Genomic DNA, 57,671 nt, shown 5'->3' on the forward strand with positions numbered 1-57,671 from the left:
AGTAGAAGAAAAAGCTAAAGCGGAAACAAGCTTACCTACTCCTCCAAAAGAAAAATGGGCTTACCGCAAAGAGTTAGAAGACAAAAAAATTGAAGTAGGCCAATATGATGTAAAAAAAGGTGGCCCATATAAAATGCAATGTGCATCTTTAAGAACCCTTAAACAAGCTGAAGTACTAAAGGCCCAAATAGCCTTTGTGGGACTTTCTGCACAAATAAGTAAATCAGTGGGTTCTAACGGTACTTATTATAAAGTTTTTCTTGGTCCGTATGAAAAAAAACGTGATGCAGAAAAAGACAAACACAAACTAAAAAACAACAAAATTAATTATTGTCAAATTTGGTTATGGAAATAATTACACTCCTATCCTTGAAAACCCCACCTAGCACCCCTACTTATTGAACATACACATACATTAAATACCGGCATACATAAGTATGCTGGTTAATCTATTAGGGGTTAATGTGACTACTATCGTTTCAGTAAGACGCAATGGCAAAGTAGCTATTGCTGGTGATGGCCAAGTATCGCTTGGCAATACCGTAATGAAAGGAAACGCTCGCAAAGTTCGACGTTTATACAATGATAAAGTGCTAGCAGGTTTTGCCGGTGGCACTGCTGATGCATTTACTTTATTTGAACGCTTTGAAAGTAAACTAGAGCAACACCAAGGCCATTTAACAAAAGCTGCGGTAGAGCTCGCTAAAGATTGGCGAAGTGACCGTGCTTTAAGAAAGCTTGAAGCGCTTTTAGTCGTGGCTGATGAAACAGCATCATTAATCATTACCGGTAACGGCGACGTTGTTCAGCCTGAGCACGATCTCGTTGCTATTGGTAGTGGTGGTAATTTTGCTCAAGCAGCGGCAACCGCACTATTTGAAAATACCGACTTATCAGCCAGAGAAATTGTTGAAAAATCGCTAAAAATAGCGGGCGATATTTGTGTATTTACCAATCATCAACATACCATTGATGAGTTATAAATTATCAGTTTTAAGGAATTAGCATGTCGAACATGACACCTCGTGAAATTGTTTCCGAATTAGATAGCCACATAGTTGGTCAAAGTGACGCCAAAAGAGCCGTTGCTATAGCCTTACGTAACCGATGGCGTCGTATGCAACTTAATGAAGAGTTGCGCGCAGAAGTAACCCCTAAAAATATTTTAATGATTGGACCTACAGGTGTAGGTAAAACAGAAATTGCACGTAGGCTTGCAAAACTTGCTAACGCCCCATTTATTAAAGTAGAAGCGACTAAATTTACTGAAGTAGGTTATGTCGGTAAAGAAGTTGAAAGTATTATTCGTGATCTTGCCGATATGGCAATTAAGTTAACGAAAGAACAAGAAATGGCTCGCGTTAAACATTTAGCTGAAGAAGCAGCAGAAGAACGTATTTTAGATGTGCTTATCCCTAATCCTCGCGACTCTTTCGGTAATGAAGAAGAAACTAACAATTCAAGTACTCGCCAAGTATTTCGTAAGAAATTACGTGAAGGACAGCTTGACGATAAAGAAATTGAATTAGACTTAGCAGCACCACAAATGGGTGTTGAAATTATGGCTCCTCCTGGCATGGAAGAGATGACGTCGCAATTGCAAAACATGTTTCAAGGCATGTCTAACGACAAAACCAAAAAACGTAAATTAACTATTAAAAAAGCCTTTAAAATACTTCAAGAAGAAGAAGCGGCCAAAATAGTTAATCAAGACGATATCAAACAAAAAGCGATTGAGTCTGTTGAACAAAACGGTATCGTATTTATTGATGAAATAGATAAAATCTGTAAGCGTGGAGACTCTTCAGGCCCTGACGTTTCTCGCGAAGGTGTTCAACGTGACTTATTACCTTTAGTAGAAGGCTCAACAGTAAGCACTAAGCATGGCATGATCAAAACAGATCACATCTTGTTTATTGCTTCTGGCGCATTCCAAATGTGTAAACCTTCAGACCTAATTCCTGAGTTACAAGGGCGTTTACCTATTCGTGTAGAACTCAAAGCATTAACCACGCAAGACTTTGTTCGTATATTAACAGAGCCAAATGCATCGCTTACTGAGCAATATATCGCATTAATGGCTACTGAAGGATTAACGATTGAGTTTACTGAAGACGGCATAAGCGCATTAGCAAACGCAGCTTGGCAAGTTAACGAAAGTACAGAAAATATTGGCGCACGTCGTTTACACACTATGATGGAACGACTTGTTGAAGAAGTTTCATTTAATGCTGACGAACGTTCAGGTGAAACCATCAAGATTGATAGTACTTACGTAGAAAACACCTTAACTGAGTTAGTGAAAAACGAAGACTTAAGTCGTTTTATTTTATAACTTAATAAACCATAAGAGAGAAATTTGATCACTTAAATTTCTCTCTTATTTATTCATAGTGGGATTAGTAAGATGTCAAACATATCAAAATTTGTACTTAAGGCTAATCAAAAAGCATTAAACATCGTATTCAACGATATACCACCTCAACAAAATAAAACCCTTTCATTAAATTATGAATATTTACGAATATTCTCGCCTACAGAATGTCATAAAGCTAATTCACCTAAAAGTACCACAACTATCCCTAACGTATACCATAAAAAAAATGTCCGCATTATTTCGATAGAGCCTTTAGGAAAACATGGTCATAGATTTAGCTTTGATGATGGCTTTAACGACATTTATTCTGATAACGAATTACTTCTTTTATCAAACGATTTTGAATCTAACTGGTCGCAATATACTACAAGTTTATCAAGCACTAACAGTAGAGAAGAGTCTATTAACTTCAAACCAATAACCTAAAAGTGCTTAAATGCCCCTTCTTTAAAAAATAGATAGTTGAACCTTATCTCAAGCTAGTTATACTAAAGCTTCTTAGGAAACTTGTTACATAACGCTAGGAAACACCCATGGAATATAATACTACCGAGCTATGCTCTATCTATACTGATTTAGTTGATGTAGTCGACCCTATATTTAGTAACTATGGTGGACGTCATTCTTTCGGCGGAAAAGTAGTTACAATAAAGTGTTTCGAAAATAATGGCTTAATAGCTAAACTTGCTGCCACAGATGGTGAAGGCAAAGTTATGGTTATTGATGGCGGTGGTTCAACCCGCAGAGCGCTACTTAATATTAATATTATTGAAGCAGCTGCAGAAAATGGTTGGGAAGGCATTATTTGTTATGGAAGTGTATGCGATGTAGATGCTTTAGAAGAAGTTGACATTGGTATACAAAGCTTAGTTTCTATCCCCGTAGGCGCATCAACAAGCGAAGCCGGTGAAAATGATTTAGCCATTAATTTCGGTGGTGTCACCTTCTTACCTGATGATTATTTATATGCTGACAATACTGGCATCATCCTCTCTCCAGATCCATTAGATATTAGTTAATCTTAACAATTTAACATTTGAAAATTACATTAGTTTGCCATAATAATTTTATTGTTATGGCAAACTAAATAACCTTTTTTCACTTTAAGCTGGGTTATACAAGCCATTCCACGTGGTAACCCAAGTATCTATTTTATCGGTTGTAACGCCCTTATCTACCACATCTCCTTGTGCAAGTTCACCGCCAATTAAAGTAAATGCTTGTTCTGTTAATTTATCGTTTATTGACGTACCAATTAGGGGTAAATTCATTTTCTGAGTTAAATCGACAAGTGCTGTAATAATCGCCTTTTCAGAGTCATCATCGGTTCTCCCTATATGTTCACAATCAATTTTCACCTGATGAACAGCCATTTTCCTTATATAACGAAGTGACTCATAACTTCCTGAAAAGTCGGAAATTCCTATATTTATATTTAATGATTTGAGCTCATCAATAATTGTCTTTGCTCTAACGCCGGCAGAAAGCACAACCTCTTCGGGTAACTCTATAATTAAATATTTAGCAGGCACATTATATGTTGCTATTTGTTTTTCTATAAAACTCACTAAATCAGGTTCTAATAAATACTGACTCCATAATTTAATAGAAACAGTTTCATAATTTGAAACTCTCTGTAGTTTTAAAATCAGCTTAAATGCTCGTGTGATCATTTGCTTGGTTAATAAATATATTTCACCGCTATGTTCAGCTATATCAATAAAATCTTGGAAAGTAAGAGGAACATTATCAGTATTATGCCATTGTACTAATAACTCAAACCCTACCAGCTTTCGGTCTCTTAATCGTGTTTGAGGTTGTACATACCAATAAAGATTATCTTCGATAATATCGTTTTTCAAACGCTCCATTTGTAATAAATGACGTTCAGTATAAATCACTTCATCTTTATTAAAATAACTTAAAGGAAGCTGCTTATTTTCTGATGAAAGTAATGCATCTTCAGCATGGGCAATTACCTGAGATAAGCCATTTCCTTGCTCACCTAAAAAAGAAATACCGAAAGTTAATTCGAAGTTTAATGAAAAACTCTTAAAACTCATCGCATCAGGGACCGCAAGCATTAATTCTTGGCAAAGCTGTTCGACTAGGTCATTCTCATAGGTGTCATTCTCTTTTAATTGTAAAGCAACTAAAAAATGCAACCCTTGTAAACGCGCAACACGGATAGGCTCATTACGACTATTAAAATTAATGAGACGGTCATTGTTTTCGACACTTTTTTGTAAGCAGTAAGCGAGCTGGAGAAGTAGTATGTCTGAGTTATGATGACCCAATATTTTATTTACTTGTTTAAAGTTGATAGGCTTAAATACAATAATGGCAAGATTAGTATTTTTTTGATTTTTTAATAACTTATTTATAACTTGAACTGCTTCTTGCTGAGAAGGTAAATTAGTCGAAACATCTTTTGGTGTTTTAGCCAAGCCCATTTGTGCTAACCCTAACCTTCCCCCATGCTCAGCATTTTCTTTATTAATTTTTTTGATTACTTTCCAAGAATTTATAAGTAATAATATTGCATAAGACCCCACACTGTTTATGATGAACCATTGCGTATCAATTTCGCCATAAACCCATAAAAACACCGCAACAGAAAAATAAAAAGCAGGCCCCCATTGCATTACAATTTCATGCATAAAAGTAGCTAAATTTTCGCAAGCATACTTAATTTTAACGGCAATTAACGCAAGCACAATTCCACTCGCCACAACCCACAGAATATAACCATTTGTATTAGAGTAAAAACAAATAACTGCTATGTATGTTGCCGCTAAAATCAAGACCATAGCATGACTAATTATTGCTATATTTATTGGCGAATCAATGTGTTTGTGTGACTTACTAAAATAGAGAAACACAAGATATAACATCGAAAAAGTTAAAGGTATTGTTATGCCCGCTTGCCCGTAAAAGGCCACAAAATATAATATCCCCATCAAACTAAATGTTTGCAAAATAAAAAAACGTAATTTAAAAGCGAGTTTAGATTTATACAACAATGCGATCAGTGTTACAGGGAAACTTAATCCCAAAATAAAAGCTAAACTTATTGTTGTAAAAGTTGAGACCGATGTTGCAGAAAAAGCAGGAAAAGACATAAAAAAAAGAATACCTAGGAATAGACCTAAGCTGGTTTGAGAAAAACGCTGAATAAAAAAGTCCATATTTATACTCTGTTCACAAGGAATAAAATATATAATTTCTAATCAAAAACGATAGAAAAAACCACAATTAATACAATAATTAGATTAGAACTTAGCGACTCATTTGTACAGGTTTAAATCACAACGTCCCTTTCATTAATACTATTAATGGGTTACATCAAACTAACAATCAAGTTGTGCGAGTTGTTCTATACTCAAGAAGCGCCTATTTTGCATAGTAGTGGCTATAAATATTAACTCACTAAACCAGTACAAAACCAATGCCTAAGATAAGCACTACAGACCATATTACCCATGTAAAGTCGCTCACTTTCGTATTCGTTTTCCTATAACTACTCATACCCACATTAAGCAGAACATAAAAACCAACACTGACAAAAATAATAAGAAGATGAGTAACAATCGTTTTAATTTCTAGGTTTTTATCCACTAAAAAGACTAGCCCTTTATTCGTTACAAAAAAAAGGTCGAGTAGAGAAACGTGTGTTAATAACACAACAAACAAATAAAATGTTTTGTTTTTGAACCATGTCATAAGTTATTAAAATACTGTAGGTTAATTGGAAATTATTGAATTTATATTTAAGTCTTTACTACAACTAAATATACTAATACTGGTGAAATTTTATCATAAACAGTTAACTAATGATTCTCTAACCATATTAATAAATCATCATGTTGAAAAGTGTAATTTAGTTTTTGTCTTATTTTACTTGATATGATTTTTTTACTTAACTGAAGTGAGTCACTTTTTTTAAGGTCAGGCTCTAAAAACTCTGGTTTAGAATAGCCAATAGCCTGAGCCGCCTTTTCATAGTAATCACGCTTATAAACATGCGTATAACTAGAACCATTATAAATAGCGGTATGATAAGGTTGATTAATTAAGCCAAGTAATAAACCTACGGCATCTTGCTGATGAATAAGATTAGTGATTGCGTTAGGGTCTGATAATTTCCTACCATCTTTTAAAAATTTACCTGGGTGCCTCTCTGGCCCCACTAAACCCGAAAACCTTAGAACAATAGTTTCGCCTTGAAACTCCATAGCTTGCTGTTCAGCTTGATGGATAATTTCTGTTTTTTCTGAAGAGAGTTCTAACTCAGCATTTTCATCTACATCACCAGTTAAACCATTATAAATGGCAGTAGAGCTGATCATAATAAGTTGCTTTACACTGCCTGCTTGTGCAAGTTGCACAATATGCTTTATTTTATCCGGATAATCTGTTTTACCTTGACGGATCATAGGAGGTATAGCGATGATCAAACAAGACTGTTGGAATAGAGATAACTTAAAATCATCTGCTGTTGGTTTGATATTAGATAAAGTAAAACATTCAACTTGAGCACCTAGTTCTGATAAAGCGGCTGCCTTTTCTTGATGCTGAGTAGAAACAACGACCGAATACTGCAGATTCACTAACTCACGTGTTAACGCTTTACCTAACCAGCCACATCCGATAATACTCGCACTGTTTTTTGTCATTCGTTTGACTCGTTTTATACAGAATTTGAACTTAAGTTAAATAACTAGCAGGTTAACCTAAAAGTAACAGGACCATCATTCAATAAGCTCACTTTCATATCGGCACCAAAAATACCTGTAGGTACTTTAAACCCTAAAGATCTTAAGTTTTCACAAAAGCTTTCATACAAGCCATTACTTATTTCAGCTGGTGCAGCATGAGTAAAACTTGGTCTCATACCTCTTGATGTATCAGCAGCTAAGGTAAATTGAGAGACAACTAAAATTTCTCCTTCAACTTGTTTTACGTTAAGGTTCATTTTACCTTGTTCATCTTCAAAAACACGATAACCAGCAACTCTTTCAGCTAAACGCTTTGCCTTTGCTTCACAATCTGTTGGCTCAACTGCCACAAACACTAATAACCCTTTGCCTATTTCACCGGTAATTTTATCATCTACGGTAACGCTGGCTTGCGACACTCTTTGTAATAACGCAATCATATAATTATTTACTTTGTTTTTTCATTTAAAAATTCAGCCATGGTGTCTGTCGCTTTACAAAAAGCGTCTATGGTTTGTCTTTCAAAACCACTATGACCAGCACAAGGCAGAACATGAAGATGTGCATTATCCCATTGGTCAGCAACTTTTTGAGCAATATATAATTGGCATACCATGTCATATCGACCATGTATCAAAATAGCGGGAATATCCTTAATTTTATAAAGGTTATTCAAAATATAATTCTCTTGTATAAAAGCATTTTGAATAAAGTAATGACTTGATATTTTAGCCATGCATAGTGCTTGATGAGCATCTTCTACCTGTAGCATACCAATATGGTGATGCTCTAAACTAGAAAGCCTTAATTCCCATAAGTACCAATCTTTACTGGCTGAAATAGCTGCAATTTCATTTTCTGAATGCAGTTTTTTATGATAATAAGCAAGCGGGTCACACTGCTCATCTTCTGTCATATGTTCAATAAATTCATTGTAGTATTCAGGAAAAAAACGTTGTGCTCCTGCAGGCCTATACAACCAATCATACTCAGCTTGCGTCCCTAAAAATATACCTCTTAATATAAAACCTAGTACATTTTCGGGATGAGCAATACCGTAAACCATAGCGAGTGTACTTCCCCATGAACCGCCACTAATGAGCCATTTAGTGACGTTTAAGTGTTCTCTTATTTTTTCTATATCATTAACCAAGGCTTGAGTATTATTATTGTTAATACTGGGAGCTGGTTTAGATTGCCCGCAGCCTCGTTGATCAAACAAAATGATACGATAAAGATTAGGATCAAAATAACGCCGATGATTTTCACTCGTTCCGCCACCTGGACCACCATGCAAATACAACACAGGTATGCCATCAGGATTGCCTGATTGCTCCAGATACAATTGATGACCATCTCCTACTTCTAACCATTCTTGCTTATAGTCAGTTATTTTAGGGAAAAGTGTTCTAGACATAATTCACCTCACATTATTTATTATTTTGTTCTACTTGTTCATCACTAAAATCCTGTAAAGCTACCGTTAAAACAGCCCCAACCAAGGTAACTAGCCAAGAAAGATAGACCCACAAAAATAAGATAGGAATGGTACCCAATGCTCCGTAAATAGCTTGATATGAAGGTAATTGAGTTACATAAAATGCAAAACCTTTTTTAGCAAACTCAAATAAAATGGCTGCAGTTACGGCACCAGTTAATGCATATTTAAAAACTACCATTTTGTTCGGAACAATCATATATAAAACTAAAAATCCGCCAGCTGAAGCCAGTAAAGGTAATAATCTTAAAAAAATGTTAGCAACTCCGTATACATCATAATCACCTAAAGACACCAACGACGCAATATACGAGGTAACAACAATGCTGCCACCAGCAAGAATTGGCCCTAATGTTAGCACCATCCAATACATTGAAAATGAAGTGACGATTCGTCTAGGTTTATTCACGTTCCATATCCGATTAAACGTTTTATCTATAGCTGAAATAAGCAGTAAAGCGAATAAGAAAAGAAAGGAAACAGCAATAGCTGACATTTTAGAAGCATTATCAACAAAGCCTGTAAGATGATGTTGAACAACATCGCCAGAAGTTGGCACGAAGTTATTATAAATAACCCCTTCTACAACCTCTTTAATATCTGAAAATATAGGAAAGGCCGTCATGATAGATAACATAACCACCATAAGGGGCACTAGCGACATTAAAGTAACATAAGACAAATAACCAGCAACAACGTGTATTTGTTCATATTTCACTCTTTTAAATAGGTAAATAGCGAATTTTGCGATTGTTTTCCAATGTGCGTAATTTCTTACTTTTTCGTAAAAATTCATATTTTCACAATTCGATTTTTAAAAAGTCCATCAATAATAGTATGATAGACTTATTCTTAGTAACACGAAACGAAATTATACCAAGCCTGTAAGTTTTTAATGTGTGGCGAGCTGTAAATACAAATAAAGATAAACGACTTTTCTGTATAAATGGTTATAATTTAGTAAATCAATATATCTATTTAACGAGGTTTAATTATGTCAGATCAAGGTTCGGGCGGTAATGTTTTAGCTGCCATTTGTAATATATTCATTCCCGGCTTAGGGCAATTAGTACAAGGCAGAATATTAGCAGCCATCTTATTTTTTGTATTTACTACAGCAGCTTGGGCAACGACAATCATACTTATAGGGTGGGTATTAGGACCTGTTATGCATTTATGGGCAATTATTGATGCGGCAAGATATAGATCATCTGAATAGATGTTATTTTAGTATGGTAATGGCTTAAGTTTTACTTCTGAAAGCTTTAAGCCATAATTACCCAACACGTTTCTCTGAATACAAAGGCGTAACTTTATTAACCCCTTCCCTGTCCTCATCAATAAAAGTTTTATAAAGCTCTGTTAGCTCTCTTTGTTCTTTCATATTGGCTCCGTTAGATACCATTTTTTCAAAAAGTAAATTCAATCTTGTCATTTCTATTTTTTTCATATTATCAACCTACCTTAGCCTATTAATAAAACAGTTAATTCTATTAATAAATTTATAAAAGCTAAGTTAAGTGTAGTTCGGTTTATAGTTTCAGCCAGTCATAAAAAGAGACTATCAGCACATTAATTCCATAATATATAGGTGAATTTAATTAACTTATTTAAAGAAAAACAGTATAAACAAGTGTTTATATCTGTATAAAAATAAAACATTGTCAGTTGAATTTTATTGCTTACATTTTTTTAAGAGATGTCGCACACACTTGGCTGTTATCACTTACTCAGAAAGCAATAGGGCTTTTATACCCATACCTTAATTTTTATACAATATCTCTTAAGAGTATTAGAATGTGTAGACCTTTGCGGTATATTTGTACAACAAATTTATACCCAAAAGGTCAACATGCTCTCGTGAGATAATTTAATGAACTTGGTATTACCTGTTCTATTATTAAAGACAAAAAAAAGCCATCGCTATTAGCAATGGCTTTTACAATAAATATTTTAAAAACTATTTAGCTGAACGACCTTCACGTTTACGCTCATTCTCTTTCAAGAACTTTTTACGTATACGAATGCTATCAGGTGTTACTTCAACAAGTTCGTCATTATCAATAAACTCTAGAGCTTGCTCTAAAGACATGATAATAGGTGGCGTTAATGTTTGCGCTTCATCTGTACCAGAAGAACGAACGTTAGTTAATTGCTTACCTTTTAACGCGTTAACTGTTAAGTCATTATCACGGCTATGAATACCAATGATTTGACCTTCATAAACATCTACACCATGACCGATAAATAAACGTCCACGAGATTGTAAGTTAAATAATGCGTTAGTTAATGCTTTACCAGTAGCGTTAGCGATAATTACACCATTCAAGCGCTGACCGATTTCACCACCTTTATGAGGTCCGTACTCTAGGAAAGTATGGTAGATCAAACCAGAACCCGACGTTAATGTCATAAATTCAGTTTGGAAACCAATTAAACCACGGCTTGGCATAATAAAGTCCATACGAATACGACCTTTACCATCTGGTGCCATATCAGTTAATTCAGCTTTACGAACCCCCATTTTCTCCATGATAGGACCTTGATGCGCTTCTTCAACATCGATAGTCACTGACTCATAAGGCTCTTCAAGTTGACCGTCTACTTCACGGATAATAACTTCAGGACGTGAAACAGCTAATTCATAGCCTTCACGACGCATGTTTTCAATTAATATACCTAAGTGAAGTTCACCACGGCCTGATACTTTAAACTTATCAGCATCATCTAATTGTTCAACACGTAAAGCAACGTTATGAATAAGCTCTTTATCTAAACGCTCTTTGATATTACGTGACGTAACAAACTTACCTTCTTGGCCACAGAATGGTGAAGTGTTTACTTGGAACGTCATGTTGATAGTAGGTTCATCAACAGATAATGGCGGTAATGCAACAACTTCATTTGGACAACAAATGGTATCTGAAATTTTAAGTTCACCCAAACCGGTAATAGCAATAATATCACCAGCATGAGCTATTTCACTTTCGTGACGCTCTAAACCTAAGTAACCAAAAACTTTACCTACTTTGCCGTTATGTAATTTACCGTTAGCACCTTCAACAGTAACTTGTTGATTAGGTTTAACAGAACCACGCGTAATACGACCAACACCGATAACACCTAAATAAGAGCTGTAATCAAGTTGAGAAATCTGCATTTGGAATGCGCCATCCGCATCAGCATTTGGAGCCGGTACTTCGTCGATTATTGTTTGGAATAAAGGAGTCATATCTTCGCCAACAACATCTTCTTCTAAAGAAGACCAACCGTTAATTGCTGAAGCATAAACCACTTTAAAATCTAACTGATCGTCCGTTGCACCTAAGTTATCAAATAAATCAAAAACTTGATCCATAACCCATTCAGGGCGAGCACCAGGCTTATCAATTTTGTTAATAACAACAATTGGTTTTAAACCTTGAGCAAACGCTTTTTTAGTTACAAAACGAGTTTGTGGCATTGGACCTTCTTGCGCATCTACAATAAGAAGCACAGAATCAACCATTGACATAACACGTTCAACTTCACCGCCAAAATCAGCATGACCAGGAGTATCTACGATGTTTACTCGGTATTCTCCCCAGTTAATTGCTGTATTCTTCGCTAAGATGGTGATACCGCGTTCTTTTTCGATATCGTTTGAGTCCATCGTACGTTCTTCTAGACCGCTTCTTGCGTCTAACGTACCTGATTGACTTAATAATTTATCGACTAGGGTAGTTTTACCATGGTCAACGTGGGCGATGATCGCAACATTACGTAATTTCTCTAACACAGGCTTCTTTGCTCAATAGGCTATAATTGGGCGCGAATTATACAGCACAGATGAACATAAATATAGTCGAATAACGTGAAATATAATTTTCTATTCCTCGAATAAATAATCACATTATGCTAATGTTTACGCGTTCTCTTGAGCAGGCTTAATGCGACGCACCAAAAAAGAGCAACAATAACACCAAAATGGTGCAAAATAACATTTTAGACGAACTTAAACCATTGTATATCAAAGACTTAAATTTGGCATGGTTTTAGCTTCAGCTATAATAAAGTAAATACACTGTGTTTATAATTTTCACAAAACATATATCTCTGGAGACTATCAATGTCACAAGCAGTTTTAGATTTAATTAAAGAAAACGATGTTAAATTCGTTGATTTACGTTTTACCGACTCAAAAGGTAAAGAGCAACACGTTTCTATTCCTCATCATCAAGTAGATGCTGACTTTTTTGAAGATGGTAAAATGTTCGATGGTTCATCTATTCAAGGCTGGAAAGGTATCAACGAATCAGACATGGTTATGATGCCTGACGCTGAATCAGCTGTTCTTGACCCATTTACAGAAACACCTACATTAAACATTCGTTGTGACATTTTAGAGCCTGCAACAATGCAAGGTTATAGTCGTGATCCTCGTTCAGTAGCTCATCGCGCTGAAGAGTATATGCGTTCTACTGGTATTGCAGACACTGTTTTAATTGGTCCAGAGCCTGAATTCTTCCTTTTTGATGATGTTCGTTTCCATACAGATATGAGCGGTTCATTCTACAAAATTGATGATAAAGAAGCCGCTTGGAACTCTGGTACTGAATATGAAGAAGGTAACATGGGTCACCGACCTGGTGTTAAAGGCGGTTACTTCCCAGTATCTCCAGTAGATTCATCACAAGATATTCGTTCAGCTATGTGTTTAGTAATGGAAGAAATGGGCTTAGTTGTTGAAGCACATCACCATGAAGTAGCTACTGCTGGTCAAAACGAAATTGCTTGTCGTTTTAATACGTTAGTTAAAAAAGCTGATGAAGTACAAATTTACAAGTATGTTGTTCATAACGTTGCTCACGCATACGGAAAAACAGCTACATTTATGCCTAAGCCTTTAGTAGGTGATAACGGTTCTGGTATGCATGTGCATCAATCTCTTGCTAAAGATGGTGTTAACTTATTCTCTGGTGATAAATACGGCGGATTATCTGAATTAGCTATTTACTACATTGGTGGTATCATCAAGCACGCTAAAGCGCTTAATGCATTTACTAACCCATCAACTAACTCATACAAACGTTTAGTGCCTCATTTTGAAGCACCTGTTATGCTTGCATACTCTGCACGTAACCGTTCAGCTTCTATCCGTATTCCAATTGTTCCATCTCCAAAAGCGGTACGTATCGAAGCTCGTTTCCCAGATCCTGCAGCTAACCCTTATTTAGCATTCTCTGCTTTATTAATGGCGGGCCTTGACGGAATTAAAAATAAAATTCACCCTGGTGACGCTATGGATAAAGATCTATATGACTTACCAGCTGAAGAAGCAGCACAAATTCCACAAGTTGCGACTTCTCTAGGAGATGCATTAGACGCGCTTGAAGCTGATAATGAATTTTTAACTGCTGGTGGCGTTATGGATATCGACATGATTAACGCTTACATAGATTTAAAACGTGAAGAAGTTTCTTTACTAAATATGACAACTCACCCAGTTGAGTTTGATATGTACTACAGTGTTTAATTAGCTTTTTTGTCTAATTAATTAAAAAGCCCACTCAGGTGGGCTTTTTTTGTGGTAATAATCTGATATTTTGCTAGATTATATAAGTATTTAGAAATTGGACGTTACTCATTGTATATTTTAAAAGTATTTGTTTTATTCCTGTTAATCTTATCATTGCTTACCCCAGTGTATGCAACCTCAGCCAAAGTATATGTATGGCGAGATGAAACGGGTGTATTAGTCTTTTCTGACAGCCCAAAACCTGGTGCGGAAGAAATAGAAATCAATTCAGAGAATCAAAACATTTCACCTTCAATAGATACATCAATTCTAGATATTAAACCCAAGAAAATTGAAGATAAATTTGAAGTTGAGATTATCAGGCCTACCAACAATTCAACTATTCGAGACAATACTGGCTCTGTACATGTATCAGGAAGAATAATACCTGTATTCAAACAAGGTTTAACCATTCAACTTATTATCGACGATACCCCTTATAAAGCACCTCAAACTCACTCAATGTTTGCATTACGAGATATAGAACGTGGCGAGCATCAAATAAAATTAGTTCTATTAAACGCAAAAGGCAAGGTTATTGCATCATCAAAACCAGTCACCTTTTATATGCACCGCGCGTCAGTCATTAAAGCTAAATAACTTTTAAATAAAGTAATATTGCTTCATTTTAGATAAACTGACAATGGCAGCGCACCAACTCAGTGCATTCAGAGTTAATTTAAATGTTAAGTAATAATTTTGAAATTCAGCAAAACAAAAAAAACTTCCAGCAAGTACTGCCTGTACATATGGTAACAGCTGTTATGCTTCTCGATCAGCATTTAGTTATTCAATATATTAATCCCGCAGCCGAAGCAATATTAATAAAAAGTTTAAATACCTTATATAACCAATCAATAGAAGATGTGTTTAGAAGCACCTCGATTAAAAAAGAACGTTTCACACAACTATTATCCTCTGGGCAAGAGTTTAATGATGGTGATGTTATCTTAGAGTTCTTAGATCAATCACAAATAACCATAGAATTAACAGCATCTTCTATCGAATTTAATAATGCTCCTCATATTTTATTAGAATTTAAGCAAATTGATCAGCAAAAGCAGATCAGTGCTGAAGCATTTCAACAACAACAATGGGAGTCTGCAAGAGATCTTATTCGAGGTCTAGCACATGAAATTAAAAATCCTTTAGGAGGTTTAAGAGGTGCAGCTCAATTGCTCGATAATGATTTAAAAGGTGAACAAAAAGAATACACCGCCATGATTATTGAGCAAGCAGATAGATTAACTAACCTTGTGGATCGACTTTTAGGTCCAAATCAACTACCTAATATTACAAAACAAAATATTCATGTAGTTTTAGAAAAAGTTAGTCAGCTTGTTAATTTTAATAACCCGAAGGGAATAAAACTTTGCAAAGACTATGATCCATCAATACCTGACATTGAATTTGACGAAGATAAAATACAACAAGCCATTCTTAATATTGTTAATAACGCGATTCAAGCAATAGAAAGTGATAACACAATTTTACTTAAAACTAGAGTGGCTAGTAATCAAATAATTAATGGTAAGCGCATTAAGTTGGGTGTGCAAATAAGCATAATAGATGATGGCCCAGGTATACCAAACGATATACAAGACACCCTTTTTTATCCTATGGTTTCTGGCAGAAATAACGGTACCGGACTCGGCTTATCGATTTGCCAAACTCTTATCCATCAGCATCAAGGTAAATTACTTTGTACTAGCCAACCCGGCAAAACTGAATTTACCATTTTATTACCCATTCATGGAGACAACGCATAATGAACACTGAACAGATTTGGATTGTAGATGACGATAGTTCAATACGATGGGTGTTAGAAAAAGCGTTTAATAAAGCAAACTTATCAGCCGCTTCTTTTGATAATGCAAAAGACTTACTTACTGCATTAGATCATTCTCAACCCGAAATTATTATTTCCGACATTAGAATGCCAGGTATTGATGGTATGGCGCTTTTAAGCCAAATTAATGCAGACCATCCCAATATACCTGTCATCATAATGACAGCTCATTCTGATTTAGATAGTGCCGTTAATGCGTATCAAGGGGGGGCATTCGAATATCTTCCTAAACCCTTTGATATTGATGAAGCAATTTCTTTGAGTAAGCGTGCTTTAACTCATGCTCGTGAACAAAATGCCAAAAATAGCCAAAAAGACTCTTCGGTTTTATCTGTAGGAATAATTGGCGAAGCACCTTCAATGCAAGAAGTATTTAGAGCAATCGGTCGCCTATCAAGATCTAGCATCAGCGTTCTTATTAATGGTGAATCAGGAACAGGAAAAGAGCTTGTGGCCCATGCCTTACATACTCATAGCCCTAGATCAAAAGGTCCGTTCATTCCACTTAACATGGCCGCAATACCCAAAGACCTTATTGAGTCTGAATTATTTGGCCATGAAAAAGGAGCCTTTACAGGCGCTAACTCAATTCGACAAGGACGATTTGAGCAAGCACATAATGGTACCTTATTCTTAGACGAAATTGGTGATATGCCGTTAGATATCCAAACTCGTTTATTACGTGTACTAGCTGATGGACAGTTTTATCGTGTTGGTGGGCACTCACCAATACAAGTTGATGTAAGGATTATCGCAGCAACACATCAAAATTTAGAAGATCAAGTAGCAAAAAATGAATTTCGAGAAGATCTGTTTCACCGCTTAAACGTTATAAGAATACACCTACCAAGTTTAAGAGAAAGAAAAGAAGATATTGCACAGCTAGCTTCACATTTTTTAATGCAGGCAGCAAACGAACTAAGCGTAGATCCTAAATCGTTACATAAAGATGCAGAACAGTTTCTTAAGCGTTGCGATTGGCCAGGTAATGTAAGACAGTTAGAGAATTTATGTCGCTTTTTAACCGTTATGGCTAGTGGACAAGAAATACTTATTGAAGACCTACCAGACGAATTAAGTAATAAAAAAGATTCAGCAAGTACTGTTTCCTCAAGCTGGCAACATGCCTTTAGCTTATGGATGGATGAACAATTGAAAACAGGGAATGCTAATATACTAGATACTGCTTTGCCTGAATTTGAAAAAATAGCCTTAGAGCGCGCGCTTCAGTTTACCCAAGGTCATAAGCAAGATGCATCTAAAAAACTAGGTTGGGGACGTAATACACTAACCAGAAAGTTAAAAGACCTAGACCTTAACTAATAGCTAAGAATGACACTCATCATCGGCGCATTGTTTACAACTATTACATAATTTTAAATTTATAACATGCGCCGCAACAATTAAAGATGCACCTAATATAATAAAGTATGGCTCTAGCTCTTCAGAAAAATTATGTTTTATCCAATAAATCCCAACCCCAAGAAATAAAAGATAAAAAGGATAAAGACGCTTGTGATATTTTTTAAAACCTGAAAATAAAGCAAATGAGCCTAAAATAGCTGTCATAATTAAAAAAACATGTTCCCATGTATGATCAGCCAAAAAACTTAAGCCTAATAGAGGCAAAGCAGGCAGTAATACTGGGAGTAAAATGCAATGTAATGCACATAAACTAGTAGCAGTTATACCTATACGATCTAACATTTGTTGTCACTCAATCAAAATATCTTTATTAATATGAGATAATATCACAATTGATATGTTATAACATATCTTTATTAAGCTCTATCGACAGTAAATGTTATTACCTCATCAATCGATTTTTTATCTAAAGCCAACATTAACAACCTATCAACCCCTAAAGCTACTCCTGAACAACTTGGTAGGCCAACTTTTAAAGCTTCAATAAAACGAGGGTCTATGGACTTTTGTTCTAAACCTATATTTTCTCTATAAATATTATCTTTATTAAAACGTTGTAACTGCTCAATATGGTCGGTGAGTTCACAAAACCCATTTACAAGCTCAATACCTTTAAAATAACACTCAAAGCGCTCAGCAACTCTTTCATCAACTTTATTTTTTCGCGCTAAAGAAGCTTGGGATAATGGAAAGTTATAGATAAAAATTGGCTTATACTTGCCTATATTTGGCTCAATTAACTCAGCCATAATAAACTGCAATAAAACATCTATCTCATTCTCATTAACTAACCAATCACTCATTATATTGGCATTAAGAATTAGAGTCTTAAGCTCTTTAACGCTTGTATTAAGTGGATCAACATTAACATTATTAATAAATAGGTTTTGATAAGAAATTATTTCAGGTTCTTCGCAATGAAGTGTTTTTTTTAAAAGGTCTGAAACCTCTTTAATTAAATCTTCCTGTGTAAAGCCTAAACGATACCATTCTAAGATAGTAAACTCAGGATTATGATAACGCCCCTTACCTTCATGCCTAAACGCTTTAGATATTTGATAAATAGATTGATAACCAGATGCTAATAACCTTTTCATACAATATTCGGGGGAAGTCTGAAAATACATCTTCCTAAAATATTGGGGGCCACTATCAGAAAAGTAATTGAATTGTGTTTTAAATGCTTCTAGGTGTATATCTGTTACCGTAAATTGACCCAATAAAGGAGTCTCAACTTCAATTACATCGAGCTCATAAAAAAAAGCTCTAATCTTATTTAAAATATTAGCTTTTTTCTTAGCATCTTCCCAACTTAATGTAGCTTGCCAATCCATATACATATTCTCTTAAATAGATATTTAATAACACTTATACTAAACAGATAAATTAACATCGGATATTGATAACTTTTATTGAATGAAATAAACCAATACTTCGTTAAGTAAAAATTAGAACTGAAGATTTGTACAAACCTTTGTATTGAGCAATTTAATAGTGGAACTGCCATCAAACAATAAAACAAACTGTGTGGAGATATATTTTATCAAACACACAAGAAAAGGCTAGCAATGTCCTGCTGACATATAGAATATACTAATGTCGTCGCGCGCGCATAAATATACAGGAACAAACTCATATAAGAGAAAGCAACGCTACACACTTTCGACCTTGGAACGACTGCTGCAATGTTTAACACCAGACAGCAAAAAGCCCGACTCTTTCGAATCGGGCTTTTCTTAATGAGAAGCCTAGCAATGTCCTACTCTCACATGGGAACTCCCACACTACCATCGGCGCTAATGCATTTCACTTCTGAGTTCGGAATGGGATCAGGTGGGTCTACATCGCTATTGTCGCTAGACAAAAAAGGTCAATCTTGAAAGCCTTTCAACAAAAAATTATTTTCATTGAACTATAAATACGTTTTAATCTCTTATTCGCACATGTGTACGTGTCACTCATAGAGTGTGTCAAACTTCATACAAAACTATTTAGGTGTTGTATGGTTAAGCCTCACGGGCAATTAGTATCAGTTAGCTCAAGGCCTCACAACCCTTACACACCTGACCTATCAACGTTGTAGTCTCCAACGACCCTTTAGGGAGCTTAAAGCTCCAGTGAGAACTCATCTCAAAGCCTGTTTCCCGCTTAGATGCTTTCAGCGGTTATCAGTTCCGAACGTAGCTACCGGGCAATGCTATTGGCATAACAACCCGAACACCAGCGGTTCGTCCACTCCGGTCCTCTCGTACTAGGAGCAGCCCTCTTCAATTCTCAAACGCCCACGGCAGATAGGGACCGAACTGTCTCACGACGTTCTAAACCCAGCTCGCGTACCACTTTAAATGGCGAACAGCCATACCCTTGGGACCGACTTCAGCCCCAGGATGTGATGAGCCGACATCGAGGTGCCAAACACCGCCGTCGATATGAACTCTTGGGCGGTATCAGCCTGTTATCCCCGGAGTACCTTTTATCCGTTGAGCGATGGCCCTTCCATACAGAACCACCGGATCACTATGACCTACTTTCGTACCTGCTCGACGTGTCTGTCTCGCAGTTAAGCTGGCTTATGCCATTGCACTAACCGTACGATGTCCGACCGTACTTAGCCAACCTTCGTGCTCCTCCGTTACTCTTTGGGAGGAGACCGCCCCAGTCAAACTACCCACCAGACAGTGTCCCCAAGCCCGATGAGGGCCCTAGGTTAGAACATCACGCATACAAGGGTGGTATTTCAAGGTTGGCTCCAACACATCTGGCGACGCATCTTCAAAGCCTCCCACCTATCCTACACATGTAGGAGCAATGTTCACTGTCAAGCTATAGTAAAGGTTCACGGGGTCTTTCCGTCTAGCCGCGGGTATACGGCATCTTAACCGCAATTTCAATTTCACTGAGTCTCGGGTGGAGACAGTGTGGCCATGATTACGCCATTCGTGCAGGTCGGAACTTACCCGACAAGGAATTTCGCTACCTTAGGACCGTTATAGTTACGGCCGCCGTTTACCGGGGCTTCGATCATGAGCTTCGCAGAGCTAACCCAATCAATTAACCTTCCGGCACCGGGCAGGCGTCACACCGTATACGTCATCTTTCGATTTTGCACAGTGCTGTGTTTTTAATAAACAGTTCCAGCCACCTGGTTACTTCGACTCTCCTGTGCTTACTCCGCAAGGGATTCACACCAGAGAGCGTACCTTCTCCCGAAGTTACGGTACTATTTTGCCTAGTTCCTTCACCCGAGTTCTCTCAAGCGCCTTAGTATTCTCTACCTAACCACCTGTGTCGGTTTGGGGTACGGTTCCTATATATCTGAAGCTTAGAAGCTTTTCCTGGAAGCATGGCATCAATGACTTCATCTCCGTAGAGACTCGTCTCGACTCTCAGTGTTAACAGCAACCCGGATTTACCTAAGTCACCCACCTACAATCTTTCACACGGACTACCAACGCCGTGCTCACCTAGCCTACTCCGTCCCTCCTTCGCAATATATAGAAGTACAGAAATATTAATCTGTTTCCCATCGACTACGCGTTTCCGCCTCGCCTTAGGGGCCGACTTACCCTGCCCTGATTAACATGGGACAGGAAACCTTGGTCTTTCGGCGGGGGAGTTTTTCACTCCCCTTATCGTTACTCATGTCAGCATTCGCACTTCTGATACCTCCAGCATGCTTTACAACACACCTTCAACGGCTTACAGAACGCTCCCCTACCACTTGAACCTAAGTTCAAATCCGCAGCTTCGGTGACTAGTTTAGCCCCGTTACATCTTCCGCGCAGACCGACTCGACTAGTGAGCTATTACGCTTTCTTTAAAGGATGGCTGCTTCTAAGCCAACCTCCTAGCTGTCTATGCCTTTCCACATCGTTTCCCACTTAACTAGTACTTTGGGACCTTAGCTGGCGGTCTGGGTTGTTTCCCTCTTCACAACGGACGTTAGCACCCGTAGTGTGTCTCCCGCATATCACTCATTGGTATTCGGAGTTTGCAAAGGGTTGGTAAGTCGGGATGACCCCCTAGCCTTAACAGTGCTCTACCCCCAATGGTGTTCGTGCGAGGCTCTACCTAAATAGATTTCGGGGAGAACCAGCTATCTCCCGGCTTGATTAGCCTTTCACTCCGACCCACAAGTCATCACCGCATTTTTCAACATACGTGTGTTCGGTCCTCCAGTTGATGTTACTCAACCTTCAACCTGCCCATGGGTAGATCGCCGGGTTTCGGGTCTATACCTTGCAACTAAACGCGCAGTTAACACTCGCTTTCGCTACGGCTCCCCTATTCGGTTAACCTTGCTACAAAATATAAGTCGCTGACCCATTATACAAAAGGTACGCAGTCACCCGACTAAATCGGGCTCCCACTGCTTGTACGTATGCGGTTTCAGGTTCTATTTCACTCCCCTCACAGGGGTTCTTTTCGCCTTTCCCTCACGGTACTGGTTCACTATCGGTCAGTTAGGAGTATTTAGCCTTGGAGGATGGTCCCCCCATGTTCAGTCAACGTTTCACGTGTGCCGACCTACTCGATTTCATGGTAAGTTTATTTTCGTGTACGGGGCTATCACCCTGTATCGCTCTACTTTCCAGTAGATTCCACTAACTTACAAACCACTTAAGGGCTAATTCGCGTTCGCTCGCCGCTACTAACGAAATCTCGGTTGATTTCTTTTCCTCGGGGTACTTAGATGTTTCAGTTCTCCCGGTTCGCCTCGCTACCCTATGTATTCAGGTAGCGATACCCGCCTTACGACGGGTGGGTTTCCCCATTCGGATATCTTTGGCTATAACGGTTTTTATCACCTCACCAAAGCTTTTCGCAGATTAACACGTCCTTCATCGCCTCTAACTGCCAAGGCATCCACCACATACGCTTAGTCACTTAACCATACAACCCTAAATAGTCTCGAAAGAATATTAAGTACACCGTGGTGACTAAACCACAGTAATTGTAAAGTCTGACATTTTCACGCACACATTGTGTGTCTTGAATAAGAGTTGATATATTCTTACGAATATATCGGGTTGATAGCGTCTCCGAGGAGGAGCCACTATCACCATCATCACTTCCCGATAAAAGAAGTAACAATAGCTTGGTATTTATACGTTACAAACAACAGCGCGACACCGTTGAGTGCTATATAAATACCGGTATTTATATCAGCTTTCCAGATTGTTAAAGAACTTAATCTCAGCACGCATTCGGCTAAAATTTTGGTTTGACCTCCACGGATGGAGGAAAATCCGAGAAACGTACGGAACGTTTCCGGTAAAAAACCAAATCTAAACTATCTCGTTAAACGTTGAGATACGTTAAATTTGGTCTCTATTCTTTCTTTGAAGAAGTGGTGGAGCTAAGCAGGATCGAACTGCTGACCTCCTGCGTGCAAGGCAGGCGCTCTCCCAGCTGAGCTATAGCCCCATATTTTATGAGGTGTGCACTTCTTCTATTTCGTTATCAGGCAATTTGTGTGAACACTCTGAAATAGCTTTACAGCTATTCCCATTAAAACGTTTTACTTCAAGATAAGGAGGTGATCCAACCCCAGGTTCCCCTAGGGTTACCTTGTTACGACTTCACCCCAGTCATGAATCACAAAGTGGTGACCGTCCTCCCGAAGGTTAAACTAGCCACTTCTTTTGCAACCCACTCCCATGGTGTGACGGGCGGTGTGTACAAGGCCCGGGAACGTATTCACCGTAGCATTCTGATCTACGATTACTAGCGATTCCGACTTCATGGAGTCGAGTTGCAGACTCCAATCCGGACTACGACAAGCTTTGTGGGATTCGCTCCACCTCGCGGTATTGCTGCCCTCTGTACTTGCCATTGTAGCACGTGTGTAGCCCATCCCGTAAGGGCCATGATGACTTGACGTCGTCCCCACCTTCCTCCGGTTTATCACCGGCAGTCTCCTTAGAGTTCTCGCCATTACGCGCTAGCAAATAAGGATAGGGGTTGCGCTCGTTGCGGGACTTAACCCAACATTTCACAACACGAGCTGACGACAGCCATGCAGCACCTGTCACTACTTTCCCGAAGGCACGAAACCATCTCTGGTAACTTAGTAGGATGTCAAGGGATGGTAAGGTTCTTCGCGTTGCATCGAATTAAACCACATGCTCCACCGCTTGTGCGGGCCCCCGTCAATTCATTTGAGTTTTAACCTTGCGGCCGTACTCCCCAGGCGGTCAACTTAGCGCGTTAGCTACGCCACCCACAGATCAAGTCTACAGACGGCTAGTTGACATCGTTTACGGCGTGGACTACCAGGGTATCTAATCCTGTTTGCTCCCCACGCTTTCGTGCCTCAGTGTCAGTATTTGTCCAGGTAGCCGCCTTCGCCACTGATGTTCCTTCCAATCTCTACGCATTTCACCGCTACACTGGAAATTCCACTACCCTCTACAATACTCTAGCTTGCCAGTTCAAAATGCAGTTCCCAGGTTGAGCCCGGGGCTTTCACATCTTGCTTAACAAACCACCTACGCACGCTTTACGCCCAGTAATTCCGATTAACGCTTGCACCCCTCGTATTACCGCGGCTGCTGGCACGAAGTTAGCCGGTGCTTCTTCTGCGAGTAACGTCACAGATGCAGAGTATTAGTCTACACCCTTTCCTCCTCGCTGAAAGTGCTTTACAACCCGAAGGCCTTCTTCACACACGCGGCATGGCTGCATCAGGCTTTCGCCCATTGTGCAATATTCCCCACTGCTGCCTCCCGTAGGAGTCTGGGCCGTGTCTCAGTCCCAGTGTGGCTGATCATCCTCTCAAACCAGCTAGAGATCGTCGCCTTGGTAAGCCTTTACCTTACCAACTAGCTAATCTCACTTGGGCTAATCAAATGGCGAAAGGTTCCGAAGAATCCCCTCCTTTGGTCCGTAGACGTTATGCGGTATTAGCAGTCGTTTCCAACTGTTGTCCCCCACCATTAGGCATATTCCCAAGCATTACTCACCCGTCCGCCGCTCGACGCCGAATAGCAAGCTATTCTCGTTTCCGCTCGACTTGCATGTGTTAAGCCTGCCGCCAGCGTTCAATCTGAGCCATGATCAAACTCTTCAATTATAAATCGTTTGTGCATCTTGCGATGCTGCTCAATGAATTCTGTCGTGTTACTAACCGAAGTCAGTAACTACATAAAACGTACAATCTAATCAAAGATTAAATTATACTTTTTTGTGTGACATCAACATAAGCTGTTTTACGTCTTTCTTATTACCTAAGTAATAAAACCGACTATGTAAAATCAATCTTAATGTGAGTGTTCACACAAATTGCATGATAACTAATTTTTAAAGAAAGGCTTCTTTTTATAAAAGAAGCAAGAGGTTAATCGCATTCGTTAAGCTCTTGTGCTGCAGGCCTTGCCTGAAGCGAGATGCGCATTCTACGCGTCTCAGTTTTGATGTCAACAACTTTTTGAAATTCTTTTTAAAAGATTTTAAAAGTTATCTTTCGTTTAATTCGTCAATTAAGCCTAACTAAACCTATCAAAACGTCCACTTCGCTGTCCTTATTCAGTGAACTTAGTATTTCCTATACTTACCTTCTCTGGGTTTCCCTGAAGAAGTGGAGCGCATTCTAACGATCTTTTCTGTCCACGCAAGCTTTTTTTGTTCTTTTTTCTCTTTTTTCGTTTGTTTGATTGTTTTGTGGACATTTTGATGACTATTCATGCTAGTAGCCCTTATAAATAGCCTTTATTATAAGGATCCTTTGTCATTTGATTCCTTTAACTTATTTTTATAGATAATTCTTCCTATATACGTATTTAATTTAATTGAATAAAAATGACACTATATAGTTGCACATTAGAAAAAGCTGGGTAACATGGAATTGCTTTTATATTTTAAATAATAATAATTAGGTATTCATAATGAAATCTCCTCAAGTATCAACAGTAATTATCGCACTAGTTTTTGCGGGTTTAGCATTTTTTCTTTTTAGTTTAATCGAACCTACTCAAACCAATGTTGCCATTGCTATATTCATCGCTGCTTTTGTAGCACCTTTAATAGGTATTAATGACTCATCTGAAAGCTCAGCTTCTGATGACGTTAAAACCCTTTATGTAGGAAACCTTCCTTATAGAGCTAATGAAGCATCTGTTAGAGAATTATTCTCTACTATTGGACAGGTTCATTCAGTTCGTTTAATGAAAGATAAACACACAGGTAAAAGACGTGGTTTCGGTTTTGTTGAAATGTCGGCTAATGATACTGATAAAGCAGTAGAAGCATTAAATGATAAAGAGTTTCAACAACGTACTTTGAAGGTTAGGGAAGCTAAAGAGCGCCCTGAAAAAGAAATAGAATAATGTTCAATTCGCCTACTTATTTCATAATTATAAAATAAGTAGGCGAATTATTTTATTCTAGTTATTTAAATGTATTTTCATATTAAAATTTTTCTTTATATTTATTCCCCGTTTACTTCTTTAATTCAGCTAATTATTAGATCCCATACTCACTAGCATCTATTTAAAACTAGACAAAATGTTCACTCGCGCTAAAATCTGCGCTCATTTTAAAATCATCTTTAAAGGCAAGCCATGTTTAGTCATATAAATCCCAGTAACTATCTTCAACAATTAGAGGATAAAAAAAATGACATAGCTCGTTTGTTTTCTAATTATGATTTACCTACTTTTGATATTTTTGAATCTGAACCAATAAATTATCGTTACAGAGCTGAGTTTAGAATTTGGCACGAAGGCGATGATCTTTATTACATTATGTTCGATAGTGAAACCAAGCAGAAATACAAAGTTGAATACTTCCCTGTAGCATCAAAGCTCATTAATAAGTGCATGTCGCAATTGTTGGTTGAAATAAAAAACAATGAGCTATTAAGACAACGTTTATTTCAAGTTGATTTCTTATCAAGTAAAAGTGGTGAAGTACTCATTAGCCTCCTCTATCACAAACAGCTCAGTGATGAATGGCAAGTTGAAGCAGAACAACTTATAGAAAAATTATCTATCATTGCTCCAGTGAATATTATTGGCCGAGCCAGAAAACAAAAAGTAGTACTTCACAAAGATTATTTGATGGAAAAACTCACCGTTGGCGATAAATCCTATGTTTATCATCAAGTCGAAAACAGTTTTACTCAACCCAATGCGTCAGTTAATGAAAAAATGTTGTTATGGGCTCAGCAAGCAACTCTTAACTCTGAAGGTGATTTAATTGAACTTTATTGCGGTAATGGTAATTTTAGTATTGCTTTAGCGCAAAACTTCGAGCGTGTATTGGGTACTGAAATAGCAAAGTCTTCCGTAAAGTCGGCACAGATAAATATTGCTGAAAACAACATTGATAATATTAATATTGTAAGAATGTCGAGTGAAGAATTCAGCCAAGCGATGAATAACGAACGTAAGTTTAGGCGATTAGAAGGTTTCGATTTAACTGCTTATAATTACGACACGGTATTAGTAGATCCACCAAGAGCAGGATTAGATCCTGAAAGTCTTGAGTTGATTAGTCGATTTAATCAGATTATTTATATTTCATGTAATCCTCATACATTACATGAAAACTTATCTCACCTAGTTAAAACACATAAAATTGAACAATTCGCTTTATTTGATCAATTTCCTTATACCGATCATGTAGAAACAGGGGTAATTCTTTCGAAGATTTAACTTCTATCGTTTTAACAAATCAACTCGGCCATTAAATTCAGTAGCTCCTTTAGCAATAAAACGTAGCTGCTGAATAGTTTGATTAGCCAGTTGCCCATAATCTTTAGCGTCAATATCTAGCGCATCTGAACCCGCACTGAATACAATCGTTACAGCTGCATTGGCTTGTAAATAAGCTACTTCAGCATCGAGTTGATTCGCTTGTTGTAAGTAATCACATAACTCCATAGTAAAATAACGTATCTCTCTATTTACGGCGGCCCTAAAAGCTGGTGATGTACCTGAGCGTTCACGTAATAGTAATCTGAAAATATTTCCGTTATTTTCAATAAATTCCATAAAGGTAATAACAGAAATTTGAATAACAGACCCTCCTTTTTCAATACGCTGACGCGCTTGTCGCATTAATTGTCTTAGGGTTAGGCCCGCTTCATCAACAAGTGTTAAACCCAATTCATCCATATCAGTAAAATGACGATAAAAAGACGTAGGCGCTAATCCAGCTTCTTTAGCGACTTCTCTTAAGCTTAAGCTTGAAAAGCTTTTCTCACTACTTAATTGACCTAATGCAGCATCAATTAGTTGACGACGTGTCTTTTCTTTTTGCTGGGCACGAATACCACTCATGAAAAATAACCTAAAAATGTAGATAGTTTCTGATTATAATACTATTAAACCTTATCTAATATACATATTCCACTTGACGAATGTTTAGCGATGAATAAAAATGGTGTACACGCGTACGCTGAAATTCATTACAATTGCTTGGAACACTTCATGAATAAACCACCAATAATATGGTTAAACGTTTCTGTTTTTATCATTACTTTTTTAGTTGCAGCAATTGCGGTGCCCTATAGAGCGATTACACATGGCTTCGATTCAACAGAAATCACATTAACAATTCTTTGTTTTATTTATTGCGGAATGTCTATTACTGCTGGTTATCATAGATTATGGTCTCATAGGACTTATCAAGCCCATTGGAGTTTACGTTTTATTTTTGCAATAGGCGGAGCATTTGCCTTACAAAATAGTATTTTGCATTGGTCTTCTGATCATCGAGTACACCATAAACATGTAGATAATAACGATGTAGATCCTTACTCGGCTAAAAAAGGTTTTTGGTATTCACACATTGGCTGGATGATAAGACGATACCACCCACAACGCTACGCTGATTACACTAATGTACGTGATTTACAAAAAGATAAGATCGTGATGTGGCAACACAAAAACTACCTACTGCTATCTATTCTAACTAACTTTGGTATCCCTCTTCTAATTGGCTTTATTCATGGTGATATTATTAATGCACTATTACTCGTTGGTGTTTTACGATTAGTATTAAACCATCACACCACTTTTTTTATCAACTCGTTAGCCCACATATGGGGTAAACAAACTTACACTGATAAAAATACAGCGCGAGATAATGGCATTTTAGCTTTCTTTACTTTTGGTGAAGGCTATCATAATTATCATCATATTTTCGAAAATGACTATAGAAATGGGATCAGATGGTGGGATTTTGACCCAACTAAGTGGTTAATCAAATTTAGTGAATATGTAGGTTTAGCTTCTAAGTTAAGAGAGACCCCTGAAGAAAAAATAGAAAAAGCGCGATTAGCTATGGTACTTCAAAAAAGCCAGCTAAAACTTAAATCTCACCCTAATGCTGAGCAACTACTAGCAACATTGCAAAATGAATACGATCTACTAATATCAAAAATTAATGCCTTTTATGAAGCAAGAAAAAAACTCATTGCAGCGCAACGAAGCAATTTAATTAAAAATGTTGAAGACTCTGAACTGTTTGCGCAATACAAAGAATTAAAAAACCATTTAGCCAAGCAAAAACAAGATTGGCATGGATTTTTAGCTGAACTAGCTTAAATATTGCCACTAAGATTACTCAAAGGGTTTGATTGATTATCACTTAATAATCAGACAAGCCCATAATAAGTGATTTTAGCCAATAAAACACACAAGGCAAATCATGAAACTGCTACTTTTATTACTTCTAAGTTTCCAATGTGTTGCTAACGACAGTGCTAAAAGTCCTCACTATATATATTTAACCACTCATGCAGAAACTCAACACAAAAAGATAAACCCTCCCCTTTCTGGATGTGGCCGTTTAAGAGCCCTACAACTATCTACATTATTGAGCTATTCCAATATTGAAAATATTTATAGCACAACTCGTTTAAGTGCGATGGAAACAGCAAACCCTATCGCTAGAAGCTATAAAATCCCTATAAAAATATTCACAGAAAATTTACTCGACAGTTTAGCTATTAGAGTAATAAAAGATGATAAGAATGTATTGATTGTTGCTGATAGCGATACAATTAAATTTCTTGCAGAATTTATTAGTAAACAAGAACTATCGAGTTCACACAAAAATAATCAGCACCTGCTATATCAAATTATGCTTTTAGATGAACACAAAATTTTAACTATATTAAAACAGCCGTTAGAATGCTAAGCGCTACATCGAAAGACTAGTTTTTACGCTCCATTATTTATTGTATGGATAGTTTTATGTTACGCTTTAATAAAGCCTAATTAGACTATAATCTTTTGAAATTTATCTCATCTTTAAAATATGTTATTCACTCCGCATTTTACGGTGTGGTTATTGCTATTGCTCTCATATTATTATTTCCACATTTACGTGATACCACTTTTTCTGGTATTGAATTATTTAATCCACCAGATCCCATTATCCAGCCGTTGTCTTATGCTAAAGCTGTTCAAAATGCAGGTCCTGCCGTTGTAAACATTTATTCAGAAGAGATACAAACATCTCAAGGATATGGAAGGAAAAGCTCAAGAAGTATTAGTTTAGGCTCAGGCGTTATCATGGATAGTGCCGGTTATATTCTTACAAATTATCACGTTGTTCAAAACGCTAATTCAATTATTGTTTTATTACAAACAGGACAATCCTTATCAGCTGAACTTATCGGCTTTGATATTTTTACCGATTTAGCAGTATTGAAAGTCAATGCGATTAATTTACCCGTAATTCCACAGCGTGAAGGTTTAATATCACGAGCAGGCGATGTTGTTTTAGCCATTGGTAATCCTTTAAATTTAGGGCAAACCATTACTCAAGGCATTATTAGTGCAACAGGAAGAACAGGTGGCGGCTTAAGTATTACAAGCTACTTAGAGTTTTTACAAATGGATGCGGCGATTAATGACGGCAACTCAGGTGGAGCGTTAATTAATACTAATGGTGAATTAGTAGGTATTAACTCCCGTAAATTTATTGATGACAAACATAATATTCAGGGAATATTTTTTGCTGTTCCCTATAAATTAGCCCATAAGGTAATGCAAAAAATTATAGCTACCGGTAGAGTAACCCGTGGTTGGTTAGGTATATCAACTAATTCAGTTAATAGCGCAAATAGTAAAGGGATCGTGATTGACGCTGTTGAAGTAAATAGTCCCGCTCAAAAATCAGGACTAAAAATAGGTGATACTATTTATCAGATTGAAGATGAGATAATCACCACTGTTGCACAAGCACTTGATTTAGTAGCAGAAACAACGCCTGGAGATAAATTAGTATTTAAAATATTCCGTAAAAACAAATTATTGGAAATTTCGATTACTATTGAAGAGAAACTAGCAGATTAAACCTGTTTTATGATGTCATTCCACCTAGATAATAAGTGGAATGACATGAATATATATTGCGCAGTGATTAAACGCGGATCCGTTTAATATCAGCACCTAGTTTTGTTAATTTATCTTCTATATGTTGATAACCACGATCAATATGATAAATTCTATCAACTTGCGTTTCAGTAATTGCAACCAAACCAGCAATCACCAAACTTGCCGATGCTCTTAAGTCTGTAGCCATAACTTGTGCGCCAGTTAAGGTATCAACTCCCCGACTGATAGCAACATTACCTTCTAATGAAATATCTGCACCCATCCTTTGTAATTCAGGAACATGCATAAAACGATTTTCAAAAATAGTTTCAGTCGTTGTTGCCATACCTTCAGCAATAACGTTTAAAGTAACAAACTGTGCTTGCATATCGGTAGGAAATGCAGGATGAGGTGCTGTACGGATATTGACAGCTTTAGGCCTTTTATCCATAGTTAACTCAATCCAATCAATCCCCGTCTCAACGACAGCACCCGCTTCTTGAAGTTTACTTATAACGGCATCTAACGCTTTAGGATCTGTGTTCAAACATTTTACTTTCCCTTGAGTTACCGCTGCAGCCACTAAAAACGTCCCTGTTTCAATACGATCTGGCATTACGGAATACTCTGAACCTGTTAATTCAGCTACGCCTTCAATAACTAATGTGTCAGCACCGGCACCTGTTACTTTAGCTCCCATAGAGTTTAAACAATTAGCTAAATCTACAATTTCAGGCTCTCTAGCAGCATTTTCAATAATAGTTGTACCTTCAGCTAATGCTGCAGCCATCATTAAATTTTCAGTTCCTGTAACACTAACCGTATCCATGAAAATAGTAGCGCCAGATAAACGGCCCGAATTTTTCGCATTAATGTAGCCATTTTCTACTTTAATGTCGGCCCCCATTAATTTTAATCCATGAATGTGTAAATTAATGGGCCTAGCACCAATAGCACAACCACCGGGTAAAGAAACTTCAGCATGACCAAATCGAGCAAGTAAAGGACCAAGCACTAAGATAGATGCCCTCATAGTTTTTACTAATTCATAAGAGGCTTTACAGTGATCAATCGTACTTGCGTCAATCATTATCGAATTATCACTAATCCATTGGGCTTTAGCACCTAACTGATTCAGTAATTTAATGGTTGTTTCAATATCATTCAATTTTGGAACATTATGAAAAGTTACGGGTGTTTTTGACAATAATGCAGACATTAAAATAGGTAATGCTGCATTCTTAGCACCAGAAATAACTACTTCGCCACGTAGTGGATTACCACCGTTTATTTTAAATGCGTCCAATGTTTTCTTCTTTTAAGATTAAATTTATAGAGGGAGGTTAAACATTTTTTCACGCTTCCATTCAGTCGTGGTAAATGTTTTTATAGTTACTGCGTGTATAGCACCTTCTTTAATAGCATTTGATAAAGGCGAATAAATAGTTTGTTGTTTTTTTACTCGGCTTAATTCACCAAGAAAATCAGCAACCGCAATAACTTTACATTGAGAGCCGTCAAATTTCACATGTAGTTCATCAAGTTTAACAGCATCATTAATTAATTTTTCTATATCTGAATTTTCCACAGGATTACCTTAAGTATGTAACTAACTTAGTGTTAGTTACATTTTTATTAAATTTTGGTTGGAAGGAATAAATCAACCGCGCTTAGCTTTGCTAATTTTAACAAATCTTGCGGTATATTGTGAAAACTTATTTCAGACTTTGTTTTTTTTGCTTCTTCAACTAAACGTAAAAGCCAAGCTAAACCAGCCGTATCAGCTTTTACAATACCACCTAAGTCAACAACCAAACTTTTGTTATGAAAGGTATCAACGGTTTTATTCTCAAAAGCGATATCAATAGTATTCATTGAAAGTTCACCTTTAAAAACCGCAGTATCTTGTTCATATATCCAATCGATTGTTGCCATTAATGGTCACCATCTTTGAAAACAATATCTCTATTACTTTTTTCTTTTAGCATTTCAGTAACGTGAGGTAAGCCTTTTTGGCGAATAATACTAGATAGCTCTGCTTGTTTGCTATCTAGCAAACTAACACCTTCAGCTACCATGTCATACGCTCTCCAATCATTCGTTTTATTGTTTTTACGCACTCTAAAAGAAATGTTAATAGGATCTCGTCCCGGTTCAATAACTGCAGTATCAACCGAAACGATCTTTTCATTAGTTAATGTTTTTGGTGGTTCAAAAGTTACTTTTTGCTGTTTATACAAGGTGAATACTTGTGCGTATGAAGTAATTAAATAATCTCTAAAAACAGGAACAAATGCTTTACGTTCTTTATCAGTAGTTTGCTTAAAGTTTTGAGCCCCAATGACTTTATATGCCGAATATTTATAATCAATATATGGCATCAATTCTTCACTCACTATAGTTTTTAGCAAATTTGGCGTTTCTTGAATAGCCGACTGCTCATTAGCAAAACGTTTAAATGTTTTTTTAGCGACTTTTTCTATCATCAAGTATGGATCTTTTTTATCAATACGCTCGCTTGATGACGGCTGACTATAAACTGTCGTAAGTTCTTGAGACAATTTTGGTGCTTCGTTCGCCATTAAAGACGTTGTAATTGATAATGGTAATACCGTTAATAATACTTTAATCATAATAAACCTACCTTATTAAGGTTAATCGTTTCCTTGACTGAATAAAAACTGCCCAATAAGCTCTTCGAGTACTAAAGCAGGTTTAGTATCTTCAATAAAGTCACCTGATTGTAATGTGCCCACTGATTCGTCCATAAATCCAGGTAATAACCCAATATATTGCTCTCCTAATAAACCAGCCGTTAAAATAGAAACGGAAGTTGCTTCAGAAAAATTGTTATACTGGGCATCAATATCTAACGTAACAACGGGTGTGTAATCTTGGGCATCTAAAGCAATATTACTTACTCGACCAACAAGTACACCACCTACTTTTATAGGTGAGCGAACCTTTAAACCACCTATATTGTCAAACTTGGCATACAGCTGGTAAGTTTCCCCACTACCTGAAATTCCACTATCTGCAACCTTTAATGACAACATCAATAAAGCGGCAATACCAAGAGCTGCAAAAAGCCCAACCATTAATTCAATTTTTTTAGACAACATGTCTTTCACCAACCAATAATAAAATTTAAATACGTTATGTATACTATGACGAAAACTACTTAGTAAACATTAATGCGGTTAATACAAAATCTAATGCTAAAACGAGTAATGACGACTGTACAACGGTTTGCGTTGTTGCTTTAGCTATACCTTCTGACGTAGGTATACATTCATACCCTTTATAAACAGCAATCCATGTTACAACAAAAGCAAAACATAAACTTTTTATAACACCGTTCATAATGTCTTTACTAAAGTCCACTTGTGATTGCATAACAGACCAAAAAGTACCGCCATCTACACCAAGCCAATCAACACCTACAAGGTGTGCACCTAAAATACCAACAGCTGAAAAAATAGCGGCTAATAAAGGTAAACTAATAAAACCTGCCCAAAATCTTGGAGCTATCACTCGTCTTAAAGGATCAATAGCCATCATTTCTAAACTAGAAAGCTGTTCAGTTGCTTTCATCAAGCCTATTTCAGCGGTTAAAGCTGACCCCGCTCTACCCGCAAATAAAAGGGCCGCAACTACAGGACCTAATTCTCTTAATAAAGAAAGTGCCACCATAGGCCCTAAGCTAGCTTCAGCACCATAGCCAACAAGTATAGTGTAACCTTGCAAAGCCAGCACCATGCCAATAAATAAACCCGACACCATCACAATAATTAATGATTGTACTCCTACCGCATAGAGTTGGTTAATCAATAATGGTGTTCCCTTTCTAACATTAGGAACATGAACCAAAGCTGAACCAAGCAACATAATGGCTTTACCCAAACCAATTAATCGATTGATAACTTTACGGCCAAGTAATTGAATAAAATTCATTTTCAAACTCCTTTGCCTATTAATTCATCGTGATAAGAAGGTGCAGCATAATGAAATGGCACGGGCCCATCTGATTCACCTTTAATGAATTGTTGAACTAAAGGAGACGTTTGCGCTGAAATTTCTTCCGGTGTTCCTTGCCCAATAATTTTTTGTTCGGCAATAATATAAATATAATCAGCAATACTCATCACTTCAGGTACATCATGTGAAACAACCACAGAAGTTAGCCCTAAAGCATCATTTAAAGCGCTAATTAATCGAACAATTACTCCCATTGAGATAGGATCTTGACCCGCAAAAGGTTCGTCATAAAGTATTAATTCTGGATCTAACGCTATAGCACGCGCCAAAGCAGCTCTTCGTGCCATGCCACCTGATAATTCGTTAGGGTTCAAATGACGAGCGCCGCGTAAGCCAACAGCTTCCAACTTCATTAATACTATTTTTTCGATCAGTTTTTCAGATAAATTAGTGTGTTCGCGAATAGGGAAAGCGATATTGTCGTAAACAGACATATCGGTAAAAAGCGCACCACTTTGAAAAAGCATACTCATGCTTTTACGTAACTCATATAAGTCATTGCGAGCAAGCTTTGGTATATCTTGCCCTTTAAACATAATACTGCCTGACTGCGGTTTTAATTGCCCGCCAATCAATCTTAATAAAGTTGTTTTACCAATTCCACTTGGCCCCATGATAGCCGTAACTTTTCCCTTAGGAATGGATAAGCTAATGTCATTATAAATTACACGTTCATCACGCTTAAAAGACATATTTTTAATATCAACAAGATTATCTGGCATATTATTAAAGGACATCACTGTAAATTAGTTTAAGTACGAAAGAATTCTAACCCAGCACGTGAAATACTTCATTAGAAATTAGTGATTAAATGTGTTCAAAGAACGTTAGGAAACGTCTATAAGTGTAAGAAATTGTAAGAACCTCTTAGCTAAGTTTTTAAATGCATGCTTTATTATCATCATATTCCTCGCTATTTAGTTAAAAATTGATTAATCAATGAGCATAATTAAAATTTTTCTGTAGGTTTTGATAAAACTTCTTTTTATTTTGTCCTCAACCAGCGACAATTTACCTTAACTGATGGGAGTCGTTAATGTTCATTCAAGTTTTAATTTTACTGGTAGCACTTGTAGTTTTGGTATGGAGTGCTGATAAATTTGTATTTGGTGCCTCTTCACTTGCGAGAAATTTAGGTATTTCTCCAATGATAATAGGTTTAACTATAGTTGCCATGGGGTCATCAGCTCCTGAAATGATGGTTGCCGCAACAGCTTCACTACAAGACAATCCTAATACAGCTATTGGCAATGCGATAGGCTCTAACATAACCAACATAGCCCTTGTTTTAGGTATTACGGCATTGCTTCAACCATTAACGGTTTCTTCAAGCACCGTAAAACGTGAAATCCCACTTATTTTAGCTGTTACAGCATTAGCCTATTGGATGCTGTCAGATTATCACTTTAGCTTTACTGAAGGCTTAATTCTTATTATCGGTTTTTTTGCCTACATAATTGCACTACTGGTTATTACATTAAGAAGAGCTAAAACAGCGCCAGTAGATGACCCTTTAATTTTAGGTGCTGAAAGTGATGTTCCTGAACCAGTTAGCACTGGCATGTCTGTACTTTGGTTAGTTGTTGGCATGATACTCCTCCCTTTAAGCGCCTCTTATTTAATAGATTCAGCTGAGTTTATTGCACGCTCTTTTGGAATAAGTGACTTAGTCATTGGTTTAACAATTGTGGCTATTGGTACTAGTTTGCCAGAACTTGCAGCGAGTATTGCTAGTATCATTAAAAAAGAGGATGATTTAGCTTTAGGTAATATCATAGGATCGAATATATTTAACATCTTGGCTGTATTATCATTAACTGGATTGATAGCGCCGGGCGATATTGATGAAAAGGCAGCGACGCGTGATGCGCCTATTATGTTAGGAGTGACTTTACTGCTCTTTGTTATTTGTTTTACTCGTAAGTTAGGTAATTTCAGAATCACTCGTCTCAAAGGCTTACTTTTACTGGGTATTTTCATTGCGTATCAAATATTACTTTTCTCGCCATTGAAATAAATTAACGAGACGACATCCATGAAACAATTTAAACAACTGGCTCTCAATGTTATTGATATTGAAAAACAAGCCATCGAAGATATTAAACAATATATAAACGATGATTTTGAATTAGCTTGTCAGTTAATGTTTAACTGTACAGGACGAGTTATTGTTATTGGTATGGGAAAATCTGGCCATATTGGTGGGAAAATAGCAGCGACATTAGCCAGTACAGGAACACCCGCTTTTTTTGTTCACCCTGGTGAAGCAAGTCATGGTGATTTAGGCATGATCAGACAAGATGATGTTGTGTTAACCATATCTAACTCAGGCGAAACCGCTGAAGTTTTATCTATAGTTCCCGTAATTAAACGCATGGGCAGCAAGTTAATTGCCATGACAGGTAATGCAAATTCAACGTTAGCTGATATAGCTGACACTCACATTTGTATTAAAGTTTCTCAAGAGGCTTGTCCTTTAGGATTAACGCCTACATCAAGTACCACTGCCACTTTAGTTATGGGAGATGCATTAGCTGTAGCCTTACTCAACGCGAGAGGTTTTACTGCTGACGATTTTGCATTATCTCACCCTGGTGGTAGCTTAGGTAAAAGATTATTACTACGATTATCTGATGTAATGCATAGCAATGAGCGCGTACCGGTAGTACAAAGTACGGCAAAAATTAAAGATGCACTCGTTGAAATGTCATTAAAAGGTTTAGGAATGACGGCTATTGTTGATGACAACAAATTGGTTGGATTATTTACTGACGGCGATTTACGTAGAATCTTAGATCAAAAAGTAGATATTCATCAAGATGAGATAACAAGTGTAATGACGAAGGATCCTACAGTCGCACCTCCCGATATGCTAGCCGCTGAAGCATTAAAAATAATGGAAGACAAAAAAATTAATGGTCTTATTATTGTTAACGAAAACAATACTCCTATTGGTGCGATGAATATGCACGACCTTCTGAAATCGGGGATCATATAAATGAACACACTTTACGGACATGTCGAACAAATCATTCTAGACAAAGCCAAACAAATAAAACTTTTTATTTGTGATATCGACGGGGTATTTTCAGATGGACGAATATATTTAGGAAATAATGGCGAAGAGCTAAAAGCTTTCCATACCAAAGACGGTTATGGCATAAAAGCATTAGGTGCAAGCGGAGTTGATGTTGCAGTAATTACTGGCCGACAATCAAATATTGTACAAACAAGAATGACGGCTCTCAATGTAAAATATATTATTCAGGGCCAAGAAAATAAATTACCCGCATTAAAAGAAATATTAACCCAAATGAATTGTGCGCCTGAACAAGTCGCTTATATTGGTGATGACATGCCTGACTATGAATGTATGGCTTATGTTGGCTTAAGTATTGCCGTAAATGATGCTCATCCTCAAATATTACAACTTGCTCATTACACCACCTATACCAAAGGTGGTTTTGGTGCAGTACGAGAAGTGTGCGATTTAATTATGCAAACTCAAGGGACACTTGAACATGCAACTGGCGCTAGTATATGACTCGGCTATATAGCTTAGCTTTTTTTGCTTTATTATTAGCTGGTATTGCATACGGCTTAGTTGAGTGGTTGCAATCCAAAGAACAAATAACTGAAAATGTTGCTACTGAATTAACACCTGATTTTATTGCCGAATCGTTAAAAAGTAACACATTTAATAATAAAGGCGGGCTAAGCCATATAATTGATGCTCAAAGAATGGAGCACTATTCAGATATAGAAGTTACACACTTTGAGTTTCCAAGCTTAACGATATATCCAGAAAATAAAAATGTTCCATGGAAAGTCAGTTCAAAAGAAGGCACACTGTTTAAGAACAACCGTGTAAGCTTAAAAAACCGAGTAAAAATAGAAGCTACTGATCCTGATAGCTTGATACAAGAAATTCATGGTAAATCAATAGAATTAGATTTAAATACAAATATTATTAGTTCAGAACAAGCTATCGTCGTTTTAGGTAATGGCTTTACTATGTATGGCTCTGGGCTAATTGTTGATATTAACACCAAACAGATGACACTAACCGAACATGTGCAAACTATTTTCAAAAAAATTAAAAAGTAGCTTACTACTGCTTTTACTATCGTCATTAGCAAGCACGAGTGCTTTAGCTAAAAAAATTGATTTAAATCAAGAGCTAAGTATTGACGCCAGCCGTCAGTCAGCTGATCTTAAAAACAAAATATTCAGCTACATCGATAATGTTGTTATTAAACAAGGTACATTGATCATCAAAGCTGATTTAGTGCAAGTACTTACAGACACAACAACAGGTGAAAAAACCTATATAGCAAAAGGTAAGCCTGCAACCTTTGAACAAACATTAGAAGACGGTAAACCTATTAATCTTCAAGCTAATGAAATCAGATATGAACCGTCTTTAAATACCGTAACCATATCTGGGCAAGCGTTACTGAAACAAGATGGTAGCGAAGTAAGCGGTAGTAAAATTACCTATAACTCAGAAACAGAATACGTAAATGCTGAAAGTAATAAAAACGATAAAGTAAAAACAGTTATTCAGCCCAAAGAAAAAACAAAACCCACTTTATCTCAGGACATTCAATAAGTCATGACTACCTCAACGTTAATCGCAAAAGGTTTAGCTAAATCTTACAAAGGTCGTAAGGTTGTAAAAAATGTAGGGTTAAAGGTCAACGCTGGTCAAATCGTAGGTTTACTAGGGCCTAATGGTGCAGGAAAAACCACTTCTTTTTATATGATAGTCGGCCTTGTTCCTAACGATGAAGGCTCTATTGTTCTTAACGATGAAGACGTCACCTTATTACCTATGCACGAACGCGCTAGAAAAGGTATTGGATATCTGCCACAAGAAGCTTCAATTTTTAGAAAGCTAAGTGTATACGATAACATTATGGCCATCTTACAAACTCAAAAAGGCCTTAATGAAATCGAACGAGAAGAAAGATTAGAGCACTTATTGGAAGAATTTAATATTGGTCATATTAAAGATAATTTAGGTATGAGCTTATCTGGTGGTGAACGCCGCAGAGTCGAAATAGCCAGAGCACTTGCCGCAGACCCAAAATTTATATTATTAGATGAACCGTTTGCCGGCGTAGATCCTATTTCTGTTGGCGACATAAAAAAAATTATTATTCACTTAAAGCAACGTGGTATAGGTATATTAATTACAGACCATAATGTTCGAGAAACACTCGATGTTTGCGAGCATGCGTATATTGTAAGTCATGGTGAACTGATCGCTGAAGGGACCTCTGAAGAAATACTTTCCAATCAGCATGTAAGAGATGTATACCTTGGTGAACAATTTACGCTATAGTTATCTATAAGCAGTCAACAATATTTATATTGTTTTATCGTTTTGTATTATTAATGAATAGGATAAAAAATACGTAGATGCGCCCTTCTTTACAACTCCGTATCGGACAACATCTAACGATGACACCGCAGTTACAACAAGCCATCAAGCTGTTGCAACTCTCTACGTTGGATTTACAACAAGAAATTCAAGAGGCATTGGAGAGTAATCCTTTGCTAGAAGTTGATGAAAGTCCTTCTAATACCCAAGATGAATCAGTCAATAATTTAGAAGATGCATTTTCCGCAAATGCGACAAAAGAAATAGATTCAAAAAAAACAGACGGCACTGAAGACTCTTCCCCAACTATAGATGAAATGACAACCACAGAAGCCATGGGAAACACAGATATTCCTGAAGAGTTAAACATGGATACTACGTGGGACGAAAGCTACAGTGCTGGCGTATCAAACACAGGTAGCATTAGCTCTCCTTCTGAAGATTATACCTACCAAGGCGAAACTAAAGACTCGCTGCAAGATCACCTTTTATGGCAAATGGAATTAACACCTTTTAGTGACACAGACAAAACCATTGCAATAGCGATTATTGAAGCCATAGATGAATCTGGATATTTAACCGTTTCCTGTGAAGATATTTTAGACTGTGTTGGCATTGAAGGTGTTGAACTCGATGAAATACAAGCAGTACTAAAAAGAATTAACGTATTTGATCCTGTAGGTGTAGGGGCTCGTTCAGTCTCTGATTGTTTATTGATTCAACTGAATCAATTTGAACTAACAACGCCTTGGTTAAAAGAAGCCAAGCAAGTTGTTAAAGATTATATCGATCTACTAGGTAGTAGAGATTATCGTCAGTTAATGCGTAAAACACGCTTAAAAGAAGATCAATTACGTGAAGTCCTTCGCTTAATTCAATCATTAGATCCTCGTCCTGGTGACAGCGTAGTTAAAAGTGACGATCAATATGTTATTCCTGACGTATCCGTTGAAAAGAAAAATGGTCGTTGGGTTGTTGAGTTAAATCCAGATACCGCGCCTAAGTTGTCTGTTAACCAACAATATGCAGCAATGACACGTACCATGAAGTCAACAAACGATACACTATTAAAAGTGTCTAATTGTATTGTTCAGCGCCAGCAAGGCTTTTTTGAGCATGGCCCTGAATCTATGCGACCTATGGTTTTAAACGATATAGCCGAAGCCGTTGAAATGCATGAATCTACTATTTCACGTGTAACAACACAAAAATATATGCATACACCAAGAGGTATATTTGAACTTAAATACTTCTTCTCCAGCCATGTTAGTACCGAAAATGGTGGCGATTGCTCCTCAACAGCAATCAGAGAGCTTATCAAAAAACTTGTCGCCGCAGAAATTCCTGCCAAACCATTAAGTGATAATAAAATGGCAGAAATACTCGCCGAGCAAGGTATACAAGTGGCTCGTCGAACCGTAGCAAAATATAGAGAATCGTTGTCCATTCCACCATCAAACCAACGAAAAAGTTTAATTTAATTTTTCAAATATCACTAAAAGAGGGTTTAACTTATGCAAATCAATTTAACTGGTCATCATGTAGAAATCACAAACTCTTTACGCGAATACGTTAATACGAAATTTTCAAAATTAGAACGTCATTTTGATCAGATCAATAATGTTCATGTTGTGTTAACCATTGAAAAATCAAATCAAATAGCTGAATCTACTGTTCATTTAAAGGGAACAGAAGTACATGCTACAGCAGAAAACCATGATATGTATGCCTCAATTGACGCTTTAATCGATAAACTAGATCGTCAAATATTAAAACACAAAGGCAAAACAACCCACCATTAACCTATAAAAAACAGGCTTTAGTAGTAATTATGACTTTGCAAGATATCTTAATGCCAGATTGCACATTTTGTGCAGTATCTGGCTCTAGCAAAAAGCGCGTTCTCGATAAAATTTGTACCATAGCAGCAGATAAAATTGTTGAACATAGTGCATACGAATTACTCGAAAGCCTAATCGCAAGAGAAAAACTAGGATCAACAGGAATAGGCAACGGTATTGCTATTCCTCATGGTCGTTTACCTAATGCAAAATCAGTTGTAGCAATTATTGTAACTACCGATATACCTGTAGATTTTGACGCAATCGACAACAAGCCTGTTGATATTTTTATTGCGTTATTCGTTCCCGAAGACGCTTGTAAAGAACATTTAACCACTTTGCAGAGTATTGCTAAGCTATTCAGTGATAAGCAAATAGCAAAACAAGTGCGTAAATGCCAAAGCAATGAAGCTTTGTATAATCTTATTCAAGAAAATAGAAATTAGTCGTTATAAAAAGGAACGAACAGTTCAATGAAGTTAATCATAGTAAGTGGACGTTCTGGTTCAGGAAAGTCTGTCGCATTAAGAGTGTTAGAAGATCTAGGTTATTATTGTGTCGACAATATTCCAGTTAATTTACTACCGGCACTAACACATACCGTTATCAATGATTATGAAAATGTCGCAGTGAGCATTGACGTACGTAATTTACCTAACAACCCTCAAGATGTTTCTGAAATATTAGACTATCTCCCTAGTACTGTTGATTTAAATATTTTATACCTAGATGCTGATGACAGTGATTTAATTAGACGATTCAGTGAAACAAGAAGGTTACATCCTCTCATTAAGCAAAATATAGCTCTCGATCAGGCTATCGCCTTGGAAAAAAAATTATTAGAACCAATATCTACCCGTACAGGTTTATACATTAATACCAGCCAACTATCGCCTCACCAACTTGCAGATTTAGTAAGAGAGCGTATTTTGGGTAAAAAGTCTGGCTCTATGGTGGTTGTATTTGAATCATTTGGTTTTAAGCATGGCGTACCGCAAGATGCTGATTATGTGTTTGATGCACGCTTTCTTCCTAATCCCTTTTGGGATAAAGAATTAAAAGCCTATACAGGATTAGATCAACCGGTAAAAGACTATTTATCAAGCCAACCCATAGTCACTAAATTTATATGGCAGATTAATAGTTTTATGATGACCTGGTTACCTCACTTAGAACGTAACAACCGAAGTTATGTTACCATTGCTATTGGCTGTACTGGCGGAAAGCACCGTTCAGTCTACATAGCTGAGCTTCTAGCAAATAATTTAAGAAAAGAACGCGAAGATGTTCAATCACGACACAGAGACATCACCATAGCAAGTACCTAAGGGTGGCGTAGATATAAGGTTATCCCATGAAAAAATGTGAAAAAACCCTAGTTATAACTAATAAACTTGGCTTACATGCCCGCGCGGCAACAAAACTGGCACAGTTATGTCAAAAATTTAATACCTCAGTAACTGTTTCTTTAGATGATAACTCTGCTGATGCAAGTAGTATTATGGGGTTAATGCTATTAGCTGGTAGCCAAGGTAAAACCGTTACAGTTGTAACGGAAGGTGTTGATGCGGAAGAAGCAATAAAAAGTATTTGCCAATTGTTTTCTGACAAATTTGACGAAGAAGAATAACCGCGTTGTAAGTTCTCTATCACAACATTCACTAGAAAAAAGCTGAAAAAACAATTAAGTTAAGTTAAACTAACTGTCATAAGTACCCCCAAATATTGTCATACTCAATACAGATAATGTGTACTATTTAGCGTTACTCATAAATGATACCAAGTTAATTAATTGGCCACTTAGCCATTTATGATTCAACTTGATATAACACAACATCAATTATTACGAGTTCTTTTTCAGTAGAATTCAAAGTATGAAGTAAACATAATCCGCCTAAGAAGCTAAATGAAGGGTTTTATGCCAGAAATTGCAGAACAAGAATATAACCAACAAAAACTCCTAGAAGTTAATGCCGCACTCGGTAGCGGTATGTTTGTTTACGTTCGAAAGTTACTGCAAAACATGCCCTCTTATGACTTAGCTTTAATTTTAGAGTCATCTCCTCCTAAAAGTCGTACTGTTTTATGGCAACTTATCGATCCCGACAATCATGGGGATGTTCTAGAAGAACTAAATGAAGAAGTTCGTAAAGGCATTCTAAAAAGTATGCATCCTGAAAAGCTCGCAGCTGTTGCTGAGGGCATGGATGTAGATGATTTAGCGGAAGTACTAAGAACATTACCCGATAGCGCCTATCAAAGCGTATTAAACTCAATGGACTCTCAAGACAGAAGTCGTGTGGAGCAAGCATTATCATACGAGGAGGATACTGCTGGCGGTATTATGAATACCGACACCATTACCATTCGTCCTGATGTGTCGGTAGATGTGGTATTAAGGTATTTACGTTTAAAAGGTAAGCTACCTGAGTCTACCGATTCTTTTTATGTGGTGGACAGGTCTGATAAATTTATCGGTTCAGTGTCTCTAGCCGCAATAGTAACAGCAAAGCCAGATGTTATAACATCAACCCTTATCGACAAAGACATAGAAGCGATTTCAGTTAACATGCCTGAAAATGAAGTTGCTCAATTATTTGAAAGGTATGACTGGTTTTCTGCACCCGTTATTGATGATAACGGACATTTACTAGGTCGTATTACTATAGATGACGTTATCGATATAATTCGTGAAGAAGCTGAGCACTCTATGATGAGTATGGCGGGTTTAGATGACGAAGCCGATACTTTCGCTCCCGTATTAAAAAGTACGCAACAACGTTCTATCTGGCTAGGTGTTAACTTAATCACGGCGTTACTCGCAGTAGCCGTTACCAGTATGTTTGAAGGATTATTTGAACAACTTGCTATTTTAGCCGTACTTAACTCTCTTGTACCTAGTATGGGCGGAGTTGCAGGAAATCAAACATTAACGCTTGTCATACGCGGTATGGCACTAGGACATGTCGGTGAAAGTAACTCTAAAACCTTATTATTAAAAGAGCTTGCTGTTGGTTTTCTTAATGGCCTCATTTGGGCGCTACTCATTGCGAGTGTTGTCGCTATATGGAAACAAGACTTTACTTTAGGTGCTGTTATCGCCTTTGCTATGTTAATGAATATGACAGCAGCAGGAATAGCTGGCGTATCAGTACCATTATTACTTAAACGTATGAATATTGATCCTGCCTTAGCGGGTAGCGTAATATTAACCACAGTAACAGATGTAGTAGGTATATTTGCCTTTTTAGGCACAGCGACCTTACTTTTAACTTAGTTAACCTGAACTTTGGTTAAGCTACTTTACTCAATAACGCTATTTAAGCGCCTATCTGCGTTGTTTTTACTTCCAATAAACCAGTTATTGTTATTGATACGCAAACACGCCTTGATATACTCTTAAATTCCTCACTGAGCTTAATTGTCTTATAAAAACTCAAGGTATACCAAGTGCTTTTTATAAATATTTATTATAAATCAAAATATTATAAAACCCGTTAACCAAAGTTCAGGTTAGTTATAAAAAACGCCCATTACCTTAGTAGTGAGCGTTTTTAATGATAATGAAAAGTCATTGAGTATTAATTCACTCAAGTTCGGATTAATTAATTTCCAGCAACCTGCATTTCATTCATTAATAAAGAGCCTGTACGGATACTTCCTCTCATATCAACATCATCACCTACAGCGATTAAACCTTTAAACATATCTTGCAAGTTACCCGCTATCGTCACTTCAGAAACAGGAAAAGCTATCTCGCCATTTTCTACCCAAAAGCCTGCAGCACCACGCGAATAATCACCATTTACAACATTCACACCTTGGCCCATAAGCTCAGTAACTAAAAAGCCTGTACCAAGCTTTTTCAACATTTGATCAAAATTACCACCTCGACCTTCGCCTTCGGCATTTAATACCCAATTATGAATGCCTCCCGCATGCCCTGTGGTTTCTAAACCAAGTTTTCGAGCTGAATATGTGGTTAATAAATATGTTTCTAAACAGCCTTTAGTAATAATTTCTCTATCAATAGTTTTAACACCTTCACTATCAAACGAGCTACTGGCTAACGCCCCTTTAATATGAGGTCGTTCACTGATATTTAAAAAATCAGGGAATACCGACTTACCCACACAATCTAACAAAAATGACGATTTTCGATATAAGTTACCACCGCTAATAGCTGCAATAAAGTGGCCAAAAATAGTATTAGCAATATCCGCTCTAAACATTACAGGCACTTTACCCGTAGGTAGTTTTTGTGGATTTAATCTTGATAATGTTTCAATCGCAGCTTGTTTACCTACGGTTGCAGCAGCATCTAACAGATCAAACTTTCTATTCACTGTATAAGCGTAATCACGTTGCATATCGTCACCTTCACCAGCGATCATTACGCAGCTTAAACTGTGTCGAGTACTCGGATACCCCACTAGCTGTCCATGTGTATTACCATATACTTTAAAACCTTCAAATGTATCTAAACTTGCTCCATCTGAATTTGTAATACGCTTATCGTAAGCTAATGCACTTTCTTCACACGCCTTGGCTATTTCAATGGCTTGATCAGTATTCATTGCTTTAGGGTGATATAAATCTAAGTTTTCTGGCTCCATGGCAAGTAAAGACTTTTCAGCTAAACCAGAACAATCATCAATAGAGGTATACTTAGCAATATTTACCGCTGCTTGCACAGCTTGCTGTAATGCTCCTTCCGAAAGGTCTGCAGTTGACGCGCTACCTTTACGGCCTCCAATATATACTGTTAGCCCTAAAGCACCATCATTGGTAAATTCGACCGTTTCTACTTCGCCCATACGAGTACCAACACTTAAGCCTTGTTGTCTGCTCATCGCAACTTCAGCAGAATCAACACCGAGTGACTCAGCTAATTCTAATACTTTAGATACGCGATCTTTTACTTGTTCAAGTTGGCTAATAATACCGTTTGATTCTGTCATGGTTAAATTTAAGTCTCTAATATATTTAGTGGTTGATGAAATACTTACAATAAGCTTGCCTACTATTTTGTAGATTATCTATTTTTGGATTACCTAGGTGTAGTATACTATTGCTAATTTCAATTATATTAACAAACATTATGCCCCAGTCTGCTAACGATATCGACGAATTAGATGAAGATTTAAAAAGTAAATCTGAAATAAAACGTGAAATGCACAAATTACAAGATTTTGGACAAAAATTAGTAGAAATGTCTAAACATCAACGTAGTCGTCTACCCTTAACTGAAGAGCTAAAAGACGCTATGATTCTGGCAGACAAAATTCTCAACAAGCATGAGGCATTACGTAGACACATTCGGCATATTGCAAAAATATTGGCCGAAACAGATCTGGAACCTATTCATCAAGCTATGGATGTTATGGCAAATAAACATCAACAAGAAGCGGTTAAGCATACTCGATTAGAAGCGCTAAGAAATGAGCTAATTGAGGGCGGTAATGAATCTATCGAGTCTTTACTTGCTGAACATCCTACAATGGAAAGACAAAAGCTTCGTCAGCTAGTACGTCAAGCAACTAAAGAAGCAAAAGCAGAAAAGCCCGCGAAATATTTTAAAGAGTTAATCGCTTACCTCAAAGCTAACATCACTTTTTAGTCATTACACTCCACAAGCTTACATTGCTACATTGAATGATCAGTTATACCTATTTTATTATTGAGATTGGTATAACCGCTTACTCAGTAGAACAAGGGCAATCCCTCCTAGCACCATTATTGTCGATATTTGTAAGCGGGTTGTCATGACTTCATTCATAAATAAAACACCACCTAAAGTTGCGATAACGGGTACTAAAAGCTGAAGTACTGCAGCTTTAGTTGTTGTTAAACCTGTTAAAGCACTATACCAAATAGCATATCCTATTCCCGACATGACAGCGCCAGATAAAACAGCAAGTAAAATACCGCGATGAGAATACTCTGTAGTAAAAATAGTAAGTAGCGTCAACACAAGAACAAACGGGATAGTACGGAAAAAATTATAACAAGTATCCATTAGAGGAGACTTTGACCCCTTACCGATTAAAGTGTAACCCGCCCAAGCAATGCCAGATAACATCATTAAAATAAAGCCAATCAAAGAAGGTGTCGTTAAATCCGGATAAATAAGATAAATAAAGCCAATACAAGCTAAGCCTAAACCACACCATTCTGCTTTTAGTAATTTATGCTTAGTAAGTAAAACAGATAAAACCATACATATTTGAACAGAACCAAACAAAATAAGTGCCCCCGTTCCAGTATCTAAATATCCATAAGCATAAGAAAATGAAAGCGCATAAACAAATAACAAAACACTACCTAACCAGCTACCTTTAGCCAACTTAGAACTAATTCCATTTCCTTGTTTATCGGTACTTTTCTCTTCTTTTTGACGATATTGCTGAAAAATCAAGATCAGGTAAAGAGCAATGCTGCCAGATAAAAGGCGAATAATAGTAAACCCTGCGGGATCAATATAGTCTTGGCCTAATGCTATGCGACAAAGAACTGAATTAGCAGCAAACGCCACTAAAGAGAGTAAGGTTAATATAAAAACCATTATACAATCGTTATCTTATTTTTATTAATCATAGATATAGGTAGACCTGTTCAGAATGAATTAACTTACAAAGTAAAATAACGAGTAAACACTTTATACAATTCAGTACCTTGATTTACGCTTGCTGATGCAAAGTGCAATATGGGTAATACATCGTAATCTAAGGTGATTTTATGTAACGGCTCACCATCACCGTAATTATCCATACGTAAAATTTGAGCTAAAGGCTTTCCTGCTGGTAATGGTGTTCCAAATTCAGCAAGATAATCGACCATTCCTCCCATGGGAGAATAGTAAGCTTTATAATCTTTTAAATAGCATGCGTAACGTTTTATACTTTCTGGTTTTAATGACGGATTTTCAATCACATTTTTACTTTGTAGGTAAGTTAAAATACTTAAGGCATCTTGATAAGCTTCCGCTAAATCTATTTGCTCTTGAGAACCAAGCTCTACAGTAAAACTTTCTTTAACGCACGTTTTCGAGCTTATTGAAAAAGTATTTCCTGCGTTATTCAGTGCTTCTTGTAGTGTCCACCACGAACAAAATGTCGCCTCATCTAATGCGCCGCTAAAAACATTTGGGATCAATATGGTATGAGGAATATTAAAATACGATGCACTTTCTTGCGCATATTCAGGGCAATATAAGTGTTTACTAGAAATGGGCCCTGTATGTAAATCTAAAACAATATCTGCTTGATGGGCGAGTTGCTGTAACTGGTAAGCAATTCTTTGCCCTGTTGTAAGACCAAACTCGTTGTTTTGAAGTTTTTTATCAATACTATCGATAAGTTGTTGTTTGAATGCGGCTTGAATATCAGACGGTTGTGCATTTTTATATTGTTCAACAAAAGGAGCAATGATACTTTCATCAAAATAATACATGCGATTCCAATTCACTCCCGTAATAGGATCAAATCGGCCTAACGTATATTCACCATTTTTATGATTACAACCTACAGGGTTTGCGTAAGGAACAAAGGTGATGTCACCATTAACTTTTGTATCTTTTAAAATTTCAAGCAATTGAAATATAACTGCATTGCCTTGAACTTCAGCGCCATGCATATTGGCTTGAATATACACGCTAGGAAAACCTTCACGACCTTTAATTCTATATACTGGAACGGTTAATTGCGCACCGCTTGCCATCTCACCAACGTGCATGACTTCTTTAGAAATGTTATTCAACTCACTACCCGTAATAAACGATTACATCTAGCTCGCTAATATAGCATCTTCTATTTGCACTAATCTATCCTGTCCCCAACAACTTACTTCCTTATATTTAAAACAAGGAACACCCCATAAGCCCATATTATTTAATGTAAGATGGTTATTGTCTGACCATAGTTGCCAGTCGTTATCTTTGCCATATTCGATAGCATCTTCATAACTAATACCGGCCTGAGCACAAATTTTCTTTATATTTTTATCTAGAGATAAATCAAGTTCTTCTACGAATACCGCTTCAAAAGCAGCTTCAATAAATTCGTACGACTTATTGTTTTTCTCTGCAAACACAAAAATTTTATATATGTTTATAACCCCTTCTTTGAGTGGATTAACATAACCTTTAAAAGAAATATTTAATTTTTTTGCCTCTCTTGCAGCATCTAACAGCATATATCGCTGCTTATACTCTGGCATTACAACACCTCTCATACTCATAGGAACTAAAGGTTTTATCACAAGAGGAACTTGATATTTATCGCTTAACTTCTTTGCTTGTATTAATCCTATATAAGCAAACGGACTATTTATAGAAATATAAGCTTCAAGGGTAGTTTCTAAGGACTTTACTGACTTATTATCAAATAATTGTAAGGTGTTTTTGTCATAGATAACTGTTTCATTTTCTTTAGACAATCCCTTATCATTTAAAAGAAACTCTAAGTGTTCTAAACGATCTATTCCTAAAAACCATTCGCCACAAAAAAATATTGAACCAGTAGCATGGCTTCCTCTTCTAAAAAGCCTCCGCTGGTTATTTATTTGTGCAGTGATCACTGGAGTCGATAAAGGAAAATGATCTGTATAATTATCTAACCACGTATCATTAAAAACCGTTAACGCATCTTGTACGTTTTTTACAGTTAACAACCACGTTTGCTGCCCTGTTACTAACGCTTTTACTGTTGGGAATGATTTAACGCTAGATAAAGCATATTTACTGGCAATATAATTCGCATCTTTGAGCGCCCATTGTTTTACTAAGGGTATATTTACTTCAGAACTCGGCGTGGTTTCTGCAACTAAATATAATTTAAACGTTAAATTAAATCGCTTTTCGATATCTGCAAGCACTTGCACCAGCATAAAACTATGCGGATCGTTTAATGACAGATACACATCTGCTATAGGTTTATTACCAAAAAATAAAGGGAGATTATAAAATCTGTAGGTTAAAAATGACCGACGCATATGACTTTGTAACCAATGTACTTTCATCCATGCTTTTAATTTGCTAAAAATAAGTTACTCCATAACTGTCGATCAATAATATAATGTTATTTTAACGTTAAAAAAATGTAAATAAAATGTTTTTTTCAATTAGCAATTGATCAACCCATTAGGATCAGGCTAATGATTACAGTAGAATGCACGATAATTATATAGTCGTATCAGTGAACCCGTATGTCTTCAAATAATGTAAACCAAATTTTATCAAGAAATATTAATAGCCTAGAGGCCATCCAACCTTTATTTATCAACCTAAAGCATGATGGTTTTATTCAAGAATATTTATTGCATTTCCCTCAAGCTAGTCTTTCTTGCTATAACACAAATTTTGAAGATTATTCCTTACATCTACACAACAAAAATATTCACTGTTCATTTTCAGCTAATTATCAAACAGAAAAAAAACACGATTTAGTTATTATCGCATTTCCCAAGAGTAAAGCAGAGCTAAACTTTACTTTAAGTATGATTGCTCACGCAACAACGCCAAATACGAAAATAATTATAGTTGGTGAAAACAAAAGTGGCATAAAATCACTTGAAAAGGTGGCTGAAAAAACCTTAGTTAATTGTCAAAAATTTGATTCTGCGCGGCACTGCTTGCTGTTTGCTGCTAGTCTCGCAACTATCCCTCCTTTTAAACTAGATGACTGGTATAGTTATTACGACGTTGATATAAACAAAGTCCAAATAAAAGTTGCAGCATTACCTGGTGTGTTCAGCCACAAAGGTTTAGATAAAGGTACTCGAGTGTTACTAGAACACCTACCCACAATTAAAAGCGGAGATATGCTAGATTTTGGTTGTGGTGCAGGAGTTATAGCAAACTTTATCGGGAAAAAGTATCCAGAGGTAAAACTCAACTTATTAGACGTAAATGCGCTCGCACTGGAATCATCACACAAAACACTAAAATTAAATAATTTATCCGGTAACGTATTTGCTTCTAATAGCTTATCCGAAGTAAAAAATAAATATGACGTTGTTGTGTCAAACCCTCCTTTTCATCAAGGCGTTACGACTAATTATCAAGCTACGGAAAGTTTTTTAAGTGGTATCAAACAATATTTACGTAATAATGCTCATGTTTTCATTGTGGCTAACAGCTTTCTCAAATATGAACCTATCATGCAAAAGACTATCGGTAAAACATCACGCTTACTCTCCGAAAAAGGTTTTACAATATATAAATGTGGAGCCTGATATTTCTCAAAATATTTTATTAATGGCATTGAGCATACACTCGTTAAGATTAAGTAATTAAAATACGATAAAATAAACACTTAACGACACTAGACATATAAGATAAATACTTTTATTTAAAAAATATCTTAATATTAATGTAGCTAATTAATGCAAAATGTAAAATTTGTGTTAACTTAAATAGTATAGAGGATGGTTAGATTATTTCTTAGCCAATATAAATATATTTTTATATTTTATACACCTATAGCAGCATTGTGTTTTAGCTCAGGGTTATATAACATAATATACAATCGGCTAGTTAACCAATAATAAACATACTGATTCTCGATTTATAGCTTTTATTACCTATAAGTACGTGGAATTAACCTGGACGAAATCAAATGCAAAAAACTCATATACTTATCGTAGAAGACGAAGAAGTTACACGATTTAGCCTACGAAATTTATTTGAAGCAGAAGGTTATCTTGTATCTGAAGCAACAGATGGCGAAAGCATGGATCAACAGCTACAACAGCATGCTATTAATCTCGTTATTATGGATATAAACCTCCCTGGGAAAAATGGCTTACTACTCGCTAGAGAATTAGCAAGTAATCGTGATATGGGCTTGATATTTTTAACTGGCCGAGATAGCGATATAGATAAAATACTTGGATTAGAAATTGGTGCAGATGATTATTTAACCAAACCATTTAATCCACGAGAACTCACTATAAGAGCTAGAAATATCTTAAGTCGCATTTCAAGTACGAGTTCTGAATCAGACAATGCGGTTATTACCTTTAATCAATGGACACTAGATGGCAATTCAAGAAAAATGACTTCGCCAAAGGGTGATGTTATTGCCATACCAAGAGGTGAATATAGAGCGTTACACCTTCTCATTGAAAATGCAGGTCAAATAGTAACAAGACAACAATTAATTAAAGAAATGACAGGCCGAGATTTACGTTCTAATGACCGAACAGTTGATGTAACAATCCGACGTCTTCGTAAACATTTTGAATCTATAGAAGGTTCTACTGAATTAATCAATACCATTCATGGTGAAGGATATAGATTCATTGGCACCGTTGATTAATTAAAATCAGAGAATGGTTAAAAGCATCTACGATGCTTTACTTAACCATTCTCTAAATTCATTGTAAGCATTCGTATTCAATTCATTTAATTCTTCTAAATACATTTTTTTAGTCGCTTCAACTTCTTCACTTTTCTCAATAGCAGCCAATTTCTTGTGTACAAGTAGCAGACCTACACTTCCTGCAGCTCCTTTCATCTTATGGCAACTCTCTTGCCAAAGCTTTTGTTTTTCAGAAACCACTGTATCTGAAATTTCTTCAATATAAATAGCGGACTGACCTATATAAAGATCTAGCATCTGTTGAACAACAGATTTACCTAAATTATCAATATAACCTTGTAACAAACTTAAATCTAAGTGCTCAGTTTGATTCACTTTTATTCCTTTTTATTTGATCTACTTTTAATAAAAACTATTGTACCAAGCCAGTAAAAAAAGTTATACGAACATTTACTTTTATCATCGATAACCAGCATAAATATTGATTTTAAATGAGCTTTCCGTCAGAATAGCCGCGATTTAGATATGGGCGCAGTATTCCATTATTACTTATTGTTCTACACGATAAATTTTTAGTTCTTTATCCATATTAAAAATACGATAAACTCTGTGCCTTGAATTTTAATGCTTAAGTAACCACATAATAAGCCATTACAACATTTAGCTATAAATAGCGGAGTATAAATGCCAACATCAATGCCTGATATTGCCAATCACACTACAGCACAAACTGAAGGTACTTTAGATTGGGTAGGTATGAGCAATATCGAGATGCCTATTGTAGTCGCATCGAAAAACGAATCGGAACGTATGGTTTCGGCACATGTTGACGCATTTGTTAATCTTAAAGAGCCAAAAGCTAAAGGTATACACATGTCTCGTTTATACCTTCAATTAGACGATTTATCGAATAATGGCGTACTGGATCATCAAAGTTTAGTCACACTACTTGATGGTTTTATCAGTAGCCATCAAGATTTGAGTGATAATGCCAAGGTGCAATTCAACTTTGACTATCATTTGCGTAGAAAGTCACTGATCAGTGGCAAGCAAGGCTGGAAAGCCTACCCGGTTACCATTACAGGTCGAGTAAATAAAGGTAAACTAACTGTAGAGTTAAGCATAGATATAAGATATTCATCTACATGCCCATGTTCTGCGGCACTTGCTAGACAGCTGATTCAAAAAGCATTTTCGGATAAATTTAGCTCACAAGAGCAAATAGATTTAGAAGACGTACATGCTTGGTTAGGGACAACAGAAGGTGTTGTTGCTACACCACATAGTCAACGCTCTGTTGCTGAAATTAAAGTACTACTAAATAATGAATCACAAGAATTTCCGATCACATATTTAGTCGATCTTGTTGAAGGCGCCTTAAAAACTCCTGTACAAGCTGCAGTAAAACGTGAAGACGAACAAGAGTTTGCTCGCTTAAACGGTCAAAACTTAATGTTTTGTGAAGATGCAGCTCGTCGATTACAACATGCGATGAACCAAACAACTAACATTGATGATTTTTGGCTGAAAATAAACCATTTAGAATCTTTACATGCTCATGATGCTGTTAGCATTACGACTAAAGGTATTCCAAACGGTTACCAAGCTTAATTATGTTGAAAAGCAAAGTAGTTTCTTTAAATAAAAAACCACTTTGCTTACTTTAAATCAAAAAGCATAAATCATCTTAAATTACATTAACTTAACTCTGCATCAACAAATAAACATCTTTCTTTTTATTCAATACATTCAATTAAAGTGAATAAAAGCCCAATAAAAACTGAATATATAAGCTATAACCTATAACCAAAACGACTATGTAATAAATTTACATACAATTGAAGAATATAACTAAAAAATGTACCAAACTGCTCATTTATCCTTCTTATCACTCCATAAATAACTAAAAAAATAAAATAAAAGTACAATATATTCATATAGATACATAAATGTAAGTAAGTTACGAGCAAATACTCTATTTTTATTGACCTTTTTATAAAAAGTGTTTAATCTAGCGGGTTCCTCTTGGCTAAAAAATAGGGTGTTTATGCATTTTTTACATAACTTTATTCTTTTTTTTAATTCCTGTATTGCCAAGACGATATAATAATTAGGAGAGACAACATGCAGCTTTATGATCCCAACTTCCAAAAAGACAATTGTGGATTTGGTTTAATCGCTCATCAACATGGTGAAACGAGCCATAAGCTCATTAAAACCGCTATTCATGCTTTAGACCGTATGCAACACCGTGGTGGCATCGCTGCCGACGGTAAAACAGGCGACGGTTGTGGTTTATTAATGCAAAAACCCGATTCATTTTTTCGCGCTATTGCCGAAGAAAACAATTGGCAATTAGGTCGTAAGTACGCGGTAGGGATGATCTTTTTAAATCCCGATCCAATCGAGGCTGCTCTTTCTAAAAGGATTTTCGAAGAAGAATTATCAAGAGAAACACTAACATTAGTTGGCTGGAGAGAGGTTCCTACTGATAAATCAATTTTAGGTGAAATTGCTGCAGGAAATTTACCGGCTATTGAACAAGTATTTGTTGATGCTCCTCCAGGATGGCGTAATCGCGATCTAGAGCGTCGTCTATACATGGCGCGTCGTCGTGCTGAAAAACGTATTACTGATGAACGTTTTTATGTTGCAAGCTTATCTTGCTCTGTAATAATCTACAAAGGCTTAGTCATGCCTGTAGATTTACCAAATTTTTACTTAGACTTAGCTGATATTCGCTTACAAAGCGCGATCTGTGTATTCCATCAACGTTTTTCTACAAATACATCTCCACAGTGGCATCTAGCGCAACCTTTCCGCTTTTTAGCTCACAATGGCGAAATTAATACCATTAAAGGTAACAGACAGTGGAGTCGCGCGCGTACCTACCGCTTCCAATCACCTTTGTTACCCGATTTACAAGATGCTGCACCATTTGTTAATGAAAGTGGTTCTGACTCTTCATCATTAGATAACATGCTTGAGCTATTTTTAGCCGGTGGCATGGATTTATACCGTGCAATGCGCTTGCTTATGCCTCCTGCGTGGCAAAATAGCCCTTGTATGGATGATGACCTAAAAGCATTTTATGAATTTAACTCAATGCACATGGAACCATGGGACGGCCCTGCTGGGGTTGTTATGACTAACGGTCGTCATGTTGCTTGTAACCTAGATAGAAATGGCTTACGTCCTGCTCGTTACGTTATTACACGTAATGGCTTCATTACACTAGCTTCTGAAGTAGGTATTTGGGATTACGGCGAAGATGAAGTGGTAGAGAAAGGACGTGTAGGTCCTGGAGAAATGCTTGCTATAGATACCTATACAGGTAAAGTATTCAATTCTGCCGCGATCGATAATGAATTAAAAGTACGTCACCCATACAGAGAATGGTTAGATAGTAATATTCGCCGCTTAGTACCATTTGGTGAATTAGCGGGTGATCTCATTGGTAAACGTGCTTTTGACGATAAAGAAATATCTACATACCATAAATTATTCAACTATAGCTATGAAGAAATTCATCAAGTAGTTAAAACAATGGCTGAAAATGGTCAAGAAGCGACGGGTTCTATGGGTGATGATACACCTATGGCTGTATTATCTAGTCAATCACGTTCTTTGTATGATTATTTCCGTCAACAATTCGCGCAAGTCACAAACCCTCCTATTGATCCATTACGTGAACGTTACGTTATGTCTTTAGGTACATGTATTGGTCGCGAGCATAACGTTTTCAATGAAACAACAGGTCATGCTGACCGTATTTTATTTGAAACGCCGGTCCTTATGTACACAGGTTTAAAGCAATTACGTGAACTGGATCCTGAACATTATAAAAGCCATACAATAGCTTTAAACTATGATCAAACAGAAGGCTTAGAAGCTGCTATAATTCGTGTATGTAACGAAGCTGTTGATTTAGTACGCAACCAAAACACGGTTATTTTAATATTATCTGACCGTAAAATTGCAAAAGGTAAGTTACCTATTCCTGCGGCTATGGCTGTAGGTGCTGTACAAAAACGTTTAGTAGATGAACAACTACGTTGTGATTCTAATATGGTTGTTGAAACAGGCTCTGTACGTGACTCACATCAATTCGCTGTACTTCTTGGTTTAGGCGCTACAGCAATTTATCCATACTTAGCTTATGAAACTATTGAACAACTTGTTGAACAAGGTCAAATTGATCTTCCAGTTCGAGAAGCTGTTGTTAGCTACCGTAATGGTATTGACAAAGGTTTGTTAAAAATACTCTCTAAAATGGGTATTTCAACGATAGCAAGTTACCGCTGTGCAGGTTTATTTGAAGTTATCGGCT

At 36.7% G+C, this 57,671-nt stretch carries 55 protein-coding genes, 1 tRNA gene and 3 rRNA genes (2 of these 59 cut by a window edge); 32 read left to right on the forward strand and 27 right to left on the reverse strand.

From position 1 onward, the window contains the following. The 5 genes from AC0L5Q_RS11670 to rraA all read left to right on the forward strand — a co-directional run. Nucleotides 1-355 carry the 3' portion of an SPOR domain-containing protein gene (locus tag AC0L5Q_RS11670; RefSeq protein ID WP_473608281.1) on the forward strand. 203 nt of this gene lie to the left of the window's left edge, so 355 of the gene's 558 nt are visible here — the last part of the coding sequence; the start codon falls outside the window, past its left edge; it ends in the stop codon at nucleotides 353-355. 109 nt (nucleotides 356-464) lie between these two features. Beyond that, on the forward strand, nucleotides 465-983 hold the full coding sequence (gene hslV / locus AC0L5Q_RS11675; protein WP_076417304.1) for an ATP-dependent protease subunit HslV: 519 nt from the start codon (nucleotides 465-467) through the stop codon (nucleotides 981-983). A gap of 23 nt (nucleotides 984-1,006) precedes the next feature. Beyond that, nucleotides 1,007-2,335: an ATP-dependent protease ATPase subunit HslU gene (gene hslU / locus AC0L5Q_RS11680; protein WP_473608287.1), complete on the forward strand. Its 1,329-nt coding sequence runs from the start codon at nucleotides 1,007-1,009 to the stop codon at nucleotides 2,333-2,335. 72 nt (nucleotides 2,336-2,407) lie between these two features. Further along, a complete protein-coding gene (locus AC0L5Q_RS11685; RefSeq protein ID WP_473608291.1) occupies nucleotides 2,408-2,803 on the forward strand; it encodes a gamma-butyrobetaine hydroxylase-like domain-containing protein in 396 nt (131 codons plus the stop codon). A 107-nt stretch (nucleotides 2,804-2,910) separates the two neighbouring features. Then, nucleotides 2,911-3,396, forward strand: coding sequence for a ribonuclease E activity regulator RraA (rraA, locus tag AC0L5Q_RS11690; protein WP_473608294.1), 486 nt, complete (start codon nucleotides 2,911-2,913; stop codon nucleotides 3,394-3,396). Between the two features lie 84 nt (nucleotides 3,397-3,480). On the opposite strand, the gene AC0L5Q_RS11695 is transcribed toward rraA, so the two are convergent. The 6 genes from AC0L5Q_RS11695 to AC0L5Q_RS11720 form a co-directional block, all read right to left on the reverse strand. Beyond that, complete coding sequence (locus tag AC0L5Q_RS11695) at nucleotides 3,481-5,565, reverse strand: EAL domain-containing protein (RefSeq protein ID WP_473608299.1); 2,085 nt, start codon at nucleotides 5,563-5,565, stop codon at nucleotides 3,481-3,483. 241 nt (nucleotides 5,566-5,806) lie between these two features. Next, nucleotides 5,807-5,995 (reverse strand): hypothetical protein, encoded by a 189-nt coding sequence (locus AC0L5Q_RS11700; RefSeq protein WP_473608303.1) that lies wholly within the window; start codon nucleotides 5,993-5,995, stop codon nucleotides 5,807-5,809. A gap of 212 nt (nucleotides 5,996-6,207) precedes the next feature. After that, nucleotides 6,208-7,053 carry a Rossmann-fold NAD(P)-binding domain-containing protein gene (locus AC0L5Q_RS11705; RefSeq protein ID WP_473608306.1) on the reverse strand — a complete coding sequence of 282 codons (846 nt, stop codon included), beginning with the start codon at nucleotides 7,051-7,053 and terminating at the stop codon, nucleotides 6,208-6,210. A gap of 44 nt (nucleotides 7,054-7,097) precedes the next feature. Next, nucleotides 7,098-7,535 carry a D-aminoacyl-tRNA deacylase gene (dtd, locus tag AC0L5Q_RS11710; RefSeq protein ID WP_473608310.1) on the reverse strand — a complete coding sequence of 146 codons (438 nt, stop codon included), beginning with the start codon at nucleotides 7,533-7,535 and terminating at the stop codon, nucleotides 7,098-7,100. An 8-nt stretch (nucleotides 7,536-7,543) separates the two neighbouring features. Beyond that, on the reverse strand, nucleotides 7,544-8,512 hold the full coding sequence (gene pip, locus AC0L5Q_RS11715; RefSeq protein WP_473608314.1) for a prolyl aminopeptidase: 969 nt from the start codon (nucleotides 8,510-8,512) through the stop codon (nucleotides 7,544-7,546). A gap of 13 nt (nucleotides 8,513-8,525) precedes the next feature. Continuing rightward, nucleotides 8,526-9,389 (reverse strand): virulence factor BrkB family protein, encoded by an 864-nt coding sequence (locus AC0L5Q_RS11720; RefSeq protein WP_473608318.1) that lies wholly within the window; start codon nucleotides 9,387-9,389, stop codon nucleotides 8,526-8,528. A 198-nt stretch (nucleotides 9,390-9,587) separates the two neighbouring features. Here AC0L5Q_RS11720 and AC0L5Q_RS11725 point away from each other — a divergent pair, with 198 nt between their 5' ends. Next, nucleotides 9,588-9,812, forward strand: coding sequence for a hypothetical protein (locus AC0L5Q_RS11725; protein WP_473608322.1), 225 nt, complete (start codon nucleotides 9,588-9,590; stop codon nucleotides 9,810-9,812). A 57-nt stretch (nucleotides 9,813-9,869) separates the two neighbouring features. On the opposite strand, the gene AC0L5Q_RS11730 is transcribed toward AC0L5Q_RS11725, so the two are convergent. Both AC0L5Q_RS11730 and typA read right to left on the reverse strand, forming a co-directional pair. Next, nucleotides 9,870-10,043, reverse strand: coding sequence for a hypothetical protein (locus AC0L5Q_RS11730; protein WP_473608324.1), 174 nt, complete (start codon nucleotides 10,041-10,043; stop codon nucleotides 9,870-9,872). A gap of 510 nt (nucleotides 10,044-10,553) precedes the next feature. After that, complete coding sequence (typA, locus tag AC0L5Q_RS11735; protein WP_473608328.1) at nucleotides 10,554-12,371, reverse strand: translational GTPase TypA; 1,818 nt, start codon at nucleotides 12,369-12,371, stop codon at nucleotides 10,554-10,556. Between the two features lie 330 nt (nucleotides 12,372-12,701). On the opposite strand from typA, the gene glnA reads away from it, so the two are divergent. From glnA to glnG, 4 genes are all read left to right on the forward strand, one after another. Further along, the gene (gene glnA / locus AC0L5Q_RS11740) at nucleotides 12,702-14,108 is read left to right on the forward strand and encodes a glutamate--ammonia ligase (RefSeq protein ID WP_473608331.1); all 1,407 of its coding nucleotides are present in this window, start codon (nucleotides 12,702-12,704) and stop codon (nucleotides 14,106-14,108) included. Between the two features lie 111 nt (nucleotides 14,109-14,219). Next, the gene (locus AC0L5Q_RS11745; protein WP_473608334.1) at nucleotides 14,220-14,750 is read left to right on the forward strand and encodes a DUF4124 domain-containing protein; all 531 of its coding nucleotides are present in this window, start codon (nucleotides 14,220-14,222) and stop codon (nucleotides 14,748-14,750) included. An 83-nt stretch (nucleotides 14,751-14,833) separates the two neighbouring features. Further along, the gene (gene glnL, locus AC0L5Q_RS11750; RefSeq protein WP_473608338.1) at nucleotides 14,834-15,919 is read left to right on the forward strand and encodes a nitrogen regulation protein NR(II); all 1,086 of its coding nucleotides are present in this window, start codon (nucleotides 14,834-14,836) and stop codon (nucleotides 15,917-15,919) included. Then, nucleotides 15,919-17,322, forward strand: coding sequence for a nitrogen regulation protein NR(I) (gene glnG, locus AC0L5Q_RS11755; RefSeq protein WP_473608341.1), 1,404 nt, complete (start codon nucleotides 15,919-15,921; stop codon nucleotides 17,320-17,322). Before glnL ends, glnG begins: the two co-directional genes overlap by 1 nt. Nucleotides 17,323-17,325: 3 nt before the next feature. On the opposite strand, the gene AC0L5Q_RS11760 is transcribed toward glnG, so the two are convergent. From AC0L5Q_RS11760 to AC0L5Q_RS11785, 6 genes are all read right to left on the reverse strand, one after another. Next, entirely contained in the window at nucleotides 17,326-17,706 is a 381-nt protein-coding gene (locus tag AC0L5Q_RS11760) for a MerC domain-containing protein (protein WP_473608345.1), read from the reverse strand. A gap of 74 nt (nucleotides 17,707-17,780) precedes the next feature. Further along, nucleotides 17,781-18,758, reverse strand: coding sequence for an elongation factor P--(R)-beta-lysine ligase (gene epmA, locus AC0L5Q_RS11765; protein WP_473608349.1), 978 nt, complete (start codon nucleotides 18,756-18,758; stop codon nucleotides 17,781-17,783). Nucleotides 18,759-19,170: 412 nt separating this feature from the next. Continuing rightward, nucleotides 19,171-19,285, reverse strand: a 5S ribosomal RNA gene (gene rrf, locus AC0L5Q_RS11770). A gap of 141 nt (nucleotides 19,286-19,426) precedes the next feature. Beyond that, nucleotides 19,427-22,317 (reverse strand): 23S ribosomal RNA (locus AC0L5Q_RS11775). A gap of 458 nt (nucleotides 22,318-22,775) precedes the next feature. Further along, nucleotides 22,776-22,851 (reverse strand) — tRNA-Ala (locus AC0L5Q_RS11780). A 105-nt stretch (nucleotides 22,852-22,956) separates the two neighbouring features. Then, nucleotides 22,957-24,499: ribosomal RNA gene (locus AC0L5Q_RS11785) — 16S ribosomal RNA — on the reverse strand. Together the 16S, 23S and 5S rRNA genes with 1 tRNA gene alongside form the textbook arrangement of a ribosomal RNA operon. Before the next feature lie 811 nt (nucleotides 24,500-25,310). Here AC0L5Q_RS11785 and AC0L5Q_RS11790 point away from each other — a divergent pair. Then, nucleotides 25,311-25,751: an RNA recognition motif domain-containing protein gene (locus AC0L5Q_RS11790; RefSeq protein ID WP_473608353.1), complete on the forward strand. Its 441-nt coding sequence runs from the start codon at nucleotides 25,311-25,313 to the stop codon at nucleotides 25,749-25,751. A 234-nt stretch (nucleotides 25,752-25,985) separates the two neighbouring features. After that, nucleotides 25,986-27,080 (forward strand): tRNA (uridine(54)-C5)-methyltransferase TrmA, encoded by a 1,095-nt coding sequence (gene trmA, locus AC0L5Q_RS11795; RefSeq protein WP_473608357.1) that lies wholly within the window; start codon nucleotides 25,986-25,988, stop codon nucleotides 27,078-27,080. A gap of 3 nt (nucleotides 27,081-27,083) precedes the next feature. Here the strand turns inward: trmA and fabR are convergent, their stop codons facing one another. Continuing rightward, entirely contained in the window at nucleotides 27,084-27,707 is a 624-nt protein-coding gene (gene fabR / locus AC0L5Q_RS11800) for an HTH-type transcriptional repressor FabR (RefSeq protein ID WP_076420104.1), read from the reverse strand. A gap of 150 nt (nucleotides 27,708-27,857) precedes the next feature. On the opposite strand from fabR, the gene AC0L5Q_RS11805 reads away from it, so the two are divergent. The 3 genes from AC0L5Q_RS11805 to AC0L5Q_RS11815 all read left to right on the forward strand — a co-directional run bounded on the left by AC0L5Q_RS11805 (nucleotide 27,858) and on the right by AC0L5Q_RS11815 (nucleotide 30,734). Beyond that, nucleotides 27,858-28,976 carry an acyl-CoA desaturase gene (locus tag AC0L5Q_RS11805; protein WP_473608363.1) on the forward strand — a complete coding sequence of 373 codons (1,119 nt, stop codon included), beginning with the start codon at nucleotides 27,858-27,860 and terminating at the stop codon, nucleotides 28,974-28,976. A gap of 103 nt (nucleotides 28,977-29,079) precedes the next feature. Next, nucleotides 29,080-29,571 carry a histidine phosphatase family protein gene (locus tag AC0L5Q_RS11810; protein ID WP_473608367.1) on the forward strand — a complete coding sequence of 164 codons (492 nt, stop codon included), beginning with the start codon at nucleotides 29,080-29,082 and terminating at the stop codon, nucleotides 29,569-29,571. Nucleotides 29,572-29,666: 95 nt separating this feature from the next. Continuing rightward, the gene (locus tag AC0L5Q_RS11815) at nucleotides 29,667-30,734 is read left to right on the forward strand and encodes a trypsin-like peptidase domain-containing protein (RefSeq protein WP_473608371.1); all 1,068 of its coding nucleotides are present in this window, start codon (nucleotides 29,667-29,669) and stop codon (nucleotides 30,732-30,734) included. A 67-nt stretch (nucleotides 30,735-30,801) separates the two neighbouring features. Here the strand turns inward: AC0L5Q_RS11815 and murA are convergent, their stop codons facing one another. Genes murA through mlaF form a run of 7 tightly spaced genes read right to left on the reverse strand, consistent with a single transcriptional unit; the run spans nucleotide 30,802 to nucleotide 35,515 of the window. Next, nucleotides 30,802-32,061: a UDP-N-acetylglucosamine 1-carboxyvinyltransferase gene (gene murA, locus AC0L5Q_RS11820; protein ID WP_473608375.1), complete on the reverse strand. Its 1,260-nt coding sequence runs from the start codon at nucleotides 32,059-32,061 to the stop codon at nucleotides 30,802-30,804. Nucleotides 32,062-32,085: 24 nt separating this feature from the next. Continuing rightward, nucleotides 32,086-32,343, reverse strand: coding sequence for a BolA family protein (locus tag AC0L5Q_RS11825; RefSeq protein ID WP_076420108.1), 258 nt, complete (start codon nucleotides 32,341-32,343; stop codon nucleotides 32,086-32,088). Nucleotides 32,344-32,390: 47 nt separating this feature from the next. Next, entirely contained in the window at nucleotides 32,391-32,690 is a 300-nt protein-coding gene (locus AC0L5Q_RS11830; protein WP_473608380.1) for an STAS domain-containing protein, read from the reverse strand. After that, nucleotides 32,690-33,388: an MlaC/ttg2D family ABC transporter substrate-binding protein gene (locus AC0L5Q_RS11835; protein WP_473608383.1), complete on the reverse strand. Its 699-nt coding sequence runs from the start codon at nucleotides 33,386-33,388 to the stop codon at nucleotides 32,690-32,692. The genes AC0L5Q_RS11830 and AC0L5Q_RS11835 overlap by 1 nt, the downstream gene beginning before the upstream one ends. Before the next feature lie 21 nt (nucleotides 33,389-33,409). Further along, entirely contained in the window at nucleotides 33,410-33,877 is a 468-nt protein-coding gene (gene mlaD, locus AC0L5Q_RS11840; RefSeq protein WP_473608387.1) for an outer membrane lipid asymmetry maintenance protein MlaD, read from the reverse strand. 55 nt (nucleotides 33,878-33,932) lie between these two features. Then, a complete protein-coding gene (gene mlaE, locus AC0L5Q_RS11845) occupies nucleotides 33,933-34,709 on the reverse strand; it encodes a lipid asymmetry maintenance ABC transporter permease subunit MlaE (protein WP_473608390.1) in 777 nt (258 codons plus the stop codon). Between the two features lie 2 nt (nucleotides 34,710-34,711). After that, nucleotides 34,712-35,515 (reverse strand): phospholipid ABC transporter ATP-binding protein MlaF, encoded by an 804-nt coding sequence (mlaF, locus tag AC0L5Q_RS11850; protein ID WP_473608393.1) that lies wholly within the window; start codon nucleotides 35,513-35,515, stop codon nucleotides 34,712-34,714. A gap of 314 nt (nucleotides 35,516-35,829) precedes the next feature. On the opposite strand from mlaF, the gene AC0L5Q_RS11855 reads away from it, so the two are divergent. The 12 genes from AC0L5Q_RS11855 (at nucleotide 35,830) to mgtE (ending at nucleotide 45,297) form a co-directional block, all read left to right on the forward strand. Next, entirely contained in the window at nucleotides 35,830-36,810 is a 981-nt protein-coding gene (locus AC0L5Q_RS11855; protein ID WP_473608397.1) for a calcium/sodium antiporter, read from the forward strand. Nucleotides 36,811-36,936: 126 nt separating this feature from the next. Next, nucleotides 36,937-37,791: a KpsF/GutQ family sugar-phosphate isomerase gene (locus AC0L5Q_RS11860; protein ID WP_473618293.1), complete on the forward strand. Its 855-nt coding sequence runs from the start codon at nucleotides 36,937-36,939 to the stop codon at nucleotides 37,789-37,791. After that, complete coding sequence (gene kdsC / locus AC0L5Q_RS11865) at nucleotides 37,792-38,337, forward strand: 3-deoxy-manno-octulosonate-8-phosphatase KdsC (RefSeq protein ID WP_473608400.1); 546 nt, start codon at nucleotides 37,792-37,794, stop codon at nucleotides 38,335-38,337. Further along, nucleotides 38,334-38,900: an LPS export ABC transporter periplasmic protein LptC gene (lptC, locus tag AC0L5Q_RS11870; protein ID WP_473608405.1), complete on the forward strand. Its 567-nt coding sequence runs from the start codon at nucleotides 38,334-38,336 to the stop codon at nucleotides 38,898-38,900. Before kdsC ends, lptC begins: the two co-directional genes overlap by 4 nt. After that, a complete protein-coding gene (gene lptA, locus AC0L5Q_RS11875) occupies nucleotides 38,866-39,405 on the forward strand; it encodes a lipopolysaccharide transport periplasmic protein LptA (protein WP_473608409.1) in 540 nt (179 codons plus the stop codon). Before lptC ends, lptA begins: the two co-directional genes overlap by 35 nt. 3 nt (nucleotides 39,406-39,408) lie before the next feature. Beyond that, complete coding sequence (gene lptB, locus AC0L5Q_RS11880) at nucleotides 39,409-40,140, forward strand: LPS export ABC transporter ATP-binding protein (protein ID WP_473608412.1); 732 nt, start codon at nucleotides 39,409-39,411, stop codon at nucleotides 40,138-40,140. Nucleotides 40,141-40,217: 77 nt separating this feature from the next. Continuing rightward, nucleotides 40,218-41,660, forward strand: coding sequence for an RNA polymerase factor sigma-54 (gene rpoN, locus AC0L5Q_RS11885; RefSeq protein ID WP_473608416.1), 1,443 nt, complete (start codon nucleotides 40,218-40,220; stop codon nucleotides 41,658-41,660). Between the two features lie 33 nt (nucleotides 41,661-41,693). Next, entirely contained in the window at nucleotides 41,694-41,981 is a 288-nt protein-coding gene (hpf, locus tag AC0L5Q_RS11890; RefSeq protein ID WP_473608420.1) for a ribosome hibernation promoting factor, read from the forward strand. Between the two features lie 29 nt (nucleotides 41,982-42,010). Further along, the gene (gene ptsN, locus AC0L5Q_RS11895) at nucleotides 42,011-42,466 is read left to right on the forward strand and encodes a PTS IIA-like nitrogen regulatory protein PtsN (protein WP_473608423.1); all 456 of its coding nucleotides are present in this window, start codon (nucleotides 42,011-42,013) and stop codon (nucleotides 42,464-42,466) included. Between the two features lie 27 nt (nucleotides 42,467-42,493). After that, complete coding sequence (rapZ, locus tag AC0L5Q_RS11900; protein ID WP_473608426.1) at nucleotides 42,494-43,348, forward strand: RNase adapter RapZ; 855 nt, start codon at nucleotides 42,494-42,496, stop codon at nucleotides 43,346-43,348. A 26-nt stretch (nucleotides 43,349-43,374) separates the two neighbouring features. Further along, nucleotides 43,375-43,650: an HPr family phosphocarrier protein gene (locus AC0L5Q_RS11905; protein WP_473608430.1), complete on the forward strand. Its 276-nt coding sequence runs from the start codon at nucleotides 43,375-43,377 to the stop codon at nucleotides 43,648-43,650. Between the two features lie 288 nt (nucleotides 43,651-43,938). Next, nucleotides 43,939-45,297, forward strand: coding sequence for a magnesium transporter (gene mgtE, locus AC0L5Q_RS11910; RefSeq protein WP_473618294.1), 1,359 nt, complete (start codon nucleotides 43,939-43,941; stop codon nucleotides 45,295-45,297). A gap of 328 nt (nucleotides 45,298-45,625) precedes the next feature. Here mgtE and pmbA read toward each other — a convergent pair whose 3' ends face one another. Continuing rightward, nucleotides 45,626-46,981: a metalloprotease PmbA gene (pmbA, locus tag AC0L5Q_RS11915; protein WP_473608434.1), complete on the reverse strand. Its 1,356-nt coding sequence runs from the start codon at nucleotides 46,979-46,981 to the stop codon at nucleotides 45,626-45,628. A 140-nt stretch (nucleotides 46,982-47,121) separates the two neighbouring features. Between pmbA and yjgA the strand changes: the two genes are divergently transcribed. Next, entirely contained in the window at nucleotides 47,122-47,640 is a 519-nt protein-coding gene (gene yjgA, locus AC0L5Q_RS11920) for a ribosome biogenesis factor YjgA (protein WP_473608438.1), read from the forward strand. A 57-nt stretch (nucleotides 47,641-47,697) separates the two neighbouring features. On the opposite strand, the gene AC0L5Q_RS11925 is transcribed toward yjgA, so the two are convergent. The 3 genes from AC0L5Q_RS11925 to AC0L5Q_RS11935 all read right to left on the reverse strand — a co-directional run bounded on the left by AC0L5Q_RS11925 (nucleotide 47,698) and on the right by AC0L5Q_RS11935 (nucleotide 51,038). Further along, complete coding sequence (locus AC0L5Q_RS11925; protein WP_473608442.1) at nucleotides 47,698-48,585, reverse strand: DMT family transporter; 888 nt, start codon at nucleotides 48,583-48,585, stop codon at nucleotides 47,698-47,700. Nucleotides 48,586-48,650: 65 nt separating this feature from the next. Then, nucleotides 48,651-49,778, reverse strand: coding sequence for a succinylglutamate desuccinylase/aspartoacylase family protein (locus AC0L5Q_RS11930; RefSeq protein ID WP_473608445.1), 1,128 nt, complete (start codon nucleotides 49,776-49,778; stop codon nucleotides 48,651-48,653). A 27-nt stretch (nucleotides 49,779-49,805) separates the two neighbouring features. Beyond that, entirely contained in the window at nucleotides 49,806-51,038 is a 1,233-nt protein-coding gene (locus tag AC0L5Q_RS11935; protein ID WP_473608448.1) for a DsbA family protein, read from the reverse strand. A 186-nt stretch (nucleotides 51,039-51,224) separates the two neighbouring features. Here AC0L5Q_RS11935 and AC0L5Q_RS11940 point away from each other — a divergent pair, with 186 nt between their 5' ends. Both AC0L5Q_RS11940 and arcA read left to right on the forward strand, forming a co-directional pair. Beyond that, nucleotides 51,225-52,253 (forward strand): methyltransferase, encoded by a 1,029-nt coding sequence (locus AC0L5Q_RS11940; protein ID WP_473608451.1) that lies wholly within the window; start codon nucleotides 51,225-51,227, stop codon nucleotides 52,251-52,253. Nucleotides 52,254-52,636: 383 nt separating this feature from the next. After that, nucleotides 52,637-53,338 (forward strand): two-component system response regulator ArcA, encoded by a 702-nt coding sequence (gene arcA, locus AC0L5Q_RS11945; protein WP_473608455.1) that lies wholly within the window; start codon nucleotides 52,637-52,639, stop codon nucleotides 53,336-53,338. 27 nt (nucleotides 53,339-53,365) lie between these two features. On the opposite strand, the gene AC0L5Q_RS11950 is transcribed toward arcA, so the two are convergent. After that, on the reverse strand, nucleotides 53,366-53,716 hold the full coding sequence (locus AC0L5Q_RS11950; RefSeq protein ID WP_473608457.1) for an Hpt domain-containing protein: 351 nt from the start codon (nucleotides 53,714-53,716) through the stop codon (nucleotides 53,366-53,368). A gap of 309 nt (nucleotides 53,717-54,025) precedes the next feature. Here AC0L5Q_RS11950 and folE2 point away from each other — a divergent pair, with 309 nt between their 5' ends. Both folE2 and gltB read left to right on the forward strand, forming a co-directional pair. Beyond that, on the forward strand, nucleotides 54,026-54,952 hold the full coding sequence (gene folE2, locus AC0L5Q_RS11955; protein ID WP_473608461.1) for a GTP cyclohydrolase FolE2: 927 nt from the start codon (nucleotides 54,026-54,028) through the stop codon (nucleotides 54,950-54,952). Between the two features lie 513 nt (nucleotides 54,953-55,465). Then, nucleotides 55,466-57,671, forward strand: partial view of a glutamate synthase large subunit gene (gltB, locus tag AC0L5Q_RS11960; protein WP_473608464.1) — the start only. 2,261 nt of this gene lie beyond the right edge of the window; 2,206 of the gene's 4,467 nt are visible here — the first part of the coding sequence; the start codon lies at nucleotides 55,466-55,468; its stop codon lies off the right edge, out of view.

It is taken from the genome of Pseudocolwellia sp. G5-9, assembly GCF_055808995.1.

Coding starts and splice junctions, on each gene's coding strand:
- hslU (WP_473608287.1), top strand. CDS start 1,007: ATGTCGAACATGACACCTCGTGAAATTGTTTCCGAATTAGATAGCCAC.
- AC0L5Q_RS11685 (WP_473608291.1), top strand. CDS start 2,408: ATGTCAAACATATCAAAATTTGTACTTAAGGCTAATCAAAAAGCATTA.
- rraA (WP_473608294.1), top strand. CDS start 2,911: ATGGAATATAATACTACCGAGCTATGCTCTATCTATACTGATTTAGTT.
- AC0L5Q_RS11695 (WP_473608299.1), bottom strand. CDS start 5,565: ATGGACTTTTTTATTCAGCGTTTTTCTCAAACCAGCTTAGGTCTATTC.
- AC0L5Q_RS11705 (WP_473608306.1), bottom strand. CDS start 7,053: ATGACAAAAAACAGTGCGAGTATTATCGGATGTGGCTGGTTAGGTAAA.
- dtd (WP_473608310.1), bottom strand. CDS start 7,535: ATGATTGCGTTATTACAAAGAGTGTCGCAAGCCAGCGTTACCGTAGAT.
- pip (WP_473608314.1), bottom strand. CDS start 8,512: ATGTCTAGAACACTTTTCCCTAAAATAACTGACTATAAGCAAGAATGG.
- AC0L5Q_RS11720 (WP_473608318.1), bottom strand. CDS start 9,389: ATGAATTTTTACGAAAAAGTAAGAAATTACGCACATTGGAAAACAATC.
- AC0L5Q_RS11725 (WP_473608322.1), top strand. CDS start 9,588: ATGTCAGATCAAGGTTCGGGCGGTAATGTTTTAGCTGCCATTTGTAAT.
- AC0L5Q_RS11730 (WP_473608324.1), bottom strand. CDS start 10,043: ATGAAAAAAATAGAAATGACAAGATTGAATTTACTTTTTGAAAAAATG.
- glnA (WP_473608331.1), top strand. CDS start 12,702: ATGTCACAAGCAGTTTTAGATTTAATTAAAGAAAACGATGTTAAATTC.
- glnL (WP_473608338.1), top strand. CDS start 14,834: ATGTTAAGTAATAATTTTGAAATTCAGCAAAACAAAAAAAACTTCCAG.
- glnG (WP_473608341.1), top strand. CDS start 15,919: ATGAACACTGAACAGATTTGGATTGTAGATGACGATAGTTCAATACGA.
- AC0L5Q_RS11760 (WP_473608345.1), bottom strand. CDS start 17,706: ATGTTAGATCGTATAGGTATAACTGCTACTAGTTTATGTGCATTACAT.
- epmA (WP_473608349.1), bottom strand. CDS start 18,758: ATGGATTGGCAAGCTACATTAAGTTGGGAAGATGCTAAGAAAAAAGCT.
- AC0L5Q_RS11790 (WP_473608353.1), top strand. CDS start 25,311: ATGAAATCTCCTCAAGTATCAACAGTAATTATCGCACTAGTTTTTGCG.
- trmA (WP_473608357.1), top strand. CDS start 25,986: ATGTTTAGTCATATAAATCCCAGTAACTATCTTCAACAATTAGAGGAT.
- fabR (WP_076420104.1), bottom strand. CDS start 27,707: ATGAGTGGTATTCGTGCCCAGCAAAAAGAAAAGACACGTCGTCAACTA.
- AC0L5Q_RS11805 (WP_473608363.1), top strand. CDS start 27,858: ATGAATAAACCACCAATAATATGGTTAAACGTTTCTGTTTTTATCATT.
- AC0L5Q_RS11810 (WP_473608367.1), top strand. CDS start 29,080: ATGAAACTGCTACTTTTATTACTTCTAAGTTTCCAATGTGTTGCTAAC.
- AC0L5Q_RS11830 (WP_473608380.1), bottom strand. CDS start 32,690: ATGGCAACAATCGATTGGATATATGAACAAGATACTGCGGTTTTTAAA.
- AC0L5Q_RS11835 (WP_473608383.1), bottom strand. CDS start 33,388: ATGATTAAAGTATTATTAACGGTATTACCATTATCAATTACAACGTCT.
- mlaD (WP_473608387.1), bottom strand. CDS start 33,877: ATGTTGTCTAAAAAAATTGAATTAATGGTTGGGCTTTTTGCAGCTCTT.
- mlaE (WP_473608390.1), bottom strand. CDS start 34,709: ATGAATTTTATTCAATTACTTGGCCGTAAAGTTATCAATCGATTAATT.
- mlaF (WP_473608393.1), bottom strand. CDS start 35,515: ATGCCAGATAATCTTGTTGATATTAAAAATATGTCTTTTAAGCGTGAT.
- AC0L5Q_RS11855 (WP_473608397.1), top strand. CDS start 35,830: ATGTTCATTCAAGTTTTAATTTTACTGGTAGCACTTGTAGTTTTGGTA.
- AC0L5Q_RS11860 (WP_473618293.1), top strand. CDS start 36,937: ATGTTTAACTGTACAGGACGAGTTATTGTTATTGGTATGGGAAAATCT.
- kdsC (WP_473608400.1), top strand. CDS start 37,792: ATGAACACACTTTACGGACATGTCGAACAAATCATTCTAGACAAAGCC.
- lptC (WP_473608405.1), top strand. CDS start 38,334: ATGACTCGGCTATATAGCTTAGCTTTTTTTGCTTTATTATTAGCTGGT.
- lptA (WP_473608409.1), top strand. CDS start 38,866: ATGTGCAAACTATTTTCAAAAAAATTAAAAAGTAGCTTACTACTGCTT.
- lptB (WP_473608412.1), top strand. CDS start 39,409: ATGACTACCTCAACGTTAATCGCAAAAGGTTTAGCTAAATCTTACAAA.
- rpoN (WP_473608416.1), top strand. CDS start 40,218: ATGCGCCCTTCTTTACAACTCCGTATCGGACAACATCTAACGATGACA.
- hpf (WP_473608420.1), top strand. CDS start 41,694: ATGCAAATCAATTTAACTGGTCATCATGTAGAAATCACAAACTCTTTA.
- ptsN (WP_473608423.1), top strand. CDS start 42,011: ATGACTTTGCAAGATATCTTAATGCCAGATTGCACATTTTGTGCAGTA.
- rapZ (WP_473608426.1), top strand. CDS start 42,494: ATGAAGTTAATCATAGTAAGTGGACGTTCTGGTTCAGGAAAGTCTGTC.
- AC0L5Q_RS11905 (WP_473608430.1), top strand. CDS start 43,375: ATGAAAAAATGTGAAAAAACCCTAGTTATAACTAATAAACTTGGCTTA.
- mgtE (WP_473618294.1), top strand. CDS start 43,939: ATGCCAGAAATTGCAGAACAAGAATATAACCAACAAAAACTCCTAGAA.
- pmbA (WP_473608434.1), bottom strand. CDS start 46,981: ATGACAGAATCAAACGGTATTATTAGCCAACTTGAACAAGTAAAAGAT.
- yjgA (WP_473608438.1), top strand. CDS start 47,122: ATGCCCCAGTCTGCTAACGATATCGACGAATTAGATGAAGATTTAAAA.
- AC0L5Q_RS11925 (WP_473608442.1), bottom strand. CDS start 48,585: ATGGTTTTTATATTAACCTTACTCTCTTTAGTGGCGTTTGCTGCTAAT.
- AC0L5Q_RS11935 (WP_473608448.1), bottom strand. CDS start 51,038: ATGAAAGTACATTGGTTACAAAGTCATATGCGTCGGTCATTTTTAACC.
- AC0L5Q_RS11940 (WP_473608451.1), top strand. CDS start 51,225: ATGTCTTCAAATAATGTAAACCAAATTTTATCAAGAAATATTAATAGC.
- arcA (WP_473608455.1), top strand. CDS start 52,637: ATGCAAAAAACTCATATACTTATCGTAGAAGACGAAGAAGTTACACGA.
- folE2 (WP_473608461.1), top strand. CDS start 54,026: ATGCCAACATCAATGCCTGATATTGCCAATCACACTACAGCACAAACT.